The sequence below is a fragment of the Klebsiella spallanzanii genome (genome assembly GCF_902158555.1).
GTDB classification, from domain to species: domain Bacteria; phylum Pseudomonadota; class Gammaproteobacteria; order Enterobacterales; family Enterobacteriaceae; genus Klebsiella; species Klebsiella spallanzanii.
Map to the genome: position 1 here is coordinate 110880 of NZ_CABGGS010000012.1, position 57671 is coordinate 168550.

Annotated in this window: 50 protein-coding genes, 1 rRNA gene and 1 pseudogene (1 of these 52 only partly in view); 30 read left to right on the forward strand and 22 right to left on the reverse strand. The window is 51.8% G+C overall.

All coding sequences use genetic code 11. The features are described from left to right. Positions 1-44 precede the first annotated feature (44 nt). A 16S ribosomal RNA gene (locus FN082_RS11710) occupies positions 45-1584 on the reverse strand. A gap of 481 nt (positions 1585-2065) precedes the next feature. Between FN082_RS11710 and FN082_RS11715 the strand changes: the two genes are divergently transcribed. Further along, on the forward strand, positions 2066-2782 hold the full coding sequence (locus tag FN082_RS11715; RefSeq protein ID WP_139538513.1) for a FadR/GntR family transcriptional regulator: 717 nt from the start codon (positions 2066-2068) through the stop codon (positions 2780-2782). Beyond that, the gene (mdtD, locus tag FN082_RS11720) at positions 2779-4176 is read left to right on the forward strand and encodes a multidrug transporter subunit MdtD (protein WP_139538512.1); all 1398 of its coding nucleotides are present in this window, start codon (positions 2779-2781) and stop codon (positions 4174-4176) included. The genes FN082_RS11715 and mdtD overlap by 4 nt, the downstream gene beginning before the upstream one ends. On the opposite strand, the gene rbsR is transcribed toward mdtD, so the two are convergent. The 7 genes from rbsR to kup form a co-directional block, all read right to left on the reverse strand. Continuing rightward, positions 4173-5165: a ribose operon transcriptional repressor RbsR gene (rbsR, locus tag FN082_RS11725; RefSeq protein WP_139538511.1), complete on the reverse strand. Its 993-nt coding sequence runs from the start codon at positions 5163-5165 to the stop codon at positions 4173-4175. The genes mdtD and rbsR overlap by 4 nt on opposite strands. A 3-nt stretch (positions 5166-5168) precedes the next feature. Then, positions 5169-6101: a ribokinase gene (rbsK, locus tag FN082_RS11730; RefSeq protein ID WP_185932119.1), complete on the reverse strand. Its 933-nt coding sequence runs from the start codon at positions 6099-6101 to the stop codon at positions 5169-5171. Positions 6102-6199: 98 nt separating this feature from the next. Continuing rightward, positions 6200-7090 carry a ribose ABC transporter substrate-binding protein RbsB gene (rbsB, locus tag FN082_RS11735; protein ID WP_139538510.1) on the reverse strand — a complete coding sequence of 297 codons (891 nt, stop codon included), beginning with the start codon at positions 7088-7090 and terminating at the stop codon, positions 6200-6202. 27 nt (positions 7091-7117) lie between these two features. Beyond that, complete coding sequence (gene rbsC / locus FN082_RS11740) at positions 7118-8083, reverse strand: ribose ABC transporter permease (protein ID WP_004855792.1); 966 nt, start codon at positions 8081-8083, stop codon at positions 7118-7120. A gap of 5 nt (positions 8084-8088) precedes the next feature. After that, complete coding sequence (gene rbsA / locus FN082_RS11745) at positions 8089-9594, reverse strand: ribose ABC transporter ATP-binding protein RbsA (protein WP_139538509.1); 1506 nt, start codon at positions 9592-9594, stop codon at positions 8089-8091. Between the two features lie 10 nt (positions 9595-9604). Next, positions 9605-10024: a D-ribose pyranase gene (gene rbsD / locus FN082_RS11750; protein ID WP_139538508.1), complete on the reverse strand. Its 420-nt coding sequence runs from the start codon at positions 10022-10024 to the stop codon at positions 9605-9607. Positions 10025-10206: 182 nt separating this feature from the next. Further along, positions 10207-12075 carry a low affinity potassium transporter Kup gene (gene kup, locus FN082_RS11760; protein WP_139538507.1) on the reverse strand — a complete coding sequence of 623 codons (1869 nt, stop codon included), beginning with the start codon at positions 12073-12075 and terminating at the stop codon, positions 10207-10209. A 342-nt stretch (positions 12076-12417) separates the two neighbouring features. On the opposite strand from kup, the gene ravA reads away from it, so the two are divergent. After that, positions 12418-13917, forward strand: a complete 1500-nt coding sequence (gene ravA, locus FN082_RS11765; RefSeq protein WP_142465761.1) for an ATPase RavA — start codon at positions 12418-12420, stop codon at positions 13915-13917. Beyond that, positions 13914-15362: an ATPase RavA stimulator ViaA gene (gene viaA, locus FN082_RS11770; protein ID WP_139538505.1), complete on the forward strand. Its 1449-nt coding sequence runs from the start codon at positions 13914-13916 to the stop codon at positions 15360-15362. The genes ravA and viaA overlap by 4 nt, the downstream gene beginning before the upstream one ends. Before the next feature lie 6 nt (positions 15363-15368). Here viaA and asnA read toward each other — a convergent pair whose 3' ends face one another. Continuing rightward, on the reverse strand, positions 15369-16361 hold the full coding sequence (gene asnA / locus FN082_RS11775; protein ID WP_139538504.1) for an aspartate--ammonia ligase: 993 nt from the start codon (positions 16359-16361) through the stop codon (positions 15369-15371). Between the two features lie 152 nt (positions 16362-16513). Here asnA and asnC point away from each other — a divergent pair, with 152 nt between their 5' ends. The 13 genes from asnC (at position 16514) to FN082_RS11840 (ending at position 28013) form a co-directional block, all read left to right on the forward strand. Further along, on the forward strand, positions 16514-16972 hold the full coding sequence (asnC, locus tag FN082_RS11780) for a transcriptional regulator AsnC (RefSeq protein WP_004107306.1): 459 nt from the start codon (positions 16514-16516) through the stop codon (positions 16970-16972). A gap of 91 nt (positions 16973-17063) precedes the next feature. Beyond that, positions 17064-17504 (forward strand): FMN-binding protein MioC, encoded by a 441-nt coding sequence (gene mioC / locus FN082_RS11785; RefSeq protein ID WP_139538503.1) that lies wholly within the window; start codon positions 17064-17066, stop codon positions 17502-17504. A 382-nt stretch (positions 17505-17886) separates the two neighbouring features. Further along, entirely contained in the window at positions 17887-19776 is a 1890-nt protein-coding gene (mnmG, locus tag FN082_RS11790) for a tRNA uridine-5-carboxymethylaminomethyl(34) synthesis enzyme MnmG (RefSeq protein ID WP_142981610.1), read from the forward strand. Between the two features lie 113 nt (positions 19777-19889). Beyond that, positions 19890-20513: a 16S rRNA (guanine(527)-N(7))-methyltransferase RsmG gene (gene rsmG / locus FN082_RS11795; protein WP_139538501.1), complete on the forward strand. Its 624-nt coding sequence runs from the start codon at positions 19890-19892 to the stop codon at positions 20511-20513. 616 nt (positions 20514-21129) lie between these two features. Next, the gene (atpI, locus tag FN082_RS11800) at positions 21130-21510 is read left to right on the forward strand and encodes a F0F1 ATP synthase subunit I (protein ID WP_112215593.1); all 381 of its coding nucleotides are present in this window, start codon (positions 21130-21132) and stop codon (positions 21508-21510) included. A gap of 8 nt (positions 21511-21518) precedes the next feature. Further along, positions 21519-22334: a F0F1 ATP synthase subunit A gene (gene atpB, locus FN082_RS11805; RefSeq protein ID WP_112215594.1), complete on the forward strand. Its 816-nt coding sequence runs from the start codon at positions 21519-21521 to the stop codon at positions 22332-22334. Positions 22335-22381: 47 nt separating this feature from the next. Continuing rightward, complete coding sequence (gene atpE / locus FN082_RS11810) at positions 22382-22621, forward strand: F0F1 ATP synthase subunit C (protein ID WP_000429386.1); 240 nt, start codon at positions 22382-22384, stop codon at positions 22619-22621. 56 nt (positions 22622-22677) lie between these two features. Continuing rightward, on the forward strand, positions 22678-23148 hold the full coding sequence (gene atpF, locus FN082_RS11815) for a F0F1 ATP synthase subunit B (protein WP_004107293.1): 471 nt from the start codon (positions 22678-22680) through the stop codon (positions 23146-23148). Positions 23149-23162: 14 nt separating this feature from the next. After that, positions 23163-23696 (forward strand): F0F1 ATP synthase subunit delta, encoded by a 534-nt coding sequence (gene atpH, locus FN082_RS11820; RefSeq protein ID WP_112215595.1) that lies wholly within the window; start codon positions 23163-23165, stop codon positions 23694-23696. 12 nt (positions 23697-23708) lie between these two features. Continuing rightward, positions 23709-25250 carry a F0F1 ATP synthase subunit alpha gene (gene atpA, locus FN082_RS11825; protein WP_139538500.1) on the forward strand — a complete coding sequence of 514 codons (1542 nt, stop codon included), beginning with the start codon at positions 23709-23711 and terminating at the stop codon, positions 25248-25250. A 50-nt stretch (positions 25251-25300) separates the two neighbouring features. Further along, on the forward strand, positions 25301-26164 hold the full coding sequence (gene atpG, locus FN082_RS11830) for a F0F1 ATP synthase subunit gamma (protein WP_139538499.1): 864 nt from the start codon (positions 25301-25303) through the stop codon (positions 26162-26164). Between the two features lie 26 nt (positions 26165-26190). Then, positions 26191-27573 (forward strand): F0F1 ATP synthase subunit beta, encoded by a 1383-nt coding sequence (gene atpD, locus FN082_RS11835; RefSeq protein WP_004107276.1) that lies wholly within the window; start codon positions 26191-26193, stop codon positions 27571-27573. Between the two features lie 20 nt (positions 27574-27593). Beyond that, positions 27594-28013 (forward strand): F0F1 ATP synthase subunit epsilon, encoded by a 420-nt coding sequence (locus tag FN082_RS11840; RefSeq protein ID WP_142981611.1) that lies wholly within the window; start codon positions 27594-27596, stop codon positions 28011-28013. 401 nt (positions 28014-28414) lie between these two features. Here the strand turns inward: FN082_RS11840 and FN082_RS11845 are convergent, their stop codons facing one another. Then, the gene (locus tag FN082_RS11845) at positions 28415-30586 is read right to left on the reverse strand and encodes a right-handed parallel beta-helix repeat-containing protein (protein WP_142981612.1); all 2172 of its coding nucleotides are present in this window, start codon (positions 30584-30586) and stop codon (positions 28415-28417) included. Between the two features lie 345 nt (positions 30587-30931). Between FN082_RS11845 and glmU the strand changes: the two genes are divergently transcribed. The 11 genes from glmU (at position 30932) to FN082_RS11905 (ending at position 45449) form a co-directional block, all read left to right on the forward strand. Further along, on the forward strand, positions 30932-32302 hold the full coding sequence (gene glmU / locus FN082_RS11850; RefSeq protein WP_142981613.1) for a bifunctional UDP-N-acetylglucosamine diphosphorylase/glucosamine-1-phosphate N-acetyltransferase GlmU: 1371 nt from the start codon (positions 30932-30934) through the stop codon (positions 32300-32302). Between the two features lie 304 nt (positions 32303-32606). Continuing rightward, the gene (gene glmS, locus FN082_RS11855) at positions 32607-34436 is read left to right on the forward strand and encodes a glutamine--fructose-6-phosphate transaminase (isomerizing) (RefSeq protein ID WP_142464237.1); all 1830 of its coding nucleotides are present in this window, start codon (positions 32607-32609) and stop codon (positions 34434-34436) included. 341 nt (positions 34437-34777) lie between these two features. Further along, positions 34778-35818, forward strand: a complete 1041-nt coding sequence (gene pstS / locus FN082_RS11865; RefSeq protein ID WP_142464235.1) for a phosphate ABC transporter substrate-binding protein PstS — start codon at positions 34778-34780, stop codon at positions 35816-35818. A gap of 127 nt (positions 35819-35945) precedes the next feature. Next, positions 35946-36905, forward strand: a complete 960-nt coding sequence (gene pstC / locus FN082_RS11870) for a phosphate ABC transporter permease PstC (protein WP_112215603.1) — start codon at positions 35946-35948, stop codon at positions 36903-36905. Then, entirely contained in the window at positions 36905-37795 is an 891-nt protein-coding gene (gene pstA / locus FN082_RS11875; RefSeq protein WP_139538493.1) for a phosphate ABC transporter permease PstA, read from the forward strand. Before pstC ends, pstA begins: the two co-directional genes overlap by 1 nt. A 47-nt stretch (positions 37796-37842) precedes the next feature. Further along, entirely contained in the window at positions 37843-38616 is a 774-nt protein-coding gene (pstB, locus tag FN082_RS11880) for a phosphate ABC transporter ATP-binding protein PstB (RefSeq protein WP_110276026.1), read from the forward strand. Positions 38617-38665: 49 nt separating this feature from the next. Then, positions 38666-39391, forward strand: coding sequence for a phosphate signaling complex protein PhoU (gene phoU, locus FN082_RS11885; protein WP_004107251.1), 726 nt, complete (start codon positions 38666-38668; stop codon positions 39389-39391). Positions 39392-39801: 410 nt separating this feature from the next. Then, complete coding sequence (gene bglF / locus FN082_RS11890; RefSeq protein WP_142981615.1) at positions 39802-41679, forward strand: PTS beta-glucoside transporter subunit IIABC; 1878 nt, start codon at positions 39802-39804, stop codon at positions 41677-41679. 140 nt (positions 41680-41819) lie between these two features. Next, a complete protein-coding gene (locus FN082_RS11895; protein ID WP_142981616.1) occupies positions 41820-43466 on the forward strand; it encodes a carbohydrate porin in 1647 nt (548 codons plus the stop codon). A gap of 42 nt (positions 43467-43508) precedes the next feature. After that, the gene (locus FN082_RS11900) at positions 43509-44675 is read left to right on the forward strand and encodes an esterase (RefSeq protein WP_142981617.1); all 1167 of its coding nucleotides are present in this window, start codon (positions 43509-43511) and stop codon (positions 44673-44675) included. 54 nt (positions 44676-44729) lie between these two features. Continuing rightward, positions 44730-45449 (forward strand): glucosamine-6-phosphate deaminase, encoded by a 720-nt coding sequence (locus FN082_RS11905; RefSeq protein WP_139538489.1) that lies wholly within the window; start codon positions 44730-44732, stop codon positions 45447-45449. Positions 45450-45809: 360 nt separating this feature from the next. On the opposite strand, the pseudogene FN082_RS30185 reads toward FN082_RS11905, so the two are convergent. Both FN082_RS30185 and yieH read right to left on the reverse strand, forming a co-directional pair. Then, positions 45810-45953: pseudogene (locus tag FN082_RS30185) on the reverse strand (CbrC family protein); the annotation flags it as partial. 11 nt (positions 45954-45964) lie between these two features. Then, positions 45965-46630 (reverse strand): 6-phosphogluconate phosphatase, encoded by a 666-nt coding sequence (yieH, locus tag FN082_RS11915; RefSeq protein ID WP_142981618.1) that lies wholly within the window; start codon positions 46628-46630, stop codon positions 45965-45967. Positions 46631-46797: 167 nt separating this feature from the next. Here yieH and adeP point away from each other — a divergent pair, with 167 nt between their 5' ends. Then, on the forward strand, positions 46798-48135 hold the full coding sequence (gene adeP / locus FN082_RS11925) for an adenine permease AdeP (RefSeq protein WP_139538486.1): 1338 nt from the start codon (positions 46798-46800) through the stop codon (positions 48133-48135). A 48-nt stretch (positions 48136-48183) separates the two neighbouring features. On the opposite strand, the gene FN082_RS11930 is transcribed toward adeP, so the two are convergent. The 10 genes from FN082_RS11930 to FN082_RS30560 form a co-directional block, all read right to left on the reverse strand. Beyond that, a complete protein-coding gene (locus FN082_RS11930) occupies positions 48184-48750 on the reverse strand; it encodes an NADPH-dependent FMN reductase (protein ID WP_139538485.1) in 567 nt (188 codons plus the stop codon). 37 nt (positions 48751-48787) lie between these two features. Beyond that, on the reverse strand, positions 48788-49372 hold the full coding sequence (locus tag FN082_RS11935) for a 4'-phosphopantetheinyl transferase family protein (protein WP_180349553.1): 585 nt from the start codon (positions 49370-49372) through the stop codon (positions 48788-48790). 299 nt (positions 49373-49671) lie between these two features. Continuing rightward, complete coding sequence (gene yidZ / locus FN082_RS11940; protein WP_142981619.1) at positions 49672-50631, reverse strand: HTH-type transcriptional regulator YidZ; 960 nt, start codon at positions 50629-50631, stop codon at positions 49672-49674. Continuing rightward, positions 50600-51784: an MFS transporter gene (locus FN082_RS11945; RefSeq protein ID WP_142981620.1), complete on the reverse strand. Its 1185-nt coding sequence runs from the start codon at positions 51782-51784 to the stop codon at positions 50600-50602. The genes yidZ and FN082_RS11945 overlap by 32 nt, the downstream gene beginning before the upstream one ends. Positions 51785-51979: 195 nt before the next feature. Beyond that, a complete protein-coding gene (mnmE, locus tag FN082_RS11950) occupies positions 51980-53344 on the reverse strand; it encodes a tRNA uridine-5-carboxymethylaminomethyl(34) synthesis GTPase MnmE (RefSeq protein WP_142981621.1) in 1365 nt (454 codons plus the stop codon). Between the two features lie 194 nt (positions 53345-53538). Then, on the reverse strand, positions 53539-55185 hold the full coding sequence (gene yidC / locus FN082_RS11955) for a membrane protein insertase YidC (protein WP_142464227.1): 1647 nt from the start codon (positions 55183-55185) through the stop codon (positions 53539-53541). 2 nt (positions 55186-55187) lie between these two features. After that, the gene (gene yidD, locus FN082_RS11960) at positions 55188-55445 is read right to left on the reverse strand and encodes a membrane protein insertion efficiency factor YidD (protein ID WP_004871831.1); all 258 of its coding nucleotides are present in this window, start codon (positions 55443-55445) and stop codon (positions 55188-55190) included. Further along, positions 55409-55768: a ribonuclease P protein component gene (gene rnpA, locus FN082_RS11965; RefSeq protein WP_004871829.1), complete on the reverse strand. Its 360-nt coding sequence runs from the start codon at positions 55766-55768 to the stop codon at positions 55409-55411. The genes yidD and rnpA overlap by 37 nt, the downstream gene beginning before the upstream one ends. Positions 55769-55783: 15 nt before the next feature. Beyond that, entirely contained in the window at positions 55784-55924 is a 141-nt protein-coding gene (gene rpmH / locus FN082_RS11970; RefSeq protein WP_004871828.1) for a 50S ribosomal protein L34, read from the reverse strand. A 217-nt stretch (positions 55925-56141) separates the two neighbouring features. Next, positions 56142-56222 carry a hypothetical protein gene (locus FN082_RS30560; protein WP_456237442.1) on the reverse strand — a complete coding sequence of 27 codons (81 nt, stop codon included), beginning with the start codon at positions 56220-56222 and terminating at the stop codon, positions 56142-56144. Between the two features lie 323 nt (positions 56223-56545). On the opposite strand from FN082_RS30560, the gene dnaA reads away from it, so the two are divergent. Continuing rightward, a protein-coding gene (gene dnaA / locus FN082_RS11975; protein WP_139538479.1) for a chromosomal replication initiator protein DnaA crosses the window boundary here: on the forward strand, positions 56546-57671 show its 5' portion. 275 nt of this gene lie beyond the right edge of the window; 1126 of the gene's 1401 nt are visible here — the first part of the coding sequence; it begins with the start codon at positions 56546-56548; its stop codon lies beyond the right edge, outside the window.

Genomic DNA, 57671 nt, shown 5'->3' on the forward strand with positions numbered 1-57671 from the left:
ATCAGACAATCTGTGTGAGCACTACAAAGGCAGGTTCTTTAAGGTAAGGAGGTGATCCAACCGCAGGTTCCCCTACGGTTACCTTGTTACGACTTCACCCCAGTCATGAATCACAAAGTGGTAAGCGCCCTCCCGAAGGTTAAGCTACCTACTTCTTTTGCAACCCACTCCCATGGTGTGACGGGCGGTGTGTACAAGGCCCGGGAACGTATTCACCGTGGCATTCTGATCCACGATTACTAGCGATTCCGACTTCATGGAGTCGAGTTGCAGACTCCAATCCGGACTACGACATACTTTATGAGGTCCGCTTGCTCTCGCGAGGTCGCTTCTCTTTGTATATGCCATTGTAGCACGTGTGTAGCCCTACTCGTAAGGGCCATGATGACTTGACGTCATCCCCACCTTCCTCCAGTTTATCACTGGCAGTCTCCTTTGAGTTCCCGGCCGGACCGCTGGCAACAAAGGATAAGGGTTGCGCTCGTTGCGGGACTTAACCCAACATTTCACAACACGAGCTGACGACAGCCATGCAGCACCTGTCTCAGAGTTCCCGAAGGCACCAAAGCATCTCTGCTAAGTTCTCTGGATGTCAAGAGTAGGTAAGGTTCTTCGCGTTGCATCGAATTAAACCACATGCTCCACCGCTTGTGCGGGCCCCCGTCAATTCATTTGAGTTTTAACCTTGCGGCCGTACTCCCCAGGCGGTCGACTTAACGCGTTAGCTCCGGAAGCCACTCCTCAAGGGAACAACCTCCAAGTCGACATCGTTTACAGCGTGGACTACCAGGGTATCTAATCCTGTTTGCTCCCCACGCTTTCGCACCTGAGCGTCAGTCTTTGTCCAGGGGGCCGCCTTCGCCACCGGTATTCCTCCAGATCTCTACGCATTTCACCGCTACACCTGGAATTCTACCCCCCTCTACAAGACTCCAGCCTGCCAGTTTCGAATGCAGTTCCCAGGTTGAGCCCGGGGATTTCACATCCGACTTGACAGACCGCCTGCGTGCGCTTTACGCCCAGTAATTCCGATTAACGCTTGCACCCTCCGTATTACCGCGGCTGCTGGCACGGAGTTAGCCGGTGCTTCTTCTGCGGGTAACGTCAATCACTAAGGTTATTAACCTTAATGCCTTCCTCCCCGCTGAAAGTACTTTACAACCCGAAGGCCTTCTTCATACACGCGGCATGGCTGCATCAGGCTTGCGCCCATTGTGCAATATTCCCCACTGCTGCCTCCCGTAGGAGTCTGGACCGTGTCTCAGTTCCAGTGTGGCTGGTCATCCTCTCAGACCAGCTAGGGATCGTCGCCTAGGTGAGCCGTTACCCCACCTACTAGCTAATCCCATCTGGGCACATCTGATGGCAAGAGGCCCGAAGGTCCCCCTCTTTGGTCTTGCGACGTTATGCGGTATTAGCTACCGTTTCCAGTAGTTATCCCCCTCCATCAGGCAGTTTCCCAGACATTACTCACCCGTCCGCCACTCGTCACCCGAGAGCAAGCTCTCTGTGCTACCGTTCGACTTGCATGTGTTAGGCCTGCCGCCAGCGTTCAATCTGAGCCATGATCAAACTCTTCAATTTAAGTTTGATGCTCGTAGAATTAAACTTCGTAATGAATTACGTGTTCACTCTTTGAGACTTGGTATTCATTTTTCGTCCGAGGACGTTAAGAATCCATGTCACTTTGAGTGCCCACACAGATTGTCTGATAAATTGTTAAAGAGCAGTGCAACGCGGCTTTCGCTCACCGTTGCGAGGTCCCGTATAATACGTTTTCCTCATTCAGAGTCAAGCGTTTATTTTCGCTTTTCTCTGCCGGCGTTCATCGCTGAACCCCGCTAACCCGGCGGCCTGTAAGCCGTTGTTCCGTGTCAGTGGAGGCGCATTATAGGGAGTAATTCTGAAGTGACAAGAGGTAATTGCAAAAAACTTTTTAACCGTCTCTTTTTTCACCACAACGGCGTGTAATGTAGCAAAAAACCGGCGTTTTGCCGTTTTAACCAACGAAGTAAGCTGCCAGATGGCATACTGGTAAGGTAAAAAAGAGAAAGGAACGGCATTTATGTCTTTAAGCGCACAGCAGCTGGCGGCACAAAAGAATATCTCCTGGTTATTAGCGGAGAAACTGGCTCAAAAAATCCTGACCGGTGAATATCAGCCAGAAAGTATCCTTCCTGGAGAGATGGAGCTGGGTGAACAATTCGGCGTAAGCCGCACGGCCGTACGTGAAGCGGTTAAGACGCTGACGGCAAAAGGTATGCTTTTACCACGCCCACGCATCGGCACCCGAGTCATGCCGCGCAGTAGTTGGAACTTTCTCGACAAAGAGCTGCTGGCCTGGTGGCTCACGGAGGATAATTTCCCTGATGTTGTCAGTCATTTCCTCGTTATGCGCGGAAGCCTGGAGCCTCAAGCCTGTTTCCTGGCAGCAACCTCAGGCACCCCAGAACAAAAAGCGCAGCTTAATACCTTGATGGAGGAGATGGTTGAGCTGAAGAGGAACTTTCAGCGTGAACGCTGGATTGAAGTCGATATGGCCTGGCATGAACATATATATGAAATGAGCGGAAATCCTTTTCTGACCTCTTTCGCTTCTTTATTCCATTCCGTTTATCACACCTACTTCACCTCTATTACGCAAAATGAAGTGGTGAAGCTGGATCTCCATCAGGCAATTGTTGATGCTATTCTGGATAGCGACGGCTTACGAGCGCTTAGCGCCTGCCAGGCCTTGTTGAATGCGCCAAACCATTCAGGTAATAACAAGGGTATCGAATGACCGAGAAGAAAGGGCGTAGTATGGCCGGGCTGCCGTGGATTGCAGCGATGGCCTTTTTTATGCAGGCGCTTGACGCCACCATTCTGAACACCGCCCTTCCAGCTATCGCCCATAGCCTCAACCGTTCACCACTGGCAATGCAATCGGCCATCATCAGCTATACGCTTACGGTAGCCATGCTTATTCCGGTTAGCGGCTGGCTGGCCGACCGCTTCGGCACACGAAAAGTGTTTATCATTGCCGTCAGCTTGTTCACCCTCGGTTCTCTTGCCTGCGCCCTTTCTAACTCCCTTACAGAGTTGGTTATCTTTCGCGTCATTCAGGGTATTGGCGGGGCGATGATGATGCCGGTGGCAAGGCTGGCATTACTGCGCGCCTATCCGCGCAGTGAATTACTGCCAGTGCTAAACTTCGTCACGATGCCAGGATTGGTGGGCCCTATTCTCGGACCGGTACTTGGTGGCGTATTGGTCACCTGGGCTAGCTGGCACTGGATTTTCCTGATTAATATTCCCATCGGCATTATCGGCATCGTGTACGCCCGCAGGTATATGCCGGATTTCACCACGCCCCGACGCCGCTTTGATACTCTCGGTTTTCTACTGTTTGGTTTGAGCCTGGTGCTATTTTCCAGCGGAATCGAACTCTTTGGCGAGAAGATCGTTGCCACATGGATTGCCCTGGCCATTATCGCCCTGAGCGTTATTTTACTGTGGGCCTATATTCGCCATGCACGCCATCACCCCGCACCGCTCATTTCACTTTCTTTATTTAAAACGCACACCTTTTCCGTCGGGATTGCAGGAAATCTGGCCACACGGCTGGGCACCGGCTGTGTTCCGTTCCTGATGCCTCTGATGCTACAGGTCGGTTTTGGTTATCCGGCGATTATCGCAGGCTGCATGATCGCGCCTACGGCTATCGGTTCGATTATCGCGAAATCAACCGTTACTCAGATTCTTCGCTGGTTTGGCTACCGAAAAACGCTCGTTGGGGTAACGGTATTTATTGGCCTGATGATCGCTCAGTTTTCACTACAATCACCGGATATGTCGATCTGGATGTTGTTACTACCGCTATTCGTTCTGGGGATGGCGATGTCCACCCAGTTCACATCAATGAACACTATCACGCTCGCCGATTTAACCGATGAAAATGCCAGCAGCGGCAACAGTATGCTGGCGGTTACTCAGCAGCTATCCATCAGTCTTGGGGTCGCCATTAGCGCGGCTGTTCTGAGGTTTTATGAAGGATTCGATAGCGCAAATACCATCGAGCAGTTCCACTACACTTTTATTACCATGGGAGCCATCACTGTGGTATCGGCGCTGGTATTTGCCTTATTAAGAGCAAAAGATGGCCGCAACCTGATTAAGGAGCGGCACAAGCGTTAGGCTGAGCCGCGAACCACCAGCTCAGGTGTTAATTGAACGCGCTGCTGTTTTTGTCCCGGCTCGGCCATTCGGTGAATCAACACGTCAATGGCCAGCTCGCCCAGCTCATCTTTAGGCTGATGAATAGTGGTCAGCGGTGGCGTCATGTAGCGTGCCAGTTCAATGTCGTCATACCCCACCAGCGCCATATCCTGTGGGATACGTAACCCGCTCTGATAAAGAGCCTGATAAGCGCCAACCGCCATCGCATCATTACCAACAAATACCGCCTGCGGCAGCTCTCGCAGAGTCAGCAGTTTCTGCATCGCGCTAAATCCGCCGCCAAACTCAAAATCACTGCTAATCACATATCCTTCAGGCACCACGAGTCCGGCACGGCTCATCGCAGCCTGATAGCCTTCGAGGCGCAGCCGAGCTGGCGTTTTATCCAGTGGCCCTGCAATGCAGGCAATCCGCGTATGGCCTTGATCAATTAGATACTGCGTCGCTATATCGCCGCCGAGCAAAGAGTTGTCCTGAATCAGATCGCTATCGCCGTCAAACGGTGCCCAGTCCATCATCACCGTCGGGACAGAAGGGTAGCGTTGCATAATTTCCGGCGAGGGTTGATGGGTTTCAGTACATAACAGCAGTAAACCGTCGACGCGCTTTTGCATCAGCGTCTCAAGATTACGGTTCATCCGCTGCTCATCGCCTTCGGTGTTACACAGCACCAGGCTGTAGCCCCGCTCAAAACAGCTGCGCTCCACACCACGTACCAGCTCCGAGTAAAACGGGTTGGTACTGGCGGTGATGAGCATACCAATAGTGCGGGTTTGGTTTAATTTCAGACTGCGCGCCAGCGCGGAGGGAGCGTAGTTGAGGCTCTTGATCGCGGCGTCGACTTTAGCGGTAATCGCTTCGCTAACGAAGCGATCTTTGTTGATGACATGAGAAACCGTCGAAGTGGAAACGCCCGCAATACGGGCTACATCCTTCATGGTGGCCAAACATTACCCCTGTTGACGTAAAAATTCGTCTATCTCTTTTCGCCATGGCACGGAGGGCTGAGCCCCTTTACGGGTGACAGCGATGGCCGCAGCAGCATGGGCAAAACGAATGGCCTCCGCCAGTTTGCTACCTTCAAGTAGCGCAGTGACCAGCGCACCATTGAAGGTATCGCCAGCAGCAATAGTGTCCACTGCCTGCACTTTAAAACCGGGAACCCGGCGACCTTCACCTTCGCAGCTGGCCCATACGCCACGGCTGCCAAGGGTAATGATCACCGTACCAATACCTTTATCATGGAGCACTTTAGCGGCTTTTGCCGCATCATCGTCGTTTTCCACACGAATGCCGGTCAGCTTTTCCGCTTCTGTTTCGTTAGGGGTAATGATATCCACCAGCGCTAACAGTTCATCCGGCAGTTCACGAGCCGGTGCGGGATTGAGGATCACTGAAGTTTGATTTTGGTGAGCAATTTTTGCCGCCGCCAGTACGCTTTCCAGCGGCGATTCCAGCTGCATCAACAGAGCCTGAGCGCTGGCAATACGCTCTTTTTCAGCATCAACCTGCGCAACAGAGAGTGCGGCATTAGCACCGGCATGAATACCGATGGTATTTTCACCTTCCGCGTTAACAAAAATCAGCGCCACGCCGGTTGATTCATCGGCAACCGCTCTTACTGGCGCAACGTCAATGTTATCGCTTTCCAACTGACGACGGACGCGTTCGCCGATGTCGTCATCGCCGGTACAGGCGATAAAAGCGATATTTGCCCCACTGCGCCCGGCAGCAACGGCCTGGTTTGCGCCCTTACCGCCAAAAGCGACCTGATAATGATGACCGGTGACGGTTTCACCAGGCGTAGGGAAGGCCTCGAGGTTAAGAATGTGATCGGCGTTGATACTACCAAGGACGACAAGTTTACCTGCGGTTTTCATAATCAATATTCCCGGAAAGCGCGCCACCGGAATCCGGTGGCGCATGCCCTGCTTTTCTTTATTATGTTGTCCCTCGGACCGTCACCGGCCCGAATCGCACATTATTGCTTAATGACCAGTTTCAACTCAACCGGATAGCTGGCATCCACTTTTTCGCCCTTCAGCACTTTATCGGCTGTCTCAACGCCTTTCACGCCGATCTGCTCCGGTAACTGGGCGATGGTCGCTGCCAGTTTGCCACTGTTTACCGCTTTCTCGCCATCCGGAGTGCCATCAAATCCAACGACCATCACATCAGATTTACCCGCTGTTTGCAGAGCACGCAATGCCCCCAGCGCCATTTCATCGTTCTGGGCAAATACTGCCTGCACGTCAGGGTGCGCCGTCAGCAGGTTCTGCATGACGTTCAGGCCTTTAGTGCGGTCAAAATCGGCTGGCTGACTGGCCAGTACGTTAAACTTATGTGCCGCAACGGCCTGCTGGAAACCTTCGCCGCGTTCACGTGCCGCAGATGTCCCCGCAATTCCTTGTAGTTCAATGATCTTCGCGCTCTCGCCCACTTTCTTCGCGATATAGTCACCCGCCATCTTGCCGCCCAGCACGTTATCAGAAGCGATATGGCTAACCACTTCACCCTTTGATGCCTGACGGTCAAGAGTAATGACCGGAATTTTAGCCTGGTTTGCCAGCTTCACTGCGTTGCCAACCGCATCAGAATCCGTTGGGTTAATCAGCAGCAGCTTAGCGCCACGAACGGTTAAATCCTGAACGTTAGCCAGCTCTTTCGCCGGGTTGTTCTGAGAATCCAGAACCACCAGGTTATAGCCGAGTTTGTCCGCTTCTTTTTGCGCGCCATCCTTCAACGAGACAAAAAATGGGTTGTTAAGCGTAGAGATAACCAGAGCGATAGTGTCTTTTGCCATCGCGTTTGCGCTTACGGTCGCACTTAAAGCTACAGCAGAGACCAGGGTCGCCAGTTTTTTCATATTCATAGTTAAGATGTCCTGTAGAGTTCTCAGTTACTGCTTCTTGTTATCTACCAGTACCGCCAGCAGAATGACCACCGCTTTTACGATCATCTGGTAATAGGATGAAACGCCTAATAAATTCAAACCGTTGTTCAGGAAGCCGAGGATCAGCGCACCGATCAACGTACCGACAATACGCCCTTTACCGCCCGCAAGGCTGGTACCACCGAGCACTACCGCAGCAATCGCATCCAGTTCATAACCTGTACCCGCCGTTGGCTGCGCGGAAGAGAGACGCGCAACTTCAATAATCCCGGCCAGCGAAGCCAGCATGCCGCACAAAGAATAGACGATGATTTTAACTTTATTGACGCTGATGCCTGAAAGACGGGTTGCCGCCTCATTACCACCGAGCGCGTAGATATAACGACCCAGGCGAGTATGGTGCAGCATGTACCAGGCGGCCAGGAAGACAATCGCCATAATCCACACCGGGGTTGGGATCCCCAGCGGGCGGCCAATCCCGAACCAGCCAAACAGATCGGCATTGTCGGTAAAGCCGGTATTTACCGGACTACCGTTGGTATAAACCATGGTTACACCACGCAGCAGAAGCATCATCACCAGCGTGGCGATAAATGCCTGTACGCGCCCTTTCGCCACAATAACGCCGGTGACAGCGCCAATTGCCGCACCTAATGCCAGTGCAGCGGCAACCGCCACCAGCGCATTAACCTCAATCCCGACAATCGAAGCGGCAACCGCACCGGTCAGCGCCAGCAGGGAACCGACGGACAGGTCGATACCCGACGTCAAAATAACCAGCGTCATCCCTACCGCCATAATGGCGTTAACGGAAGTCTGCTGCAGAATATTGAACAGGTTGTTCACGGTAAAAAAGTTGGGGCTCATGGTCGAAACAATTGCAATCAGCACCAGTAGTGCAATCAGCGATTTTTGCTCCATTAGCCACGCTTTTGTGAAGTAGCGACGACCAGAAACAGCCGGGTTATTCATCTTTTTTACTCCTGATTCACACGATTAAGCTTGCCCACAGCGGCAGCCATCAATACTTCCTGGGTGGCCTGCTCGCGTGTGAATTCACCGCCGAGATGCCCTTCATGCATCACCATAATGCGATCGCTCATACCCAATACTTCCGGCATCTCCGAAGAGACCAGAATGATGCTCAGGCCTTCGGCTTTAAACTGGTTAATCAGTTGGTAGATCTCTTTCTTCGCCCCAACGTCCACGCCGCGGGTCGGTTCATCAAGGATCAGCACCTTCGGGCGGGTCATCAGTCCACGAGCTATCGCGACTTTCTGCTGGTTGCCGCCGGAAAGCAGGCCAATGGCTTGTTCCATCGAAGGCGTTTTCACATTAAACAGGCGGATAAAATCACTCACCGCCTGCTGTTCATCTTTATGCTTGAGGCTACCGCCGCCGCGGCTGAAGTAGCGCAGCGCGGTCAGCGACATGTTCTCTTTAACCGACATGCCAAGCACTAAGCCGTCGCGCTTACGGTCTTCAGAGATATAAACGATGCCGTTTGCCAGGCCATCCTGCGGAGAACGAGTCACCACTTCCCGGCCATCCAGCGTGACCGAACCGCTGCTGCGCGGCAGCGCGCCGTACAGCACCTTCATCAGCTCGGTGCGCCCGGCGCCCATCAGCCCGGCAACGCCAAGAATCTCGCCCTGATGCAGCGTAAAGGAGATGTTCTCCACGCCAGAGCCGCACAGGTTGTCGACCTTAAGGCGAACCGCGCCTGGGGTTTTATCCAGATGCGGATACTGGTCTTCCAGTTTGCGGCCTACCATCATCTCAATCAGCAGATCTTCATCCAGACTGGTCACTTCACGCTCGGCGATAAACTGCCCATCGCGAAATACCGTGACGTCATCGCAAATCTCGAAGATCTCTTTCATACGGTGGGAGATATAGACAATACCGCGCCCCTGCGATTTTAGTTCGCGGATCACGCGGAACAGGGATTCGGTCTCGGTGTCAGTCAGCGCATCGGTCGGTTCATCCATAATGATGACCTTCGACTCAAAGCTGAGCACTTTGGCTATCTCGACCATCTGCTGATCGCCAATCGACAGATCGCCCACCAATTTCTGACTGTTAAAGCGTAAATTCAGCTTTGCCAGCAGTTTATCGGCTTCGGCGTACATCGTTTTCCAGTCAATTTTGCCAAAGCGATTCACAAACTCACGACCGAGGAAGATATTCTCGGCAATCGTCAGTTGCGGGATCAGGTTTAGCTCCTGGTGAATGATGCCGATTCCGGCTTCCTGAGAAGATTTGGGTCCATTGAAGGTGGTTTCTTTTCCCAACCACAGTAAAGAGCCAGCATCGCGGGAGTAGATACCGGTCAGCACCTTCATCATGGTGGATTTACCAGCACCGTTTTCCCCGACCAGCGCCATGACGCGGCCAGGATAAACGTTTAGCGAGGCGCCGGAGAGCGCTTTAACGCCAGGGAACGCTTTATCGATCCCTTTTAATTGCAATAAGGCTTCCATATCGGCGACCTCAGAACGTCACGCCGGCACAGAGAATAACGTTCGCATACGGGGAACACTCCCCGCTGCGAATCACCGCCTGACTATCTGCGGTTTCTTTTTTGAACTGCTCATGACTGGTGTAACGAATTTCAATAGTGTTTCCCTGGTGTTGCTGCAGCTGCTCAAGATGATTGAGCAACATCGTGTGGAGCTGCGGATTAAGGGTTTTAATCTCTTCCGCGAGGATAGCCGCTTCAACCTGCATTTCGCTCGTCACTACCTCCAGAACCTGCATAAAGGAGGGCACCCCTTGGGTTAACGCCATATCGATACGTGCGCTACTGCGGGGAACAGGTAACCCGGCATCGCAAACCACCAGCGTATCGGTATGACCCAAGCGGGAGATAACCGACGAAATATCAGCATTGAGTACGGTACCTTTTTTCATTTCTCTTTACTCCACTAGCGAAACGTTTCGCTCATATAAGTATTAGCAATAGGAGAGCAGAAAACCATCATCAGATGTGAGAATTGTGATCGCCATCGAAACGTTTCGCAAACTGAGGCAAAGGAAGGATGTCGGAATAACAAACAACAAAAAGCCCTTCACAAAGGAAGGGCTTTAGAGAATCAAATCTCGACCTGGGTGCCGAGTTCAATTACTCGGTTAGGTGGGATTTCGAACTGGTCCGGGGCGCGCAAGGCGTTGCGCTGCAACAGGAGATACAGCTTACCGCGTAAACGCAAATACCACGGCCGTTTGCCGATGATCAGCGACTCATGCGACATAAAGAAAGAGGTCTCCATCATCCGGCAGCTCAGTCCCTCCAGCCCGCAGCGGTGGAAAACTTCTTCAACATTCGGCGTTTCGCGCCAGCCATAGCTGGCGACTACCCGCCAGAACGATGGTGAAATCTGCTCGATCTGTACGCGGCGGACGTTATGCACATACGGCGCATCTTCAGTACGCAGCGTCAGCAGAATCACCCGCTCATGCAGCACCTTGTTATGCTTCAGGTTATGCAACAGGGCAAAAGGTATTACGTTTAGCGCTCGGGACATATAGACGGCGGTCCCCGGTACGCGAACCGGCGGCGATTTTTCAAGGGATGAGATCATCGCTTCCAGTGAATTGCCATGTTCATGCATCCGGCGGAGCAGGCGGAAACGCTCGCTCTTCCAGGTTGTCATGATGATAAACATCACTAAACCAAGCGTTAGCGGTAGCCAGCCGCCGGAGACGATTTTATCTAGGTTCGCCGAAAACAGCGGGATGTCGATGCACATGAATGCCACCAGCAGGAGCGCGACAACAAACTTATTCCAGTGCCAGTTTTGACGCGCCACCGTGGTGAACAGAATCGTCGTCAGAACCATCGTCCCCGTCACCGCAATACCATATGCCGCAGCCAGATTCGACGAATGTTCAAAGTTAACAATCACGATGACCACCGAGATATAGAGCAGCCAGTTGATAAACGGGATATAAATCTGGCCGGACTCCATCTCCGAGGTATGAATAATACGCATCGGCGACAGGTACCCCAGACGCACCGCCTGACGAGTTAGCGAGAAGACGCCGGAGATAACCGCCTGGGAAGCGATAACCGTCGCCAGGGCGGCGATAATCAGCATCGGAATCAACGCCCACTCGGGCGCCAGCAGGAAGAATGGGTTCTTAATCGCTTCCGGATGTTTTAACAACAGCGCGCCCTGACCAAAATAGTTCAGCACCAGCGAAGGCAACACCACTGAAAACCAGGCCAGGCGAATTGGCAATTTACCGAAGTGCCCCATATCGGCATAGAGCGCTTCCACGCCGGTAATAGACAGGACAACCGCCCCTAACGCCACAAAGGAGACGGTTTTATATTCGAGGAAAAAGTGAACCGCCCAGTATGGGTTCAACGCCTGCAGCACTTCCGGGTTAGCAAAGATGCTGCGCGCGCCAAGTACCGCCAACAGCAGGAACCAGATAAGCATAATCGGCGCGAATAGCTTACCTACCATGCTGGTACCGTGCTTCTGGATAGCAAACAGCAGCGTCAGGACAATAATAGATATAGGGACGACCCAGGTATCCAGATCGGGTGCAATAATTTCCAGCCCCTCTATCGCCGACATCACCGAGATTGCAGGGGTAATCACCACTTCGCCATAGAAGAAACTACCGCCGATAAGCCCAAGTATCACCAAAACCGACGTCGCTCGCGCAGACGTATTTCGCCCCGCCAGCGACATTAACGTCAGGATCCCACCTTCACCGGCGTTATCTGCTCGCATAACGAAAGTAATGTATTTGAGTGATACGGTAAGAATTAATAGCCAAAAAATGAGCGACAGGAAGCCAAAAACAGCATCACGCTCAACGCCAAAGCCAAACTGACCCGACAGACATTCACGAAGTGTATAAAGTGGGCTGGTACCGATATCGCCGTATACCACGCCGATTGCCGCCAGCGTTATTGCCGGCAACGATTGCTTATTATCAGAGCTCATAGACTAGTCTTTTCGTTTATACACATCACTCTTCAAGCTGCTTCTGCGTTGGCTGCGCTCAGAAACCCCAGTCACATAGCTATCTATGCTCCAGGGGATTTCATCCCTTGCCGCCTTGACGCATCCTGAACATTTTTGTGTATATAAAACAAATGTGTTCCTGGTCCCTTGGCCCACAAAAAGCGCACAGTATGCACGATTATTTGCTGAATCGTACCCCTAACTGACATCATCTTAACCTGACTCAAAGAAAATAAATCGATTCTTCAGGCTATTACCACCCCTAATCAAACATCTATACTCGACTTAACAACGACATTCTAAAAAGCACGCAACTCTATTATGGCTCAATCACATTTACTGGCAGAAAGAATTTCCCGGCTCAGCGCCGCCCTGGAAAAAGGACTCTTTGAACGCAGCCACGCAATACGCCTTTGTCTACTTGCGGCACTCAGCGGCGAGAGCGTTTTTCTGCTCGGCCCGCCGGGCATCGCCAAAAGCCTGATTGCCCGTCGCCTCAAGTTCGCCTTCAAGCAGGCTCGCGCGTTTGAATACCTGATGACCCGCTTTTCCACGCCGGAAGAAGTATTTGGCCCGCTCTCCATTCAGGCGCTGAAAGATGAAGGACGTTACGAGCGTTTGACCGCCGGTTATCTTCCGGAGGCCGAAATTGTTTTTCTCGATGAGATCTGGAAAGCTGGCCCGGCAATCCTCAACACGCTACTGACGGCAATAAACGAGCGCCATTTCCGCAATGGGGCGACCGAAGAGAAAATCCCCATGCGCCTGCTGGTGGCAGCATCGAACGAGCTTCCAGAGGCGGACAACAGCCTGGAAGCCTTATACGATCGTATGCTTATTCGTTTGTGGCTGGATAAGGTACAGGATAAAACCAACTTCCGCTCAATGCTGATAAGCCAACAGGACGAGAACAGTAACCCTGTCCCGGAGAATTTGCAGGTCAGCGACGAAGAATTCCTGCAATGGCAGCAGGATATCGGCAGCGTGAAGCTACCGGACAGCGTTTTTGAACTGATTTTTCAGCTGCGCCAGCAGCTTGATACGTTACCAAACGCGCCCTATGTCTCCGATCGCCGCTGGAAAAAAGCCATCCGTCTGTTACAAGCCAGCGCCTTCTTCAGCGGCCGCGATACCATTGCCCCAATTGACCTGATCCTGCTGAAGGATTGCCTGTGGCACAATATCGAGACGATGAATCTGATGTCAGCACAGCTGGAGACCTTAATGACCAGCCACGCCTGGCAGCAGCAGACGATGCTCACGCGTCTGGGGGCGATAATTCAAAGGCGAATTCAGCTTCAACAGCAGCAAAGCGATAAAACTGCGCTAAAAGTTACCCGTCTCGGCGGCATGTTTAGCCGTAAACCTCATTATGAACTACCTGCGGAAGTGCAGGATACCACGCTAACTCTGCTCCTTCAGCAGCCGCTAAAACTGCACGATTTGGAAGTAATTCATATTACGTTTATCCGTGAAGAGTTGGCTCATTGGCTGGAAAAAGGCGGTGAGATCCGCGGCAAGCTCAATGGGATTGGTTTTGCCCAGCAGTTGAATATGGATGTTGATACCAGCCAGCATCTGGTTGTGCGCGATGTCAGCTTGCAGGGTTCTCGTCTCTCCCTACCCGGTAGTGAATCACGGGAACATATGCCCACCGAAATCAGGCAACAGTTGGAGGCGCTGGACGAAGAGTGGCACCAGCAACATAACCGCTTCAGCGAACAGCAAAAATGTCTGTTTATCCCCAGCGAATGGCTGGGGCGTATTGAAGCCAGCCTACAGGACGTTGGGGCGCAGATTAAACAGGCGCGCCAGTCATGACCCTGGATATGCTGAATGTCATGCTGGCAGTCGGCGAAGAGGGAATGATCGATGAGATGCTGCTGGCACTGCTGGCGGCGCCTCAGCTAGCCATTTTCTTTGAAAAATTTCCGCGGCTCAAAAACATTATCGCCGCCGACATTCCACGTTGGCGTGAGGCGGTGAGATCGCGGCTAAAAGAGACTCATATCCCTCCCGAACTGGATGCGGAAGTTCAGTGCTATCAGCAGTCTCAGCGTCTTTCCACCTCGCAGTTTATCGTTCAGCTTCCACAAATACTGAACCAGCTACACAGACTCCATTCCCCTTTTGCCAGCCAGGCGCAGCAACTGGTGGATAACAACCACTCCTTTACGCCAGCGCTGCACACGTTATTCCTACAGCGCTGGCGTCTGAGTCTGGTCGTGCAGGCGACCTCTCTCAATCAGCAACTGCTGGATGAAGAGCGCGAGCAGCTGCTGAGCGAAGTCCAGGAACGTATGACCCTCAGCGGTCAGCTGGAGCCGGTGCTGGTGGAAAATGACAATGCGGCGGGACACCTGTGGGATATGAGCGCCGGCGAACTAAAACGCGGCGATTATCAGCTGATCGTTCGCTACGGGGATTTTTTGACTCAACAGCCAGAGTTAATGCAGCTGGCCGAACAGCTTGGACGGTCGCGTGAAGCGAAAGCGGTGCCGAAGAAAGATGCGCCAATGGAGACCTTCCGCAGCCTGGTAAGAGAACCAGCCACCGTACCGGAACAGGTCGACGGACTCCAGCAGAGCGACGATATTTTGCGTCTGCTGCCGCCGGAGCTTGCCACCCTGGGCATTACCGAGCTGGAGTTTGAATTCTATCGCAAGCTGGTGGAAAAACAGCTACTGACCTATCGACTACACGGCGATGCGTGGAAGGAAAAGATAACAGAACGCCCAGTCACTCGTCAGGATTTTGATGAACAGCCGCGAGGGCCGTTTATCGTCTGCGTCGATACTTCCGGCTCAATGGGCGGATTTAATGAACAGTGCGCTAAGGCCTTTTGCCTGGCGCTAATGCGGGTAGCGCTGGCGGATAACCGCCGCTGCTTCATTATGCTGTTTTCCAGCGAAGTGGTGCATTACGAACTCACTGGCCCCCAAGGTCTGGAACAGGCGATCCGTTTCTTAAGCCAGCGTTTTCGCGGCGGTACCGATCTGGCCAGCTGCTTCCGGGCCGTCATTGAGCGCATGCAGAACCCGCAGTGGGTAGATGCTGATGCAGTGGTGATTTCTGATTTTATTGCCCAGCGATTGCCGGATGAGGTGATCAATAAGGTGGGAGAGCTACAGCATAAACATCAGCACCGTTTTCATGCGGTGGCGATGTCGGTACACGGCAAGCCCGGTATCATGCGCATTTTCGATCATATCTGGCGCTTTGATACCGGGTTACGTAGCCGCCTGCTGCGACGCTGGCGGCGTTAACAGCAACTAAAGAAGAGCAGCAACGCTTTGACGAATCTGCGTTGGCCATACGCCGCACTGTACCTGGCCGATATGGTCAAGCTGCAGGAGCAGCATCGTCAAACGAGATTGACCAATACCGCCGCCAATAGTCTGCGGCATTTCTCCGCGCAACAGCGCCTGGTGCCATTCCAGCTTCAGACGATCTTCATCACCGGTGATGGCAAGCTGGCGTTTCAGCGCTTCAGCATCAACACGGATGCCCATTGAAGAGAGCTCGAACGCATCTTCCAGAACCGGGTTCCATACCAGAATATCGCCGTTCAGACCCGCAAAGCCTTCTGCAGCAGGCGTGCTCCAGTCATCATAATCTGGCGCACGCACATCGTGACGCTGACCATCAGACAGTTTGCCGCCAATGCCGATCAGGAATACCGCACCCAGCTCTTTAGCGATCGCCCGCTCGCGGCCTTTGGCATCAAGATCAGGATAGCGACTGAGCAGCTCCTCGCTATGGACAAACTGGATCGTCTCCGGCAGGAACGGCGTCAAGCCGAACTCTTTACTGACGGCAGCTTCAGTCGCCTTGATCCCTGCATAGATCGCTTCAACGGTTGATTTCAGCGTTCCGCCGTGGCGTTCTTCGTCACCCATTACACGCTCCCAGTCCCACTGGTCAACGTAAACGGAATGGATGGCGGTTAACCGGTCTTCATCGGGGCGAAGGGCCTTCATGTGCGTGTACAGCCCTTCACCCGCGCTGAAGTCGTGTTGTCCCAGGGTTTGACGCTTCCACTTCGCCAGTGAATGAACCACTTCGAACTGGGCGTCTGGCAGTGTTTTCACTTTAACCTGAACCGCTTTTTCGCAACCAGAAAGGTTATCCTGAGTCCCATCCCCCACGCGGCTTAAGATCGGCGCCTGAACTTCGATCAGGCCGAGCTTCTCTTCAAGCTGACGGGAAAAGTGAGACTTAACGAAACTAATCTGGCGTTGTTTTGCGATGTATGCGGTTTTCATTTTTTATTACTCCTGCGTCCTGTTGCCATTGATTAAGCAACAAAACAGGGCTGCAATTCAATAATCAAACAACAAAAAGCCTCCATCGATTTTAATACGTTAATATAAGGCGCTAAAATAGAGTGATTCATCAAACTTCATAAGAAAAACCTATGGAAAATTATCAAATCGACAATCTGGACCGCGGCATCCTCGAAGCTTTAATGGCCAATGCGCGTACCGCCTATGCCGAACTGGCGAAACAGTTTGGCGTCAGTCCCGGGACAATCCACGTTCGCGTAGAGAAAATGAAGCAGGCTGGAATTATTACCGGCGCGCGTATCGACGTCAGTCCAAAACAGCTGGGTTACGATGTGGGCTGTTTTATCGGCATTATTCTGAAGAGCGCGAAAGACTATCCGTCCGCGCTGGCCAGACTGAACAGCCTGGATGAGGTTACTGAAGCGTATTACACCACCGGCCACTACAGTATCTTTATAAAAGTGATGTGCCGATCGATTGATGCCCTTCAGCATGTACTTATCAACAAGATCCAAACAATTGATGAAATTCAGTCCACTGAGACATTGATCGTCCTGCAGAACCCGATTATGCGTACTATCCGCCCATAATCGGGCTTTTTAATCCCACATTTTTCCACAGGTAGATCCCAGCTCGCTCACAGCGTACAATACGCCACTCTGAATAGTTGGGCGGGCGATCATGGCAGACATAACTCTTATCAGCGGCAGCACTCTGGGCAGCGCGGAATATGTATCAGAACATCTGGCGGAAAAGCTGGAAGAGGCTGGTCACAGCGCCACTATCCAGCACGGTCCGCTGATTGAAGATCTGCAAGCGCAAGGGATCTGGTTGGTTATCTCCTCTACTCATGGTGCAGGCGATATTCCCGACAATCTGCTGCCCTTCTATGAAGCGCTTCAGGAGAAGCAGGTCGATCTTTCTGCGGTCCATTTTGGCGCAGTCGGCATAGGCAGCCGTGAATACGATACCTTCTGCGGCGCGATTGATAAGCTCGAGACGGCACTTAAAGCCTGCGGAGCAAAACAGATTGGCGAAACGCTAAAAATTAACGTCCTCGAGCATGAAATTCCTGAAGATCCGGCCGAGATTTGGCTGGGATCCTGGAAAAATCTGCTCTGAGAATTGTAAAGATCATACTTTCTTCTGTGGATAACTATGCTTAAAAGCTTGGATCAACCGGTAGTTATCCAAAGAATAACCGTTGACTGATTTTTGTGCTGTGCATAACCCTTCATTTTGATCCCAGCTTATACGGACCAGGATCACCGATCATTCACAGTTAGTGATCCTTATTAAGCACTTGATCTTAAATTGCGGATCTGACTTATCCACAAGGCAAGCCGATCCTAATAAGAGATCACAATAAAACAGATCTCTAAATAAAAGATCTTCTTTTTAATACTCAGGATCCCGGACGCTTTCTCGGAAGGCGAAAGTTGAGTAGAATCCACGGCCCGGGCTTCAATCCATTTTCAAACCGCTTTACGCGAGGCATACCACCATGTTTTATCAGGATCCTTTTGACGTCATCATCATTGGCGGGGGTCATGCAGGCACTGAGGCCGCGATGGCCGCAGCGCGAATGGGTCAACAGACTCTGCTTTTGACACACAATATCGACACCCTGGGGCAGATGAGCTGCAACCCGGCGATTGGCGGCATTGGGAAAGGACACCTGGTAAAAGAAGTGGATGCGCTTGGCGGCCTGATGGCGAAGGCAATTGACCATGCCGGTATCCAGTTTAGGATACTAAACGCGAGCAAAGGCCCGGCAGTTCGGGCTACCCGCGCTCAGGCAGACCGTGTGCTCTATCGCCAGGCTGTACGCACCGCGCTGGAAAACCAGCCGAACCTGATGATCTTCCAACAGGCTGTTGAGGATCTGATTGTTGAAAACGATCGCGTTGTCGGCGCAGTTACCCAAATGGGGCTGAAATTCCGTGCCAAAGCGGTTGTGCTGACTGTCGGGACGTTCCTCGACGGCAAGATCCATATCGGTCTGGATAACTACAGCGGCGGCCGTGCTGGCGATCCTCCATCGATCCCCTTGTCCCGGCGTTTGCGTGAACTGCCGCTACGCGTCAGCCGCCTGAAAACCGGTACTCCGCCACGCATTGATGCGAGAACTATCGACTTCGGCGTTCTGGCTCAGCAGCACGGCGATAATCCGATGCCGGTCTTCTCGTTTATGGGCGATGCTTCCCAGCATCCGCGCCAGGTACCGTGCTATGTCACGCATACCAACGAGAAAACCCATGACGTGATCCGCAATAACCTCGATCGCAGCCCGATGTACGCCGGTGTGATTGAAGGTATCGGCCCGCGTTATTGCCCGTCGATCGAAGACAAGGTGATGCGCTTTGCCGATCGTAACCAGCACCAGATTTTTCTGGAGCCGGAAGGTCTGACATCCAATGAAATTTACCCAAACGGCATTTCTACCAGCCTGCCGTTTGATGTCCAGATGCAAATCGTCCGCTCAATGCAGGGGATGGAAAATGCAAAAATCGTTCGCCCTGGCTACGCTATTGAGTACGATTTCTTTGACCCGCGTGACCTGAAACCGACGCTGGAAAGCAAATTTATTCATGGTTTATTCTTCGCAGGCCAGATTAACGGCACTACCGGTTACGAAGAAGCTGCCGCACAGGGCCTGCTTGCAGGGCTGAATGCGGCGCGTTTCTCTGCCGAGAAAGAGGGGTGGGCGCCGGGTCGCTCTCAAGCGTATCTTGGCGTTCTGGTGGACGATCTGTGCACACTCGGTACCAAAGAGCCGTATCGCATGTTTACCTCACGTGCGGAATATCGCCTGATGCTGCGTGAAGATAACGCCGATCTGCGGCTGACTGAACAAGGCCGTGAACTGGGTCTGGTGGATGACGAACGCTGGACGCGTTTCAACGAGAAGCTGGAAAGCATTGAACGTGAACGTCAGCGCCTCAAATCCAGCTGGGTTAATCCGCTGGCGGAAAGCGCTGCGGAAGTTAACGCTCAGCTGACTGCACCTTTGTCGCGTGAAGCCAACGGTGAAGATTTGCTCCGTCGTCCGGAAATGACCTATGAACAGCTGGTGCAGCTGTCGCCTTTCTCGCCAGGTCTTGAGGACAAACAAGCGGCTGAACAAGTGGAAATTCAGGTAAAATACGAAGGTTACATCGCACGCCAGCAGGATGAGATCGAAAAACAGCAGCGCAATGAGAACACTTTACTGCCTGCCACTCTTGATTACCGCCAGGTAAACGGATTGTCGAATGAGGTGATTGCCAAGTTAAACGACCATAAGCCGTCTTCGATAGGGCAGGCATCGCGTATTTCTGGTATTACGCCTGCGGCAATCTCAATTTTGCTGGTGTGGTTGAAAAAACAGGGAATGCTGCGCCGTAGCGCCTGAATTTCCCTGAACGATACATTTGGCGGATAGCGCATCAGATATCCGCCTGGTTAATATCTCAGCCCGGTAAGCGCATCGCCTCCGGGCTCATTGTTTTTAAACAGGTACCAAACGTGCTCAACAAACTTTCTCGTCTGCTTGATGAAGCGGGTATTTCACTTACCGATCACCAGAAAAACCAGCTGGTTGCCTATGTGGGCATGCTGGATAAGTGGAATAAGGCCTATAACCTGACCTCGGTTCGCGATCCAGGCGAGATGCTGGTACGCCACGTTCTCGATAGTATTATTGTTGCGCCATATCTTGAAGGAACACGTTTTATCGACGTGGGTACTGGACCAGGGCTGCCGGGGATCCCGCTGGCTATCGTACGTCCTGAATCCCATTTCACCTTACTGGACAGCCTTGGCAAACGTGTGCGCTTCCTCCGACAGGTCCAGCATGAGCTAAAACTGGAGAACATCACCCCGGTACAAAGTCGTGTGGAGGAGTTTCCGGCAGAGCCGCCGTTTGATGGCGTGATTAGCCGCGCATTTGCGTCTCTGAATGACATGGTGAGCTGGTGCCATCATTTACCCGCAGAAAACGGACACTTCTATGCGCTCAAAGGTTTAGCGCAGGAAGAGGAAATGGCAAATCTACCGGAAGGGTACGTCATTAATGACGTTTTTGAACTGCATGTTCCTCAGTTGGAAGGGGAGCGTCACCTGGTGGTGATTCAGCCAAAAATGATTTAATTTTTATCAAAAAATGTGAAAAAAAGATGGGCCGTGCATGTTACAAAAATAAAAGTCACGGCAGGTTATTACTGGACTATCTTTAACCATGATTTCACTATGGTTTTTCTTTCTGTTAACTTTGCCTTGTTACTTTACCGGCAGAATAGTCAACATTGAAAATATCAGGACGCTAAAAATCGTGCTGCTTACGCTTCATACTGATGTTAAATATTTATTATGAATGTCAATAAAAGGTTTTTATTGTATGTGGGATTGTTTTAGAAAGAATGCCCACTTTTTATGTTGAATATCAAACGGATAAATTTTTAAGTTTTATGTACAGAATTAATTCGATTTCACTAAAAATGTCTATTATGTGATCTGATGCACGCTTTAATTGCCGTGTTTTCGCGTTATTTGCAGTTTTGCATGACTGCTCACAGATCGGTGAAATGCATGAAAAGTTGTCTGTCGGAAAATAATTAAACATTTATTCACTATTTTGCTACTTATTGTTTGAAATCACGGGGCGTCACCGTATAATTTGTCCGCTTTTTGATGCTTGACTCTTCGTCTTAAAGGACGTTTTATACGACACGCGACATACCTCGAAGGGAGCAGGAGTAAAAACGTGATGTCAGTGTCGCTCTTGAGTCGAAACGTTGCTCGTAAGCTTCTGTTTATTCAGTTACTGGCAGTAATAGCAAGTGGACTGCTGTTCAGCCTCAAAGACCCTTTCTGGGGCATCTCCGCCGTTAGCGGAGGTTTGGCGGTTATTTTGCCAAACATGATATTTATGATTTTTGCCTGGCGTCATCAGGCGCATACACCAGCTAAAGGCCGAGTGGCCTGGACCTTCGCCTTCGGTGAAGCTTTTAAGGTGTTGCTGACCTTCGCCCTTCTGGCGGTGGCGCTGGCGGTTTTCAAAGTGGTGTTTTTGCCGCTGATAGTGACGTGGGTTTTGGTGCTGGTGGTACAAATTCTGGCGCCAGCTGTAATTAACAACAAAGGGTAAAAGGCATCATGGCTTCAGAAAATATGACGCCGCAGGAATACATAGGACACCATCTGAACAACCTTCAGCTGGACCTGCGTACTTTCTCGCTGGTGGATCCGCATAACCCCCCGGCCACCTTCTGGACGCTCAACATTGACTCCATGTTCTTCTCGGTGGTGCTCGGTCTGTTGTTCCTGCTGATGTTCCGCAGCGTAGCCAAAAAGGCAACCAGCGGCGTACCAGGGAAATTCCAGACCTTTATCGAGATGATCATCGGCTTCGTCCATGGCAGCGTTAAAGATATGTATCATGGCAAGAGCAAGGTTATTGCTCCGCTGGCCCTCACCGTGTTCGTTTGGGTATTCCTGATGAACCTGATGGACCTGCTGCCAATCGACCTGTTGCCATACATCGGTGAACACATTTTCGGCCTGCCTGCACTGCGTGTGGTTCCGTCTGCTGACGTAAACATCACCCTGTCGATGGCGCTTGGCGTGTTTATCCTGATTCTTTTCTACAGCATCAAAATGAAAGGCGTAGGCGGGTTCGTTAAAGAGCTGACCCTGCAGCCGTTCAATCACTGGGCGTTCATTCCTGTCAACTTAATCCTTGAAGGGGTAAGCCTGCTGTCTAAACCAGTATCTCTGGGTCTGCGACTGTTCGGCAACATGTATGCCGGTGAGCTGATTTTCATTCTGATTGCTGGTCTGTTGCCGTGGTGGTCACAGTGGATTCTGAATGTGCCGTGGGCCATTTTCCACATCCTGATTATTACGCTGCAAGCCTTCATCTTCATGGTTCTGACGATCGTCTATCTATCGATGGCATCTGAAGAGCATTGATTTTTACCAACATACTACGTTTTAACTGAAACAAACTGGAGACTGTCATGGAAAACCTGAATATGGATCTGCTGTACATGGCTGCCGCTGTGATGATGGGTCTGGCGGCAATCGGTGCTGCGATCGGTATCGGCATCCTCGGGGGTAAATTCCTGGAAGGCGCAGCGCGTCAACCGGATCTGATTCCTCTGCTGCGTACTCAGTTCTTTATCGTTATGGGTCTGGTGGATGCTATCCCGATGATCGCTGTAGGTCTGGGTCTGTACGTGATGTTCGCCGTCGCGTAGTAAGTTGTTCGAAAGAAACCTAAGCCACAGAGTAATTTTTTAAGAGGTATTGTGCTGTGAACATGAACGCAACAATCCTCGGCCAGGCCATCGCGTTTGTTATCTTCGTATGGTTCTGCATGAAGTATGTATGGCCGCCGTTAATGGCTGCCATCGAAAAGCGCCAGAAAGAAATTTCTGACGGTTTAGCTTCTGCAGAACGCGCTAAGAAAGATTTGGACCTTGCACAGGCCAACGCGACCGACCAGCTGAAAAAAGCGAAAGCGGAAGCCCAGGTAATCATTGAGCAAGCGAACAAGCGTCGCTCTCAGATCCTGGACGAAGCAAAAGCTGAAGCAGAACAGGAACGCACCAAAATCGTCGCACAGGCGCAGGCTGAAATCGATGCCGAACGTAAACGTGCTCGTGAGGAGCTGCGTAAGCAGGTCGCTATCCTGGCTGTTGCTGGCGCCGAGAAGATCATCGAACGTTCCGTGGATGAAGCTGCTAACAGCGACATCGTGGATAAACTTGTCGCTGAACTGTAAGGAGGGAGGGGCTGATGTCTGAATTTGTAACGGTAGCTCGCCCCTACGCCAAAGCAGCTTTTGACTTTGCCGTCGAACACAACAGTGTTGAACGCTGGCAGGATATGCTGGCGTTTGTCGCTGAAGTGACTAAAAACGAACAAATGGCAGAGCTACTCTCTGGTGCACTTGCACCGGAAACGCTCTCTGATGCGTTTATCGCGGTTTGTGGTGAGCAACTGGACGAAAATGGTCAAAACCTGATTCGGGTAATGGCTGAAAATGGTCGTCTGAAAGCGCTCCCTGATGTTCTTGAGCAGTTCATTCACCTGCGCGCTGCCAGTGAGGCAACCGCAGAGGTAGAAGTTATTTCTGCCAATAAAATGAGTGAAGAACAGCTTGCGAAAATCGCCAGCGCGATGGAAAAACGTCTGTCACGCAAAGTTAAGCTGAATTGCAAAATCGATAAGTCTGTAATGGCAGGCGTAATCATCCGTTCGGGTGATATGGTCATTGATGGCAGCGTACGCGGCCGTCTTGAGCGCCTTGCAGACGTCTTGCAGTCTTAAGGGGACTGGAGCATGCAACTGAATTCCACCGAAATCAGCGAACTGATCAAGCAGCGCATTGCTCAGTTCAATGTTGTGAGCGAGGCTCATAACGAAGGTACTATCGTTTCTGTTAGTGACGGTGTTATCCGTATTCACGGTCTTGCCGACTGTATGCAGGGTGAGATGATCGCTCTGCCGGGTAACCGTTACGCAATCGCACTGAACCTGGAGCGCGACTCCGTAGGTGCAGTTGTGATGGGTCCGTACGCTGACCTCGCCGAAGGCATGAAGGTCAAATGTACTGGCCGTATCCTTGAAGTACCGGTTGGCCGTGGCCTGCTGGGCCGTGTGGTTAACACCCTGGGTGCACCGATTGATGGTAAAGGTCCGCTGGAGCACGACGGCTTCTCCGCCGTTGAAGCTATCGCTCCGGGCGTAATCGAACGTCAGTCCGTCGATCAGCCTGTACAGACCGGTTATAAATCCGTTGATGCCATGATCCCAATCGGTCGTGGCCAGCGTGAACTGATCATCGGCGACCGTCAGACCGGTAAAACCGCTCTGGCCATCGACGCCATCATCAACCAGCGTGATTCCGGCATCAAGTGCGTCTATGTGGCCATCGGCCAGAAAGCGTCCACTATTTCTAACGTGGTACGCAAACTGGAAGAACACGGCGCGCTCGCGAACACCATTGTTGTGGTTGCAACCGCATCTGAATCTGCTGCGCTGCAATATCTGGCACCGTATGCCGGTTGCGCAATGGGTGAATACTTCCGCGACCGCGGCGAAGATGCGCTGATCATTTATGATGACCTGTCTAAACAGGCCGTTGCTTACCGTCAGATCTCCCTGCTGCTCCGCCGTCCGCCTGGACGTGAAGCATTCCCGGGCGACGTATTCTACCTCCACTCTCGTCTGCTGGAGCGTGCTGCACGTGTTAACGTCGAATACGTTGAAGCTTTCACCAAAGGTGAAGTGAAAGGTAAAACCGGTTCTCTGACTGCGCTGCCGATTATCGAAACCCAGGCGGGTGACGTTTCTGCGTTCGTTCCGACCAACGTAATTTCCATTACCGATGGTCAGATCTTCCTGGAAACCAACCTGTTCAACTCCGGTATTCGTCCTGCGGTTAACCCAGGTATCTCCGTATCCCGTGTTGGTGGTGCAGCCCAGACCAAGATCATGAAGAAACTGTCCGGTGGTATTCGTACCGCGCTGGCGCAGTATCGCGAACTGGCGGCGTTCTCCCAGTTTGCCTCTGACCTTGACGATGCAACCCGTAAGCAGCTGGACCATGGTCAGAAAGTGACTGAACTGCTGAAACAGAAACAGTATGCGCCGATGTCCGTTGCGCAGCAGTCTCTGGTTCTGTTCGCCGCAGAACGTGGTTATCTGGCGGATGTAGAGCTGGCGAAAATCGGTAGCTTCGAAGCTGCTCTGCTGGCTTATGTCGACCGTGATCACGCTCCGTTGATGCAAGAGATCAACCAGTCCGGTGGCTATAACGACGAAATCGAAGGCAAGCTGAAAGGCATCCTCGATTCCTTCAAAGCAACCCAATCCTGGTAAAGTCTGGCGGCTTGCTTTAGGGCAGGCCGCAAGGCATTGAGGAGAAGCTCATGGCCGGCGCAAAAGAGATACGTAGTAAGATCGCAAGCGTCCAGAACACGCAAAAGATCACTAAAGCGATGGAAATGGTCGCCGCTTCCAAAATGCGTAAATCGCAGGAGCGCATGGCGGCCAGCCGTCCTTATGCAGATACCATGCGCAAAGTGATTGGTCACCTTGCGAACGGTAATCTGGAATATAAGCACCCTTACCTGGAAGAACGCGACGTTAAACGCGTGGGCTACCTGGTGGTGTCTACCGACCGTGGTCTGTGTGGTGGCTTGAACATTAACCTGTTCAAAAAGCTGCTGGCGGAAATGAAAGCATGGTCCGATAAAGGCGTTCAGTGCGAACTCGCAATGATCGGCTCTAAGGGCGTGTCGTTCTTTAATTCCGTTAGCGGCAATGTTGTCGCCCAGGTGACCGGTATGGGTGATAACCCATCCCTGTCCGAACTGATCGGTCCGGTAAAAGTGATGTTGCAGGCCTACGATGAAGGCCGTCTGGACAAGCTGTATATTGTCAGCAACAAATTTATTAACACCATGTCTCAGGTTCCAACCATCACTCAGCTGCTGCCGCTACCGGCGTCAGAAGATGATGACTTGAAGCGTAAATCCTGGGATTACCTGTATGAACCCGATCCGAAAGCGCTGCTGGATACCCTGCTGCGTCGTTATGTGGAATCTCAGGTTTATCAGGGCGTGGTAGAAAACCTGGCCAGCGAGCAGGCCGCACGTATGGTGGCGATGAAAGCCGCGACCGACAATGGCGGCAGCCTGATTAAAGAGCTGCAGTTGGTATACAACAAAGCTCGTCAGGCCAGCATTACTCAGGAACTCACCGAGATCGTCGGTGGAGCATCCGCGGTATAACCAGGTTAATTCGTAGAGGATTCAAGATGGCTACTGGAAAAATTGTCCAGGTAATCGGCGCCGTGGTCGACGTCGAATTCCCTCAGGATGCCGTACCGCGCGTGTACGAGGCTCTTGAGGTACAAAATGGTAGTGAGAATCTGGTGCTGGAAGTTCAGCAGCAGCTCGGTGGCGGTATTGTTCGTACCATCGCCATGGGTTCTTCCGACGGTCTGCGTCGTGGTCTGGAAGTCAAAGACCTTGAGCACCCGATCGAAGTCCCGGTAGGTAAAGCAACGCTGGGTCGTATCATGAACGTACTGGGCCAACCGGTAGACATGAAAGGCGACATCGGCGAAGAAGAGCGTTGGGCTATCCACCGCGCAGCACCTTCCTACGAAGAGTTATCAAACTCTCAGGAACTGCTGGAAACCGGCATCAAAGTTATCGACCTGATGTGTCCGTTTGCTAAGGGCGGTAAAGTGGGTCTGTTCGGTGGTGCGGGTGTAGGTAAAACCGTAAACATGATGGAGCTGATCCGTAACATCGCGATCGAGCACTCCGGTTACTCCGTGTTTGCGGGCGTAGGTGAACGTACTCGTGAGGGTAACGACTTCTACCACGAAATGACCGACTCCAACGTTATCGACAAAGTATCCCTGGTGTATGGCCAGATGAACGAGCCGCCGGGAAACCGTCTGCGCGTTGCGCTGACCGGTCTGACCATGGCTGAGAAGTTCCGTGACGAAGGTCGTGACGTACTGCTGTTCGTTGACAACATCTATCGTTACACCCTGGCCGGTACTGAAGTATCCGCACTGCTGGGCCGTATGCCTTCAGCGGTAGGTTACCAGCCGACTCTGGCGGAAGAGATGGGCGTTCTGCAGGAACGTATCACTTCCACCAAAACCGGTTCTATCACTTCCGTACAGGCAGTATACGTACCTGCGGATGACTTGACTGACCCGTCTCCAGCAACCACCTTTGCTCACTTAGATGCAACCGTGGTACTGAGCCGTCAGATCGCATCTCTGGGTATCTACCCGGCAGTTGACCCGCTGGACTCTACCAGCCGTCAGCTGGATCCGCTGGTTGTTGGTCAGGAGCACTACGACACCGCGCGTGGCGTTCAGTCCATCCTGCAGCGTTATCAGGAACTGAAAGACATCATCGCCATCCTGGGTATGGATGAACTGTCTGAAGAAGATAAACTGGTGGTAGCTCGCGCGCGTAAGATTCAGCGCTTCCTGTCCCAGCCGTTCTTCGTGGCGGAAGTATTTACCGGTTCTCCGGGTAAATACGTCTCCCTGAAAGACACCATCCGTGGCTTTAAAGGCATCATGGAAGGCGAATACGATCACCTGCCGGAGCAGGCGTTCTACATGGTCGGTTCTATCGACGAAGCCGTGGAAAAAGCCAAAAAACTTTAACGCCTTAATCGGAGGGTGATATGGCAATGACTTACCACCTGGACGTCGTCAGCGCAGAGAAACAAATGTTCTCTGGTCTGGTCGAGAAAATCCAGGTAACGGGTAGTGAAGGTGAACTGGGTATTTACCCGGGGCACGCGCCGCTGCTCACCGCCATTAAGCCTGGTATGATTCGCATCGTTAAGCAGCACGGTCACGAAGATTTTATCTACCTGTCAGGCGGCATTCTCGAAGTGCAGCCGGGCAGTACGACCGTTCTGGCTGATACGGCAATTCGTGGCCAGGATCTCGACGAAGCGCGAGCTCTGGAAGCGAAACGTAAGGCTGAAGAGCACATTAAGAGCTCTCATGGTGACGTGGATTACGCTCAGGCGTCTGCGGAACTGGCCAAAGCGATCGCTAAACTGCGCGTTATCGAGTTGACCAAAAAAGCGATGTAACACCGGCTTGAAAGTTAAAAAGCCAGTCTGGTTTCCAGGCTGGCTTTTTTTATGGCTTCGTTTCAGAAATATCAAAACTAAAAAGGTAGTTTAAAAATTTTGTGATGAATATCTCATTTTTGTTGATCGATTAAAAAATGAAGCGTAGACTTGTTTTTGTGATGTGAGTCACAAAAATAATTCATCAAAAACGTAATCGCTATCCAGGAAATCATCATGAAACTGCTTAATAAAATCGTCGCTTTCTTCAGTGCTATGAACGTTACCTTCGGTACTTTCAACAACTAAGAATCAAACTCTCCAGACTGCTTTTGCGCTGTACCGCTAACTAAAACGACAACACATGCGGTGTGAAGCAGACAGAAAGTGAAAAGGTCGCCCTGTGGCGACCTTTGTGTTTTCTAGTTGCGGCTGAGGAAATTACCGGTCTCAAAGCTCCCATCGGCATTACGCATCAGAGGGTCCGGTAGGGCAAGACTCTGGTAGTCGGCGCTGTTAATGTTTTTCCCCTGAGCGTTGATGCTTCTGCCGCCGTGGATAAAGTAGTTGCTATCATCAATATTCCCGACAACGGCATCGTCATATTTCCCCGGCTGGCTGCGTAGCGAAAGGTTATCGCTGAAAGAACCCTGCGTTTCCGGCGCACCGTACGGGCTTGGACGGAAGATATAGTTAAAGCGCTGGTTATCTACCGCTACGTTGTTTACCACCAGCAGCTTACCGGGATTGAAGTTATCGGTGAAACCGTCCAGGTGGTTACCGATGGCGATACTGTTACGCACCTCATGGGCTACCGGCTGCCCTTCTCCACCAAGCTTGAAACCGTTGCTGGTATTATTGCGGGCAATTGAATTCTCGATCACCACAACGCCGTTAGCGCCATCTTCAATCTTATTGAACAGGTCGAATCCGTCATCGATATTATCGTGCGAATAGCAGCCTTCCAGACGGTTACCCTCCCCTACGCGCATTTTCACCGCGAAACCATCGGCGTTAATTTTGCCCGGATCTTCATTACTATAGGATTCTGAATTCACGACCCGGTTATAGCTGGCCCACAGCGAGCGCCCAACATCCGCCGGGGAGGAAATTTGAATGCCGGTATCATCGTTATGATAAGCGGTAACGTTCTCAATCAGATTATGGCTACCCTGTATGCGCAGGCTCTTATCCGTAATCTCTACTCCATCGATATGCCAGTAGCTGGCATCCAGCAGTAGCCCGTGTATTACCGCTTTACCGGCGGCTTTCAGGGTCTTGGTTTTGTCTTTCAGACCGCTGGCGCTCAGAGGGATGACGATTTGCGGGTAGTCTCCGGCGGCTAATATAATTTCCCCGCCAGCAGGTACGAGCTCGACGGCGGAGGCTAAATCCAACGGCGACTCTGCCGTGCCTTTGGTCTGCGTTTGCCCCTCAGGTGCAGCATAGAGCGTATTGCCTGTGATATTGGCACTCTGTTCCACTGTCAGCATCTGGGTCAGCGTTTTTGCGCTGGTGGTCGGCGTAAAGGTAACTTCGAACGTGCTTTTATCTTTCAGAACGGCAGGCTGGGTAAACATCTCACCGGCTTTCACGGTTTTATCCTGCCCGATCACCTCTTCATTCTGGCGAATGGTGATGCGCCCGTCACTATTGGTACGCGCCTGTAGGATGTACGTTTCGTCCTGGCTTTTTGTTCCCGAGGCAATTTGCATGACCGGCGGCCAGCTTTTAGCGATGTACGGCGCAGAAGGGACAGTATTTGCCGCTGACGTGGTGAGCGAGGCGTTGCTGACGGTGATTTTAGCGTTACGAGAAGCAAAAAAACCAACGTAGTAATGTTCCTTATCCTGCTGAGCGATCAGGTCAGCGTGAGGAACCTGCTGACTAACCCAATCATTGCTGCCTGTTGCTGCCCATGAGGTAATAAATCCGTCATTGGTGCGCTCCAGCTTGAGCTGAAAAGTTGGGGTTTGCTGTAAATCGATTTTCTCTTTGTAGCTCTGGCGCTGTATCGATGCGCCCGCGTTACCCCATGGCTGGGTAATCCCTTCCCGGCTGATAGCCTGCAGCTTGATATGCGAGTGATCTTTTTTATCCTGCGTCATAATGGCGTTCATCAGCATATTGGATGCCGCAGGAAACTCTTCGTAGCCGACCTTGAGCGGCTGTTGACGCGCATTGCCTATTACATCGCGGACCAGCAGCCCTGCGCCTTCCTGCGCTGCCGGACGAGCACCATTTTCCGGGCCAAACTGATTGACGGTCACCGTTGCCTGCAGGATAAAATTCTGGTTAGTCGGTAGTTCGGTATAAAAGAAGGTCAACCCGTCATGGGAGTTGGCAATTTTACCGCCGCGGCTTTCGATAGTAATGGGCTGACTAAGATCGGCGGCGTCTTGCGGCGTCAGCTTTTTGCCCGCGATGGTGACATCATTGACGCCAATCTTTTCCGGCAGAACGTTAGAGGAAAAGTTGCTGTCTGTGGATTGCCCAAAGGAGATTGCCCGCCACTGATGGCCTTCGTTGGCCTGTAGCGGTAGCGCGATCATCGAACTGCAAAGGGTTAATGTCAAAGGTATTTTGTTATTCATTCTTTTCTCCTGGGTAATTATTAAGCGGCATTATCAGGAAAATGAAATGATGTTTCTATTTATTGCGTCACAATTAATGAATATTAAAACCGCGTTTTATTTTGTTGTTTTTCTTTATTCAGGTGTCAAAAAAACAGTAAAAGCAGAGAGATAGCCGGTATAACTGCTAGCTAAAATGATTTTTTTGCACTAAACGGGTTTGCGCTGGCTAAAAATAGCGCCCTAAAATGGTGTATAGCGTAAAGCCTGTGCGTTTTATCTTCGTCTCGTTTCATGATGAAAAATATGTAGATATTTCAACGTGAAAGGATTTTACTTTTCGTTCCAACAGCAGTCAGGATGCGTATGTCAAACAGTCCGATGAGCGTGGTTATTCTTGCCGCAGGCAAAGGTACCCGCATGTATTCCGATCTTCCCAAAGTGCTGCATTCGCTGGCTGGAAAGCCAATGGTGCAGCATGTCATTGATGTAGCTAAAGATTTAGGTGCATCTGCCGTGCATCTGGTTTACGGGCACGGCGGCGATCTGCTCCGCCAGACGCTGCATGAAGATAATCTTAACTGGGTCTTACAGGCCGAACAGCTTGGTACCGGTCATGCCATGCAGCAGGCGGCGCCGTTCTTCAGCGACGATGAAGATATCCTGATGCTGTACGGCGACGTACCGTTGATTTCCGTTGAAACATTAAAACGGCTGCGAGAAGCGAAACCGCAGGGCGGTATCGGTCTGTTGACGGTTAAGCTCGACGATCCGACCGGCTATGGTCGCATTACGCGTGATAACGGCGCGGTGACGGGGATTGTTGAGCACAAAGATGCCAGCGAAGAGCAGCGCCAGATTAAGGAAATTAATACCGGGATCCTGGTCGCTAACGGTGCGGATCTGAAACGCTGGCTGGCTAAGCTGACCAATAACAACGTCCAGGGTGAATACTACATCACCGATATTATCGCCATGGCCTACGAAGAAGGTCGTGAAATTGCGGCTGTTCATCCTCAGCGGTTAAGTGAAGTGGAAGGCGTGAATAACCGCCTGCAGTTATCTCGTCTCGAGCGCGTCTGGCAGGCCGAACAGGCAGAAAAGCTGCTGCTGGCGGGCGTCATGCTGCGCGATCCGGCGCGTTTTGACTTACGCGGTGTGCTGAAACACGGGCGCGATGTCGAAATTGATACTAACGTTATCCTCGAGGGTAACGTGGTGCTGGGCAATCGGGTGACGATTGGTACCGGCTGCGTTATCAAGAACAGCGTCATTGGTGATGACTGCGAGATCAGTCCCTATACGGTGGTGGAGGATGCTCATCTGGAAGCCGCTTGCACCATCGGGCCGTTCGCGCGTTTACGTCCGGGCGCTGAGCTTCTGGAAGGTGCGCATGTCGGCAACTTTGTCGAAATTAAAAAGGCGCGTCTGGGTAAAGGCTCTAAGGCCGGCCATTTGTCCTACCTTGGCGATGCTGAGATTGGCGACAACGTTAATATCGGTGCGGGCACCATCACCTGTAACTATGATGGCGCAAATAAGCACAAAACGGTGATTGGCGATGACGTGTTCGTTGGCTCTGATAGCCAACTGGTCGCTCCGGTAACCGTAGGCAAAGGCGTGACCATTGCCGCAGGAACAACGGTAACGCGTAATGTTGCCGATAACGAACTCGTTTTAAGCCGCGTGCCGCAGGTCCATAAACAGGGCTGGCAGCGTCCGGTGAAGAAAAAGTAACGCTATTTCTCTTTCGCCCTTATTGGGGAGAAGGAGCGGGGTGAGGGGATAATATAATCCTCCCCCCACGGCAGTAACCATAAAAATAACCCCACTCTCTACAAGGCTCGGGGCGCCCGACCAGGGCATTAGCCAAAAGATTTCACACTGTAGCAAGGCGGCAAACTTGAGAGTCTACGGGAGCTTACTGAAGTAAGTGACCGTAGTGAGCAAGTGCAGCCAACGCAGAAACAGTGTGAAAGACGAAGGCTAAACAGGTTGACCGACAACGACAGGCTTAATGCCAAAATCGGAATTAAAAACTATGTGTGGAATTGTTGGCGCAGTCGCGCAGCGTGATATTGCTGAAATCCTTCTTGAAGGTTTACGTCGTCTGGAATACCGCGGTTATGACTCCGCTGGTCTGGCGGTCGTTGACAACGAAGGTCATATGAACCGCGTTCGTCGCCTCGGGAAAGTACAGATACTGGCTCAGGCGGTAGAAGAACATCCTTTACACGGCGGTACCGGCATTGCCCATACCCGCTGGGCGACGCACGGTGAGCCATCTGAAGGTAACGCGCATCCGCATGTTTCTGACCATATTGTGGTGGTGCATAACGGGATCATCGAAAACCATGAGCCGCTGCGCGAGCTGTTGCAGTCCCGGGGCTACGTTTTTGTCTCCGAGACGGACACCGAAGTTATTGCTCACCTGGTGCACTGGGAACTGGAACAGGGCGGCACCCTACGTGATGCCGTTCTGCGTACCATCCCGCAACTGCGAGGCGCTTACGGTACCGTGATCATGGATACCCGCGATCCGGGTACGCTGCTGGCCGCTCGTTCAGGAAGCCCGTTGGTGATTGGCCTGGGTATGGGTGAAAACTTCATTGCCTCCGATCAGCTGGCGCTACTGCCGGTTACCCGCCGTTTTATCTTCCTTGAAGAGGGTGATATCGCGGAAGTGACCCGCCGCTCGGTTTCTATTTTTGATAAATCGGGTGCAGAAGTGCAGCGTCCGGATATTGAATCCAATCTGCAATACGATGCTGGCGATAAGGGTATCTATCGTCACTATATGCAGAAAGAGATTTACGAGCAGCCGAATGCTATCAAAAACACCCTTTCCGGGCGTATTAGCCATGGTGAGGTTGATCTGAGTGAGCTGGGCCCGAATGCCAACGAGCTGCTGTCTCAGGTTGAGCATATTCAAATTATCGCCTGCGGAACCTCCTATAACTCAGGTATGGTTTCCCGCTACTGGTTTGAGTCACTGGCCGGCGTGCCGTGCGATGTTGAAATTGCCTCAGAGTTCCGCTATCGCAAATCGGCCGTGCGTCGCAACAGTCTGATGATCACCCTCTCTCAGTCTGGTGAGACGGCGGATACGCTGGCTGGTCTGCGCCTGTCGAAAGCGCTGGGTTATCTGGGTTCGCTGGCGATTTGTAACGTGCCTGGTTCATCTCTGGTGCGTGAGTCCGATCTGGCGATGATGACCAATGCTGGAACGGAAATCGGCGTCGCCTCGACCAAAGCGTTCACTACGCAGCTGACAGTTCTGCTGATGCTGGTGGCGAAACTGGCTCGTCTGAAAGGTCAGGATGCCGCTATCGAACATGATATCGTGCATGGTCTGCAGGCGTTGCCGAGCCGCATTGAACAGGTTCTCTCCCAGGATAAACGCATTGAAGCGCTGGCTGAGAATTTCTCGGACAAACACCACGCGCTGTTCCTGGGCCGTGGCGATCAGTATCCCATCGCTCTGGAAGGGGCGCTGAAGCTAAAAGAGATCTCCTACATTCATGCTGAAGCCTATGCTGCTGGTGAGCTGAAGCATGGCCCGCTGGCGCTGATTGATGCGGATATGCCGGTTATCGTGGTTGCGCCGAACAACGAGCTGCTGGAAAAACTGAAATCCAACATTGAAGAGGTTCGCGCCCGCGGTGGCCAGCTATACGTCTTCGCCGATGGTGATGCTGGTTTTAACAGCAGCGACAATATGCACATCATTGAGATGCCGCATGTTGAAGAGGTTATTGCGCCTATCTTCTACACCGTACCGCTGCAGCTGCTGGCGTATCACGTCGCACTGATTAAAGGGACTGACGTCGACCAGCCGCGTAACCTGGCGAAATCGGTTACCGTGGAATAACGATTTCTACATCATCAACAGGGCTGCCGTCTGGCGGCCCTTTTTCTTTTCTGATGGAACGTTTTTTAAACTGTTGGCTAATGAATGCATTCCACCAGTTTTATGACAGACTGTCATCTTTAACTCCGATTTTTACTGTCATAAAAATAAAATTTTCCGGCAAGCTTTTCATCATTATCTTAAATAACATAATGATTTATATCGTATTTATTTATCTGGAATTCACATCTTTTTGTGTGTCATAAAACTGTAATAATTCGTACATTTTACTGTCACCTGTTTGTCCTATTTTGCTCACCATAGCTTCGAAACAATGGTTTACGAATCCAGCAGGAGACATTATGAACGTTATGCGTACCACCGTCGCAACAGTTGTCGCCGCGACCTTATCGATGAGCGCTTTCTCTGCTTTTGCAGCAGCAAGCCTGACTGGCGCAGGTGCAACTTTTCCTGCGCCGGTGTATGCCAAATGGGCTGATACCTATCAGAAAGAGACTGGTAACAAAGTAAACTACCAGGGTATCGGCTCCTCTGGTGGCGTAAAACAAATTACCGCTAACACCGTAGACTTCGGTGCTTCTGATGCTCCTCTGGCTGATGACAAACTGGCTCAGGAAGGCCTGTTCCAGTTCCCGACCGTTATCGGCGGCGTGGTGCTGGCGATTAACCTGCCGGGCGTGAAATCCGGTGAGCTGGTGCTCGACGGTAAAACGCTGGGTGATATCTACCTGGGTAAAATCAAAAAATGGGATGACGCCGCGATTGCTAAGCTCAACCCTGGTATGAAGCTGCCTTCTCAGAATATCGCGGTGGTTCGTCGCGCTGATGGTTCCGGTACTTCCTTCGTTTTCACCAGCTACCTGGCGAAAGTGAACGAAGAGTGGAAATCTAAAATTGGCGCAGGTTCTACCGTAAACTGGCCGACCGGTCTGGGCGGCAAGGGCAACGACGGCATCGCCGCTTTCGTTCAGCGTCTGCCTGGCTCTATCGGCTACGTTGAGTATGCCTACGCTAAACAGAATAACCTGGCTTACACCAAGCTGCTGTCCGCTGACGGCAAGCCGGTTAGCCCGACTGAAGATAACTTTGCTAACGCCGCGAAAGAAATCGACTGGAGCAAATCCTTCGCACAGGATCTGACTAACCAGAAAGGCGACAACGCATGGCCAATCACCTCAACCACCTTCATCCTGGTTCACAAGGCTTCTAGCAAGCCAGAGCAGACCGCTGAAGTGCTGAAGTTCTTCGACTGGGCGTATAAAAACGGCGGTAAAGAAGCTAATGCACTGGACTACGCGACTCTGCCGGAAAGCGTTGTTGAGCAGATTCGCGCAGCATGGAAGACCAACGTGAAAGACAGCAGCGGTAAAGCGCTGTACTAACACGATATTTTTGACGAAGATGGCGGGTGCGTTCACGTTACCCGCCCTACGGTTGAAACTGTAGGCCCGGGAGCGATTCGCCACCGGGCATTTATTCGAATAAGCATTAATACGTAAAGAGTAACCTATGGCTGCAACCAAGCCGGCATTCAACCCTCCGGGGAAAAAGGGTGACATAATTTTCAGCGTGCTGGTAAAACTGGCGGCGCTGATTGTGCTATTGATGCTTGGCGGCATCATCGTCTCCCTTATCATCTCTTCCTGGCCAAGCATTGAGAAATTTGGCTTTGCCTTCCTGTGGACCAAAGAGTGGGATGCGCCGAACCAGATTTTCGGTGCCCTCGTACCTATTTACGGGACGCTGGTAACTTCATTTATCGCGCTGCTGATCGCCGTACCGGTGAGTTTCGGTATCGCACTGTTTCTGACGGAACTGTCGCCAGCCTGGCTGAAGCGCCCGCTGGGTATTGCCATTGAACTTCTGGCGGCGATCCCCAGTATCGTTTACGGCATGTGGGGCCTGTTTATTTTCGCCCCGCTATTTGCGACTTACTTCCAGGAGCCGGTTGGCAACGTCCTGTCGACCATTCCGTTCGTTGGCGCGCTCTTTGCGGGCCCGGCGTTTGGTATCGGCATTCTGGCGGCTGGCGTCATTCTGGCTATCATGATCATTCCTTATATCGCTGCCGTTATGCGTGACGTTTTTGAACAGACGCCGGTGATGATGAAAGAGTCCGCTTACGGTATCGGCTGTACGACGTGGGAAGTTATCTGGCGTATCGTTCTGCCCTTTACCAAAAACGGCGTTATCGGCGGGGTGATGCTCGGTCTGGGACGTGCGCTGGGGGAAACCATGGCGGTGACCTTTATTATCGGCAACACCTACCAGCTCGATAGCGCCTCGCTGTTTATGCCGGGCAACAGTATCACCTCCGCGCTGGCGAATGAATTTGCCGAAGCGGAAACCGGTCTGCACGTTGCCGCATTAATGGAGCTGGGCCTGATTCTGTTTGTGATCACCTTTATTGTTCTGGCTGCCTCGAAGTTCATGATTATGCGCCTGGCTAAGAATGAGGGGGCTCGCTAATGGCGACGATTGAATTGCAAACTACTGCTGAACTGGCGGAATCTCGCCGTAAAATGCAAGCAAAACGCCGCATGAAAAACCGTCTCGCCCTGACGTTATCGATGGCGACGATGGCATTTGGTCTGTTCTGGCTTATCTGGATCCTGATGTCCACCGTTACTCGCGGTATCGACGGCATGAGCCTGGCGCTGTTTACTGAAATGACGCCGCCGCCGAATACGGCGGGTGGCGGTCTGGCGAATGCCCTGGCGGGCAGCGGCCTGTTAATCCTGTGGTCGACGGTTATCGGTACGCCGCTGGGCATTATGGCGGGGATTTATCTGGCGGAATATGGCCGTAAATCCTGGCTGGCTGAAATTATTCGCTTTATTAACGATATCCTGCTTTCTGCACCTTCGATTGTTGTCGGTCTGTTTGTCTACACCATCGTGGTGGCACAGATGCAGCACTTCTCCGGCTGGGCAGGCGTGATTGCGCTGGCGCTGCTGCAGGTGCCTATCGTTATTCGTACCACGGAAAACATGCTGAAGCTGGTGCCTGACAGTCTGCGTGAAGCGGCTTATGCGCTGGGGACGCCGAAGTGGCGCATGATTTCCGCTATCACCCTGAAAGCATCGGTATCCGGCATTATGACCGGTATCCTGCTGGCCATCGCCCGTATCGCCGGGGAAACGGCACCGCTGCTGTTTACTGCGCTCTCCAACCAGTTCTGGAGCACCGATATGATGCAGCCGATCGCTAACCTGCCGGTGACCATTTTCAAATTTGCCATGAGTCCGTTTGCGGAGTGGCAGCAACTGGCATGGGCCGGGGTATTGATTATCACCCTGTGCGTATTGCTGCTGAACATTCTGGCGCGCGTTATTTTCGCGAAGAATAAACACGGTTAATTTTTGCGGCGCGGCGAAATGCGGCGCTGAATGAGGAAGAGAACGAGATGAGTATGGTGAATGCAACCCCGGGTAAGCTTTCAGTTCGTAACCTGAACTTCTACTACGGAAAATTCCATGCCCTGAAAAACATCAACCTGGATATCACTAAAAACCAGGTCACGGCGTTTATCGGTCCGTCAGGCTGCGGTAAATCCACGCTGCTGCGTACGTTCAACAAGATGTTTGAGCTGTACCCGGAGCAGCGCGCGGAAGGCGAAATTCTGCTGGATGGCGATAATATTCTGACCAACACCCAGGATATCGCCCTGCTGCGTGCGAAAGTCGGCATGGTATTCCAGAAACCGACGCCATTCCCGATGTCTATCTATGACAACATTGCTTTTGGCGTACGTCTGTTTGAAAAACTGTCCCGCGCGGATATGGACGAGCGCGTTCAGTGGGCTTTGACCAAAGCCGCATTGTGGAATGAAACCAAAGATAAACTGCATCAGAGCGGATATTCTCTCTCCGGTGGTCAGCAGCAGCGCCTGTGCATTGCGCGCGGTATCGCGATTCGTCCGGAAGTTCTGCTGCTGGATGAGCCTTGCTCAGCGCTGGACCCGATTTCAACTGGGCGTATTGAAGAGCTGATCACCGAGTTGAAACAGGATTACACCGTCGTTATCGTGACCCACAACATGCAGCAGGCTGCGCGTTGTTCCGACCATACGGCGTTTATGTATCTTGGCGAGCTAATTGAATTCAGTAACACGGACGATCTGTTTACCAAACCCGCTAAGAAGCAGACTGAAGACTACATTACTGGCCGCTACGGTTGATTGCCCTTCTGCTTTCAGGCTCTAACCTATTGGGCAATCAGGAGACACCATGGACAACCTAAATCTTAACAAACATATTTCCGGCCAGTTCAACGCTGAACTGGAGTATATCCGCACTCAGGTCATGACCATGGGTGGGTTGGTGGAGCAGCAGCTTTCTGATGCAATCACCGCGATGCATAACCAGGACAGCGAGCTGGCGAAGCGCGTCATTGATGGCGACAAGCAGGTTAATATGATGGAAGTGGCGATCGATGAAGCTTGCGTGCGCATCATTGCCAAACGTCAGCCGACCGCCAGCGACCTGCGCCTGGTGATGGCAATTATCAAAACCATCGCCGAGCTGGAACGTATCGGCGATGTGGCGGATAAAATTTGCCGCACTGCGCTGGAAAAATTCTCCCAACAGCATCAGCCGCTGCTGGTAAGCCTGGAATCGTTGGGTCGTCATACCGTACAGATGCTGCATGATGTACTGGATGCCTTCGCGCGTATGGACCTTGATGAAGCAGTACGTATTTACCGCGAAGATAAGAAAGTCGACCAGGAATATGAAGGCATCGTGCGTCAGTTGATGACCTATATGATGGAAGACTCCCGTACAATTCCAAGCGTGCTGACTGCCCTGTTCTGCGCTCGTTCGATTGAGCGTATTGGCGACCGCTGTCAGAATATCTGCGAGTATATTTTCTACTTCGTTAAAGGTCAGGATTTCCGTCACGTTGGTGGCGACGAACTGGATAAACTACTGGCAGGTAAAGATCCTAAAGAGTGATAAATCACATAAACTAATTCTGATAGATGGATTTATCAGGATTGATTATGATTTGTGGCCCGCTTGTTTTCATTAAGTAAACCAGGTGAGATTTTCGTCACAAATAATAATTTCATTAATTGTGATTTCATTTTTGAAGCGTAACAATACGTTGCATTAGTCGAGTGACTTGTCGTTACAAGGCTCGAATTAAAAAACTCTGGATTGTTACTGCGAAAGCAGGCAAAACCTGATATCACCATTTACTCGGTGATATCAGGTTTTTTTTTGCAAAATAGTCCACATTCAGCTTGATATTGGGGTTGTTACCGCCGTGCGGGCAAAACCTGAAGCAAATGACTTCTGTTTTATACAGGTGATTTGCTTCAGGTTTTTTTTTGATTCAATGCAGGGATGTTTGAGGGGAAACCATGAAGGCATTAGCCGAAAAAATAATTGCCGGCGTCGGTGGGCGGGACAACATCATTAGCCTGATGCACTGTGCAACACGTTTACGTTTCAAGCTTCACGACCGTAGTAAAGCTCAGGCTGAGATGCTTAAGAATACTGCAGGCATTATTATGGTTGTTGAAAGCGGCGGCCAGTTTCAGGTTGTTATCGGTAATCACGTTGCTGATATGTTTAATGTTATTAATGGATTGATTGGGGTAATCAACAAAGACGAGAGTGTAAAAAAAGATGAGGATAAAGATAATATATTCAATAAACTCATCTATATTATCTCCGGGATATTTACGCCATTTATCGGGCTGATGGCTGCCACCGGTATTTTAAAGGGTATGCTGGCACTATCACTCGTTTGCGGATGGACAACCGAGCAGAGCGGTACTTATTTGCTGATGTTCAGCGTGAGTGACGCACTATTTTATTTCTTCCCTATTATTCTTGGTTATACGGCAGGGCAGCGGTTTGGCTGTAACCCATTTATCACCATGGTAATTGGCGGGGCGCTGACTCATCCTTTAATTTTGCAGGCTTTTGAAAAAGCGCAAAGTCCGGATAATCCCGTTCTGCACTTTCTTGGGATGCCGATAACATTTATTAATTACACGTCATCTGTTATTCCTATCATCTTCTCCGCCTGGCTATGTAGCCTGCTGGAGAAAAGATTGAATCGTTGGTTGCCTTCGGCTATCAAAAACTTTTTTTCTCCGCTTATTTGTCTGGTGGTCATTACGCCGCTGACCTTTTTGGTTATCGGTCCTGTTTCTACCTGGCTGAGTGAAATGCTGGCGCTGGCCTACCAGTTCCTCTATAACACGGCGCCCTGGTTAGCCGGTGCGGTGATGGGGGGATTATGGCAGGTATTCGTGATGTTTGGCTTACACTGGGGCCTGGTACCTTTATGTATCAATAACTTCACGGTACTGGGTTATGACACGATGCTGCCGCTAATGACGCCTGCGATTCTGGCGCAGGTAGGCGCCGCGCTGGCTATTTTTATCAGCGAACGCGATGCACAGAAAAAAGTGGTCGCAGGATTGGCTTCATTAACCGGACTTTTTGGGATTACTGAACCGGCCGTTTACGGCGTTAACTTACCACGTCGTTATCCGTTTATTGTCGCCTGCATAAGCGGCGGTATGGGTGCTGCAATAGTCGGTTTTGCACAGACGAAAGTTTACTCTTTTGGCGTTCCGAGTATTTTTACTTTTATGCAAACCATTCCGCCGACCGGTGTTGATTACACCGTCTGGGCCTGCATTATTGGTAGCTTTCTGGCGATGGGGTTGGCTTTTCTTGGTACGCTACTGTTTGGTCTTTTTGGCAAGAAAAATAGCCAACTACAGCCTGAAGCTCCGGTCGTTGAACAGAATCATCACCCCTTGCATAAGATAGAAACCATCGTTTCACCGATGACTGGAACGATTGTGGCTCTGGATCAAGTGCCCGATAACACTTTCGCCAGCGGTTTATTAGGTAAAGGTGTTGCAATTTTACCTGATGATGGTGTCGTATATTCCCCGGTATCAGGATGCGTGGTTTCGTTATTTGAGACGCTTCATGCCATTGGCATTAAATCTAATGATGGTGCGGAGATACTTATTCATATAGGTATTGATACCGTCAAACTTAACGGGCAATACTTTACTTCTCATATTAACGTGGGTGATAAAATATCCGTTGGCGACTTGCTTATCTCTTTTGATGTTGAAGCGATATCTTCTGCGGGTTTTAATCTGACCACACCAATATTGATAAATAATAGTGATGATTTTATTGATGTGTTTACTTTAGGTAAAGGGACGGTGCTTTACGGAAGCGATCTTCTGTCGGTTGTAAAATAAAACAGGAGCATGCCCTCTCTGTCGTTATAGGTTTAAGGGCGTTTATAGTGGGTTTTTATATTTAACCCAGACAGGATTGTCTGCGCTTATTATTTTCTCACAATATTCAAGTCACACTGATGTTTATATAAAGGGATATTATGTTTAAAAAAAATCTGATTACATCTGCAATAATTCTTATGGCGCCGCTCGCTTATACAGCCAATGTTATGGCAGAGTCGCTGACGGTTGAACAGCGTCTTGAGCTTTTGGAAAAAGCGCTTAGAGATACGCAGAAAGAACTAAAAAAATACAAAGATGAAGAGAAAACTCGAAGTCAAATATGGGTCGCTAATACGCAATCTGCTGGTAATAAAACTAATGCAACACAGCAGGCAGTGACCAATGCTGCACCTGCTAGTGCAGCTCAAAAACCGGCTGCCGTGCTGGTAAAAAATGAACAGCCAGCGGCCAATGGAGAGTCCATTTATAGCTCCATGACGATGAAAGACTTTAGTAAGTTTGTGAAGGATGAAATTGGCTTCAGCTATAACGGCTACTACCGTTCCGGCTGGGGCACCGCATCTCATGGATCACCAAAATCCTGGGCGATTGGTTCGCTTGGCCGTTTTGGTAATGAATACTCAGGCTGGTTTGATTTACAGCTTAAGCAGCGGGTATACCAGGAAGGTAATAAGCGCGTAGATGCGATAGTCATGTTTGATGGTAACGTCGGGCAGCAGTATTCCGCCGGTTGGTTTGGTGATAACGCGGGGGGTGAGAACTACATGCAGTTCTCTGATATGTACGTGAATACCAAAGGCTTCCTGCCGTTCGCACCGGAAGCGGACTTCTGGGTTGGTAAGCACGGCGCGCCGAAAATTGAAATCCAGATGCTCGACTGGAAAACGCAGAGAACGGATGCTGCGGCTGGCGTTGGCCTTGAAAACTGGAAAGTTGGGGCGGGTAAATTTGATATTGCGTTAGTGCGCGAAGATGTTGATGATTACGATCGTTCACTGAAAAATAAACAGCAGATCAACACTAATACCATCGATATTCGTTATAAAGAGATCCCTCTCTGGGATAAAGCTTCACTGATGGTTTCCGGGCGCTATGTGGCGGCGAACCAAAGTTCATCAGAGAAATATAATGAAGGAAATAACGGGTATTATGAATGGAAAGATACCTGGATGGCAGGGACGTCGTTAACGCAGAAATTTGATAACGGCGGATTTAACGAATTTTCATTCCTGCTGGCGAATAACTCTATTGCCAGCAGCTTCTCGCGTTACGCTGGGTCCAGTCCATATACCACGTTTAACGGTAAATATTATGGCGATCATACTAACGGTACCGCCGTTCGCCTGACCTCTCAGGGTGAAACCTATTTGCGTGATGACATCATTGTGGCTAATGCCATCGTTTACTCTTTTGGTAACGACATCTATAGCTACGAGACCGGGGCACACTCTAATTTCGAATCCATTCGCGCCGTCGTTCGCCCGGCCTGGATCTGGGATAAATATAATCAGACTGGCGTTGAACTGGGCTATTTCAAGCAGCAGAACAAAGATGTTGATGGCAAGAAATATAACGAATCTGGCTATAAAGCCACGCTGTTCCATACCTTTAAAGTGAATACCAGTATGCTGACTTCCCGCCCGGAAATCCGTTTCTATGGAACGTATATTAAAGCGAAGGATATCGACCTGGATAAGGCCGCTAACAGCAATACCAGCAGTATTTTTGAAGACGGAAAGAACGATCAGTTCGCCGTGGGGGCTCAGGCCGAAATCTGGTGGTAAGACTTGCCGTAGATAAGGGCAAAATTTAAAAGAGGAATAAAGATGAAACGACACGCTATTTACTTTGCTCTGGCGCTTGCAGGCGCGACCTTCACCGCTCAGGCTGCGCCATTGCCTGCCATGCCGAATGGGTCAATCCCTGTCAGCCAGTATATTTCGCAGGTTAATACAGATAAGAGCATTACCTTCCGTCTGTTTGCGCCTGATGCAAAACGCGTTTCCGTGGTGACGGGCGCGACGCCGGATACGTTTGTCTCCCATGATATGACCAAAGACGAGCAGGGGATCTGGACCTGGAAGAGTGAAGTACAGACTCCGAACCTCTACGAATACTATTTTGATGTTGACGGCTTCCGTTCGGTTGATACCGGTAGCCGCTATCAGAAGCCGCAGCGTCAGGTGAATACCAGCCTGATTTTGGTTCCAGGTAGCATTCTTGACGATCGCGCGGTCGCTCACGGCGAGCTACGAACGCTGACTTACCACTCAAAGGCGCTGAATTCTGAACGTCGCGCTTACGTATGGACGCCGCCGGGCTATACCGGTACCGGCGAACCGCTGCCGGTACTCTATTTCTATCATGGTTTTGGCGATAGCGGCCTGTCGGCTATCGATCAGGGGCGTATCCCGCAAATCATGGATAACCTGCTGGCGGAAGGCAAAATCAAGCCGATGCTGGTGGTGGTACCTGATACCGAAACCGATATACCAGAAGCTGTTGCAGAAAACTTCCCGCCGCAGGAACGGCGCAAAATCTTCTATCCGCTGAATGCGAAAGCGGCGGATAAAGAGCTGATGAACGACATTATTCCGCTTATCGGCGAACGATTTAACGTGCGTAAAGATGCGGATGGCAGAGCGCTTGCTGGATTATCGCAGGGGGGATATCAGGCGCTGGTTTCCGGGATGAATCATCTGGAAAGCTTTGGCTGGCTGGCGACGTTTAGCGGCGTAACAACAACGACGGTACCAGATGCCGGTGTAGACGCACAGCTGAACGACCCACAGGCTATCAATAAGCAGTTGCGTAACTTTACGGTGGTGGTTGGCGCGAAGGATGTTGTGACCGGGAAAGATATTGCCGGTCTGAAAACCGAGTTGGAAAAACAGAAAATCAAGTTTGATTACCATGAATATCCAGGCCTGAATCATGAGATGGACGTCTGGCGTCCGGCTTACGCCGAGTTCGTGCAGAAGTTATTCAAATAATATTAAGGAGCCAGAGTCCTGGCTCCTTATCTTCACTCTGTACAGGGAGATAAAATGAAATTAATCGTGACGGAAGATTATGAAGAGATGAGCCTGGTCGCCAGTCATCATGTTTTAGGCTATATCACCGCGCCGCGGAGGATGAACCTGGCGGTGACGGCGGGCAGTACGCCGAAGAAAATGTATGAGTATCTGACGGCTGCGATTAAAGGGAAATCGTTCTATTCTCAGATTCATTATTACAACTTTGACGAGATCCCTTTTCGCGGGCAGGATCGTGAAGGCGTGACTATTTCCAATCTGCGCAATCTGTTTTTCACTCCCGCTCAGATTCAGGAACAGAACATCCATAAGCTCAGCCATGAGAACTTTATGCAACACGACCGCCAGTTACAGGAAGATGGCGGCCTGGATCTGATCGTCATGGGGCTTGGCGCTGATGGCCATTTTTGCGGCAACTTGCCGAACACCACGCGTTTCCACGATGCGACGGTTGAAGTTCCGATTGCCGGTGACATGGTGGGTATTGTCGCTCACGGTGAGATGGGGGGCGATTTCTCCGTAGTACCGGATAGCTACGTCACGATGGGCCCGAAAAGCGTCATGGCGGCGAAAAACATGCTGCTTATCGTCAGCGGCGCGGCGAAAGCTCAGGCGCTGAAACAGGTGATTGAGGGCGAAGTGAGCGAGCAGGTTCCCGCTTCGGTGCTGAAACTGCATCCTTCATTAGTCATTATCGCTGACAAGGCTGCGGTTGCAGAGCTGAGTCGTTGATATCGTTCACCTGAAGCCATGTGTCCGGGTTGGTTGAGTAGACTCGGTGAGCGCCACTGGTGGCGCGATAAGACGTTGGCCACCATTGATAGGTTTTCCCGGTGGCGCTGCGCTGACCGGGCTACAGGTTCACCATCGTCTGCGGACCGGTAGCCCGGACAGATGCGCAGCATCGCCTCCGGGGATTTCCTGCAATTCTGGTCTCCGATCAGCATTAGCTTTCAGACTTTGCCAGCAGAATGGTCTGCGCGAAATCATCTCCATGGTAAAAGCACCATAATGCGGCTTCCAGACTCTGGCGGTATCCAGTTCCTGAAATTTCCGCTCGTGTTTTCTTCCGCCAGTCTCCGGTAGCGATGCAACGCAGTAGAACGGAGAAGTATAGTAAACCGATGTCTGCTGTTCACAGCATTGGCAGATAACGGTTTTATCCTCGGCAAATGCCCCTGTTGCCAGGGGATCGGGATGATATTTAAAGGCGGGTAACGGTTTGGCCTGGCGCATTAAAATCCCTCTTATGATGTTATATCCCAGCCGCGCGCTTTCCACAGTTGCGGTAGTTCGTCCAGGTGGGTAAACGTCGTCACTTTCGGATGCACGATCGGCTTGTTGTGCGGATCGGCGCAGAAGTAGAACACCTCCATTCCAGCAGCGATCCCTGACTGCGCGCCTGCGCTGGAATCATCGACCAGAATGCAGTTCTCGACGTTAACGTTCATCGCTTTTGCGGCATGTAGCATTAAGGCTGGATCGGGCTTCCAGCGCTGGATGTCGTAGCCGCTGTACAGACGCTCGGGGAAATGGTGCAGCATTCCGGTTTTGCCGAGAGAGTGCTGCATTTTGCTGACCGGGCCGTTCGAGACCACGCACATCGGTACCTTGACCGCATCCAGCAGCGCCTGAGCGCCAGAAATGACTTCCAGTTCAGTATCAAAAAGGCGCGCGACTTCATCGCGGTAAACCGGCTCAAGCGTCGCCTTTTGCAGATTAACACCGTACTCTGCGTTGATGGTGTCGATAATCTCGTACAGCTTTACGCCTTTGAAGCGTTTGAAAATCTCTTCTAAATCCAGCGTAATGCCGAATTCCCTGAACATGTGAACGTAGGCGCGGGAGCAGATCACCTCGCTGTCGACCAGCGTGCCGTCACAGTCGAAAAATACTGCTTCTGGTTGGGTCATGTCGTTTCCATTTTAATAAGTTAACGTTTTCGTCATGCTGATTTGTGAGACGCAATCGTTGCCGTATAAGCAAATTCGATGAAAAAAAGTATCTCACAACCGCCCTTATTGTCGCATTTTGGTATAGGATAGCGACGAATTTTCCCTCCTTTGTTCGGAAACCGATAATGAGTCAACAACAAACCAGCCAGTCTTCTGGCCAGGGTCTGCTGGAGCGCGTGTTCAAACTGCGCGAACACGGCACGACGGCACGTACCGAAGCGATTGCAGGTTTCACCACCTTTCTGACGATGGTGTACATCGTTTTCGTTAACCCACAGATTCTCGGCGTGGCGGGTATGGATACCAGCGCCGTTTTCGTCACCACCTGTCTGATCGCCGCATTCGGCAGCATCATGATGGGGCTGTTCGCTAACCTGCCGGTTGCGCTGGCTCCGGCGATGGGTCTGAATGCCTTCTTTGCGTTTGTCGTCGTACAGGCGATGGGCCTGCCGTGGCAGGTCGGGATGGGCGCGATTTTCTGGGGCGCTGTTGGCCTGCTGCTGTTGACGATTTTCCGCGTACGCTACTGGATGATTGCCAATATCCCGGTTAGCCTGCGCGTCGGGATCACCAGCGGTATCGGCCTGTTTATCGGCATGATGGGCCTGAAAAACGCGGGTGTGATCGTCGCAAACAAAGACACTCTGGTGAGTATCGGTAATCTGACGTCTCACAGCGTACTGCTGGGCATTCTTGGCTTCTTTATCATTGCGATTCTGGCTTCCCGCAACATTCACGCTGCCGTGCTGGTTTCTATCGTGGTCACCACGCTGCTGGGCTGGATGCTGGGCGATGTTCACTATACCGGTATTGTTTCCGCGCCGCCGAGCGTGACGACGGTAATTGGTCACGTTGACCTGGCCGGTTCGCTGAACCTTGGTCTGGCAGGCGTGATCTTTTCGTTCATGCTGGTTAACCTGTTCGACTCCTCCGGCACGCTGATCGGCGTGACCGATAAAGCTGGTCTGGCTGATGCGAAGGGCAAATTCCCGCGTATGAAGCAGGCGCTGTTTGTTGACAGCGTATCGTCCGTTGCAGGCTCCTTTATCGGGACGTCTTCGGTCACTGCCTATATTGAGTCTTCTTCCGGGGTTTCCGTTGGCGGTCGTACCGGCCTGACGGCGGTCGTGGTGGGGATTCTGTTCCTGCTGGTTATCTTCCTGTCGCCGCTGGCAGGCATGGTTCCTGGTTATGCCGCAGCCGGTGCGCTGATTTACGTTGGCGTCCTGATGACATCCAGCCTGGCGCGCGTGAAGTGGGATGACCTGACCGAATCCGTTCCGGCGTTTATTACCGCCGTTATGATGCCGTTTAGCTTCTCCATCACCGAAGGTATTGCCTTAGGGTTTATCTCTTACTGCGTGATGAAGATTGGTACCGGCCGTCTGCGCGACCTCAGCCCGTGCGTGATCGTAGTTTCGCTGCTGTTCGTGCTGAAGATTGTGTTTATCGACGCACATTAATACGTATTCCGTCACACTCACCTGCTCTGGCGAGTGTGACGGAGCTAATTACGCTTTAACTCGCTGAATATACTCGGCAAAAGCGCTCAATTGACCGGTCAGATGGTCGAGCGTCCCCTGATCGACGACTTTCCCTTCCTGCGGGTCCACCTTGTTCTGAATCACGCCGCCCATAAACTCAGGCTTATTCATCACCATTGCGTCAAGGAAGACCAGAATCTGGCGCAGATGGTACTGGCAGCGTGCGCCGCCAATAGCGCCCATTGAACTGGTTTGAATCAGTACCGGTTTACCAGATAACGGCTGTTCAGGCAGACGAGACAGCCAGTCAATCGCGTTCTTCAGACCACCTGGAACCGAGTAGTTATATTCCGGGGTGACGATAACTACGCCATCGGCTTCGCGAATTTGCTGCGCGATATCCTGTACGCTTTGCGGGAATCCCTCTTCCTGCTGGAAGTCGGCATCATAGAGAGGAATATCGCCAATAGACGGTAGCGCAGAAACGTCCATACCTGCAGGCGCAATGCCGGGAAGGGTACGTGCGACCATGGCATTAAAAGAGCCTTTGCGCAGACTTCCGAGTAACGTAACAACTTTCAACGTATCAGACATGATTGCTCCTTTGCATCATGATGGCCGGGAAAACCGGTCAGTTGAGGGAGAAGGCTTTTTCTATCGGTAAGCTGGTAAAGCGCATCAGTCGGACTGGCGGCTCTTTTGCGCGTGCTTGCGCGTCGGGCAGACTGCGCCACCCCTCTTTGCCGTTATATTCCCAGATTTTCAGCTTGCCGATATCCGGAGTTGCGGCGATGGACCATACCAGTACCGTTTCGGCATCGCAGACGGCTTCAATTGGCTGTATTCCGCTTGTCCGTAACCGTCCGGAACCAGGAAGAAGCTGTAGGTTAACGGCGGCTTCACCAGTTAGCTTCAGCACGCTTTTGCGTAGAGCGTCCAGTTGGGCGCGAGCTTCGTCAGGATCGTGCTGATTATTAATCCACAAACGCTCATTACTGTTAAAAACGTAGCGGTTCGCGTCGTGTAGTGAATGTAAACCTCGGGAAGCGTGCTGTAATTCCATATCCAGGCCGCAATCGCCTTCGGTCGTTAATGCTACGCCGACGATATTTCCGGCATAAGAGATGGAGAAGCGTGGGAGATGCTCGTCGCGAAACGTTGGTTTTCCATTCTCTTCGTCAATTATTTCGGGAAGTTCGCTGATGCCATACAACATAAAGAGGAGTTCTGCGAGTAGCGATCGTGATGCGCGATAGCGGCTTTGTCGATACTCAGGTAGACGCCTTGCGGATTGATGACAGGCCGCTGACAGGCGTGTTGATATTGGCTCTCGAGTGTTGAGGATCCCTCTTGCAAAATGCGTTGCCATTCGTCGCTCCGTGATTAATGGTCAATGATAAAAACTGCGAATAACATTATCGCTCAGAATGGTCAGGTTTTAATGCGGAAATCCCCCCTTGAAAAGGGAAATTGCGTGAATTTTACAATTTATTGCGCAAAGTGATGAAAACAGGGCTATAGCGGGTCAGCGTAGAGCTGTCTGAGCGTTTCTCGTAGCCATACGATCTTTGGGTTATAGCTGTTGCGTTTATGCCACAGAAGGGTGAAGGGTACGCGTATTTTCTCCAGCAGCGACGGCTCAAGCGGGATTGGAAGTGAAACCAACGGCAAGTGATGCTGCTGGTTATAACGCTGGCAATAGCGTGGGGCGGTGGCCAGCATCGTATGATGAGGCTGGGCAGCCATAAACAGCGACTGCTCAAAACCCGGTACGGTCAATGCGACGGTGCGTTTATGCCCCAGCTCGTGCAGCACATCATCCAGCGCCCAGGTGTCGCTTTGTTCCCAACAGATATTGATGTGCGGATAGCGTAAGAAGGTTTCCAGATTCCACTCATCGTTGAGTGCGGGGTGATCGGAGCGTAGCCATACCTGCGGCAGGTCGGTAAACAGGACTTCAAAGTCGATATACCAGGGCAGCAGGCTGAGCTGCTCCCGAGAGCGAGGATGCGTTTCACGGCCGCAAAAACCGATGTCGACTTCACCGCGAATAATCGCATCCAGCGAATCGTAATCCCAGTTGCGCAGGCGGATCAGCGCCTGAGGGTAGCGCTGATAGATCTGCTGTGAAAGCGTATTTAACAGGATCAGCAGCAGCGGCGACTCTGCCGCCAGTTCAAACTTCAGACCGCTTGGCATGGTGTGATGAGGTTTGTCGAGGATCTGATTACCCATCTGCATCCAGTCCGCCAGATCCTGCTCCATGCTGTTCATCAGTGGCGTGGGCGACAGTCCCAGGGGCGTTTTTACAAACAGCGGATCGTCAAACCAGGCGCGCAGTTTAGCCAGCGACTTACTCACTGCCGACGGCGAAACGTTCATCCGCTTCGCCGTGCGGGTCACGCTGAGCTCCTGCGTTAAGAGCTGTAGGCACAGGAGTAAATTAAGATCGAGACTCGACAGGGGTTTCTTCATAGCGTTGCGCGGCCCGCGCCGGGGAGGCGACCATAATCAGAACAATACTCACTATGCTACAGGCAATAAGTATCCCGATCAGCATATTCATCGCGCTGAGTCCGACGATAGCGGCCAGCCAAATCCACAGCGAAGAGCCGCAGACCTGGGCAATCCCTAAAACGGAACTCGCTACGCCAGCGCGCAGGGTAAACGGCCCCAGAGCCTGACTCATCGCTACGCCAAAGCCAACGGAGAACCCAGCGCAAATAAGCCCCAGTCCCAGCATTGTCATGGCCTGGCTGGTGGAGAGACTAAGCAGCGCCCCAGCGATAAAGAACAGCACCTGTGAGGTCAGCATCAGCGTGCGCGGCTTAAACAGCGTCAGGGCAAACGGCGTCGAAAATGAAACTACCATACTGACCAGCGCCATCATCGCCATTGCCATGGAATAGGTACCGCGATCGAAGCCCATCTCTTCCATCATCAGTACCGGGGAGACGTTAACGTAGGTCAGGATAGTCGTCACGCTTAGGGTGGTAATGACAATTCGGCTGAGGAAAAAGCGGTTAAGCAGCGACTCGGGGACGATATTTTGCTGCGTTTCCGTGTGCGGCACGGAGGTTGGTCGCGTTTCTCGCAACGCAAAAATCGAAAGCAGGCCCACCAGTACGCCCATGCCGGTCATAGTATAGAACAGGCTCTGCCAGGGATATTTCAGCATTATCAGATGGCCTAGTACCGGCGCCAGTACCGGAATAATGCAGGTGATACCGTTAAGCAGGGAGAGGACCTTCGCCCGACGGCGGTCGTCGAGGGTGTCGCGCAGAACCGCAAAGGCGACAACGTAGCAGCTTCCCGCCCCGATTCCCTGAATAAAACGCCCAATCAGGAAGTGGGTGCTGACCTGCGCCTGTGAGCAAAGAAGAGAGGCCAGAACAAATATGACGGCTCCAAATATGGCGACGGGTTTACGGCCTGATTTATCCGCTATCCGGCCCGCAAACAGCATTGCAGCGGCCATTCCCGCAAGATAAACCGAGAAGGCTATGTGCAGTTGCGCTTCGCTGGCTCCCAGATCCTGCGCGATGCGCGGTAGCCCGACCAGATACATATCGATGCCGGATGGATAAAGCAGAACCAGCGCAAAACTGCAGATAAGAAAGCGTGCCATAGGACCCCTCACATAAGATTGCCGTAAAGCATAGTGGGGTTCGTGCGGTAGTACGAGTTGCCATTTGGACAACAATGATTTCCTGAGAGGAAAAACCGGCATTTAACTTTGTCGTGCAGAATGGAATGGATAAAAGATAAAAAACCAGCTTTAACAGGATATTAAAGCTGGTTAGTCAATGCTCACAAACTGAGTTTATTTACCAATGCAGAAGCTGGAGAAGATCCTACCGAGCAGGTCGTCGGAGGTAAATTCGCCAGTAATTTCGCTCAGGTTCTGCTGCGCCAGGCGCAGCTCTTCTGCCAGCAGTTCTCCTGCCCACGCGCCCAGCAGCTGCGCTTTCCCCTGTTGCAGATGATCTGCGGCCTCGGACAGTGCCTGCAGATGGCGACGGCGTGCGAGGAAGCCGCCTTCCATATTGGTTTCAAAGCCCATGCTCTGTTTGAGATGGTTACGCAGCACGTCGACGCCTTCACCGGTGCGCGCCGAGAGGCGAACAAGTGAGTGGTCATTTACTTCGCTCAGCCCCAGCGTTTCGCCGGTAATATCCGCTTTGTTGCGCACCACGGTAATCGGCAGGTTTTTCGGCAGACGGGCGATAAAGTCCGGCCAGATATCCGCCGGATCGGTCGCATCAGTGGTGGTGCCATCGACCATAAACAGCACGCGGTCGGCTTGTTCAATTTCCTGCCAGGCACGCTCGATGCCGATGCGCTCGACCTCATCGTTCGCATCGCGCAGGCCTGCAGTATCGATGATGTGCAGCGGCATACCGTCGATATGGATATGTTCGCGTAGCACGTCGCGGGTAGTACCGGCAATATCGGTGACGATAGCCGCTTCACGACCCGCCAGCGCGTTCAGCAGGCTCGATTTCCCGGCGTTCGGACGTCCGGCAATCACCACTTTCATCCCTTCGCGCAGCAGGCTGCCCTGGCGCGCTTCGGCGCGTACGGCGTCGAGATCGGTAATCACCTCGTTAAGCTGGGCTTCGATTTTACCGTCGGAGAGGAAGTCGATCTCCTCATCCGGGAAATCAATCGCCGCTTCCACGTAGATACGCAGGTGAGTAAGTGCTTCTACAAGGTGATTAACGCGCGTGGAGAATGCGCCCTGTAAAGAGTTCAGCGCTGAGCGCGCGGCCTGCTCGGAGCTGGCGTCAATCAGGTCGGCGATTGCCTCGGCCTGGGCCAGATCGAGCTTATCATTGAGAAACGCGCGCTCGGAGAACTCACCGGGCCTGGCGATACGCAGGCCGGGTAGCGTCAGAATACGTTTGAGCAGCAGATCGAGGATAACCGGGCCGCCGTGGCCCTGAAGCTCCAGTACATCTTCACCAGTGAAGGAGTTCGGGCCAGGGAACCACAGCGCAATCCCCTGATCCAGCGCGCTGCCGTCGCTGTCTTTAAACGGCAGGTAGTCGGCATAGCGCGGCTTTGGCAGCTTGCCGAGCACCGCCTGTGCGACGTCGCGCGCCTTCAGGCCAGAGATACGCAGAATGCCCACACCACCGCGTCCCGGTGGGGTTGCCTGGGCGACGATAGTGTCGTTATGGCTCATGATTACTCTCTATGTAAATGTAAAAAAGGCGGTCTATTGACCGCCTTCTCTGGCATTAACTTTACCGTAGATTCTCGAAATAGTTCAAGTTGCAGGAAGGCGGCAAGTTAGAGAGGCCCCAGGAGCTTACTGAAGTAAGTGACTGAGGCGAACTAACGAAGCCAACGCATCTGCGGCTTGAAGAATGAAGAGAATCAGGATTTTTTCTTCTCGCGGCTATGCAGACCACGCTTCTCCAGACCACGGTAAATCAGCTGCTGCTGGATAATGGTGACCAGGTTGCTGACGATATAGTAAACCACCAGACCAGACGGGAACCACAGGAAGAACACCGTGAAGATGACCGGCATAAAGGTCATGATCTTCTGCTGCATCGGGTCGGTCACGGTCGTCGGAGACATCTTCTGAATGAAGAACATCGTCGCGCCCATGATGATCGGCAGGATGTAGTACGGGTCTTGTGCAGACAGGTCGTGGATCCACAGGATAAACGGCGCATGACGCAGTTCAACCGAGGCGCTCAGCATGTAGTACAGCGCAAGGAAGATAGGCATCTGAATAATCAGAGGGAAGCAGCCACCCAGCGGGTTTACCTTCTCTGCTTTGTACAGTGCCATCATTTCCTGGCTCTGACGCTGTTTGTCGTCACCAAGACGCTCGCGCATGGCCTGAATCTTCGGCTGCAGCATACGCATCTTCGCCATGGAGGTGTACTGCGCTTTGGTCAGCGGGTACATGATGCCACGAACGATAAAGGTGATAACGATGATGGAGAAGCCCCAGTTGCCCAGGAAGCTATGGATCCATTTCAGCAGTTTGAACAGCGGCTGAGAGATGAACCACAACCAACCATAGTCAACGGTCAGGTCAAGATGCGGCGCAACGGCGGCCATTTTGTCCTGAATCGCCGGACCAACCCACAGCACGCTTTCCAGCTTATCGGTTTGACCCGGCTGTACCAGAACCGGCTGAGATTTGTAGCCGATAGCCACAAGACCGTTGCCGAGGTTCGCAGTGTAGAAGTTGTTGGTGCCGTTGTTCTGTGGAACCCATGCGGTCGTGAAGTACTGCTGCAGCATGGCAACCCAACCGTTTTTGGTGCTGACGTTCAGGTTTTCGTTATCAACGATAGTATCGAATTTATATTTTTCGTACTTCGTTTCAGACGTGGAGTACGCTGCGCCACGGAAGGTGTGCATCGTTGTCAGGCCACCGGTCTGCGTATCGCGATGCGTCGGCAGATTAGCCGTTTGCTTCAACTGACCAAAGGTTGACACTTCCAGCGGTTTTTCGCTGGCGTTTTGTACGCTATAGGCGACGTTGACCGCATATTCACCGCGTTTCAGGGTGAAAGTTTTGGTGAAAACGTTGCCTGCTTTATCGGTGTACGCCAGTGGAATGACGATTTCGTTCTGGCCATCAGCCAGCACAAACGCATCTTTATCGACGTTATACAGCGGACGCGGTCCGTTAGCCGGGTTATCCGGGCCATCACGACCGGTTAAACCGCTCTGCGCCTGATAGGTAAACTGCGGCGTGGTTTCCAGTAACTGGAACGGTTCTGTCGATTTCAGCTCTTTTGGATAGTCCAGAAGCAGCGCTTGCTCAACATCACCACCGCTGGTGTTGATGGTCAGGTCAAGCACATCGGTTTTTACCGTAATCAGTTTCCCCTGGCCACTGGCCGGTACGCCCTGGTCGGCGGCGCTACCCGTTGCTGTGGTCGTTGTCTGCGTGGTCTGTTGCTGGGGCTGAGGATTGTTATCCTGCTCCCAGGCTTGCCAGATCATGAAAGACACGAACAACAAAGCGATGATAAGAAGATTGCGTTGCGAATCCATCGTTAGTGTTCTCTGGTATCAAATGGTCCAGGCGGGACGGGATCGTCACCACCAGGGTGTAAAGGGTGGCATTTTAATACGCGTTTCACCGTCAACCAACTGCCTTTTATCAATCCAAACCTGCGCAATGCCTCAATTCCGTATTGAGAACAGGTTGGGGTGAAACGACAGTGCGGCCCGAGTAGCGGACTAATCAGGCGCTGATAGACCCGAATCAGGCCTATCAGGACCCGCGAGCCAGGCGACAGTGGCGGCGCCATAATTTTTCCAACGCTTCCGAGAGAGCACGGTTATCGAGGTCGGCAACCCCCTTCTTCGCCACCACCACGAAATCCATAGGCGGGAGTTCATGTTGACGTAAACGGAAGCTTTCGCGCGTCAGACGTTTAATCCGATTGCGTTCATGCGCACGCTTAACGTTTTTCTTGGCGACAGTAAGACCGATGCGGGGATGCCCCAGCGAATTTTGGCGGCCGAGGATGGTGATTTGCGGCGTGCCAGCCCGTAATGGCTGCTGGAAGACGAAAGTGAAATGACTGGGAGTTAACAAGCGTAACTCCCTGGGAAATGCGAGCTTAACCACTCAGGGTTAGCTTTATTACTTGGAAACGGTCAGACGAGCGCGGCTTTTAGCACGACGACGTGCCAGAACCTGACGACCATTTTTAGTAGCCATACGAGCACGGAAGCCGTGAGAACGGTTGCGCTTCAGTACAGACGGTTGAAAAGTGCGTTTCATGGCGATTTCTACCTAAACTTGAATAATTTCACTGACTTTCGCGTAAATCCGAACGAATTCCGAACGGCCTACGCCTCAGCGTGGGTGATTAAAGAGGCCGGATTGTAATAATTGTACACTCCGGAGTCAATTCTCTTTCCTTATTTCTCGCACCTTGCCGCACAAAAAATAAGCGATGACGCGTTGCGAAAAGCGGCTTTGCGCGCCGGGTGGGGGATTATACGGCCTGGTGGATAAAGCGCAAGGATCGCAAAGGATCTTTGTTAGATCGATTAAGCCCAAAGCCCACGTCGTTCATTAATTTTTCCAATATGCGGCTGAAATCTTACTTCACTCCAGCCAGGATCGATTACACTTACCCGGCTTCGATCCTTCCTGTGGATAAATCGGGAAGAATCTGTTGAGAAACACAAGATCTCTTTCTCAGTTTAGGCTATGATCCCCGGTCCCGATCGGGATCCACGGATCCGCATCGGGTAATAACCGCAAATAGCGGTTCGCACGTCACCCCTTTTGTGCAGGGGCTTTTTCGGCTATGCAGGGTCTTGTCGACGTGTGCCAACAATCACGATTGTTTCAGTTTCTCTTTATATATCGATTTTTGTTCGAGTGGAGTCCGCCGTGTCACTTTCGCTTTGGCAGCAGTGTCTTGCCCGATTGCAGGATGAGTTACCAGCCACAGAATTCAGCATGTGGATACGCCCTTTGCAGGCGGAATTGAGCGATAACACGCTGGCACTGTATGCGCCAAACCGTTTTGTGCTCGATTGGGTAAGGGATAAATACCTCAATAATATCAATGGACTCCTCAATGATTTTTGCGGTGCGGATGCCCCACAGCTGCGATTTGAAGTGGGCGCTAAGCCTGCGGTTCAGATGCCGAGAGGTACGGTAAGCGTTGCGGCTGCGGCACCTGCTCAACAGGTTCAGACGGCGCGCGTTGCGCCGACCATCGTGCGCCCAGGCTGGGATAACGTCCCGGCGCCTGCAGAACCGACCTATCGCTCTAACGTCAATGTAAAACATACGTTTGATAACTTCGTTGAAGGTAAATCTAACCAGCTGGCTCGCGCGGCGGCGCGCCAGGTTGCGGATAACCCGGGTGGCGCGTACAACCCGTTGTTCCTTTATGGCGGCACTGGTCTGGGTAAAACCCACCTTTTACATGCGGTCGGTAACGGCATCGTGGCGCGTAAACCCAATGCAAAAGTGGTTTACATGCACTCCGAGCGTTTTGTGCAGGACATGGTAAAAGCTCTGCAAAACAACGCCATTGAAGAGTTTAAACGTTACTACCGTTCCGTTGATGCCCTGCTGATCGATGATATTCAGTTCTTTGCGAATAAAGAACGTTCGCAGGAAGAGTTTTTCCATACCTTTAATGCCCTGCTGGAAGGTAATCAGCAGATCATCCTGACGTCGGATCGCTATCCGAAGGAGATCAACGGGGTTGAAGATCGTCTGAAATCACGCTTTGGCTGGGGCCTGACGGTGGCGATCGAGCCGCCTGAACTGGAAACCCGCGTGGCGATCCTGATGAAAAAGGCCGATGAAAACGACATCCGCCTGCCGGGAGAAGTGGCGTTCTTTATTGCCAAACGGCTACGCTCTAACGTACGTGAGCTGGAAGGCGCACTGAACCGCGTTATCGCCAACGCCAACTTTACCGGCCGGGCGATCACGATTGATTTCGTGCGCGAAGCGCTGCGCGATCTGCTGGCCTTACAGGAAAAACTGGTCACCATCG

Excerpts from the sequence above, each read along its gene's own strand:
- rbsB (WP_139538510.1), bottom strand. The coding sequence starts at position 7,090 with ATGAATATGAAAAAACTGGCGACCCTGGTCTCTGCTGTAGCTTTAAGT.
- atpI (WP_112215593.1), top strand. The coding sequence starts at position 21,130 with ATGTCAGTGTCGCTCTTGAGTCGAAACGTTGCTCGTAAGCTTCTGTTT.
- viaA (WP_139538505.1), top strand. The coding sequence starts at position 13,914 with ATGACCCTGGATATGCTGAATGTCATGCTGGCAGTCGGCGAAGAGGGA.
- mioC (WP_139538503.1), top strand. The coding sequence starts at position 17,064 with ATGGCAGACATAACTCTTATCAGCGGCAGCACTCTGGGCAGCGCGGAA.
- pstB (WP_110276026.1), top strand. The coding sequence starts at position 37,843 with ATGAGTATGGTGAATGCAACCCCGGGTAAGCTTTCAGTTCGTAACCTG.
- FN082_RS11945 (WP_142981620.1), bottom strand. The coding sequence starts at position 51,784 with ATGGCACGCTTTCTTATCTGCAGTTTTGCGCTGGTTCTGCTTTATCCA.
- yidD (WP_004871831.1), bottom strand. The coding sequence starts at position 55,445 with ATGGCGCCGCCACTGTCGCCTGGCTCGCGGGTCCTGATAGGCCTGATT.
- FN082_RS11715 (WP_139538513.1), top strand. The coding sequence starts at position 2,066 with ATGTCTTTAAGCGCACAGCAGCTGGCGGCACAAAAGAATATCTCCTGG.
- pstA (WP_139538493.1), top strand. The coding sequence starts at position 36,905 with ATGGCGACGATTGAATTGCAAACTACTGCTGAACTGGCGGAATCTCGC.
- rpmH (WP_004871828.1), bottom strand. The coding sequence starts at position 55,924 with ATGAAACGCACTTTTCAACCGTCTGTACTGAAGCGCAACCGTTCTCAC.
- rbsC (WP_004855792.1), bottom strand. The coding sequence starts at position 8,083 with ATGAATAACCCGGCTGTTTCTGGTCGTCGCTACTTCACAAAAGCGTGG.
- FN082_RS11930 (WP_139538485.1), bottom strand. The coding sequence starts at position 48,750 with ATGTCTGATACGTTGAAAGTTGTTACGTTACTCGGAAGTCTGCGCAAA.
- bglF (WP_142981615.1), top strand. The coding sequence starts at position 39,802 with ATGAAGGCATTAGCCGAAAAAATAATTGCCGGCGTCGGTGGGCGGGAC.
- atpA (WP_139538500.1), top strand. The coding sequence starts at position 23,709 with ATGCAACTGAATTCCACCGAAATCAGCGAACTGATCAAGCAGCGCATT.
- yidZ (WP_142981619.1), bottom strand. The coding sequence starts at position 50,631 with ATGAAGAAACCCCTGTCGAGTCTCGATCTTAATTTACTCCTGTGCCTA.
- FN082_RS30560 (WP_456237442.1), bottom strand. The coding sequence starts at position 56,222 with ATGAACGACGTGGGCTTTGGGCTTAATCGATCTAACAAAGATCCTTTG.
- FN082_RS11900 (WP_142981617.1), top strand. The coding sequence starts at position 43,509 with ATGAAACGACACGCTATTTACTTTGCTCTGGCGCTTGCAGGCGCGACC.
- atpG (WP_139538499.1), top strand. The coding sequence starts at position 25,301 with ATGGCCGGCGCAAAAGAGATACGTAGTAAGATCGCAAGCGTCCAGAAC.
- glmU (WP_142981613.1), top strand. The coding sequence starts at position 30,932 with ATGTCAAACAGTCCGATGAGCGTGGTTATTCTTGCCGCAGGCAAAGGT.
- kup (WP_139538507.1), bottom strand. The coding sequence starts at position 12,075 with ATGAGCTCTGATAATAAGCAATCGTTGCCGGCAATAACGCTGGCGGCA.
- adeP (WP_139538486.1), top strand. The coding sequence starts at position 46,798 with ATGAGTCAACAACAAACCAGCCAGTCTTCTGGCCAGGGTCTGCTGGAG.
- mdtD (WP_139538512.1), top strand. The coding sequence starts at position 2,779 with ATGACCGAGAAGAAAGGGCGTAGTATGGCCGGGCTGCCGTGGATTGCA.
- atpE (WP_000429386.1), top strand. The coding sequence starts at position 22,382 with ATGGAAAACCTGAATATGGATCTGCTGTACATGGCTGCCGCTGTGATG.
- FN082_RS11905 (WP_139538489.1), top strand. The coding sequence starts at position 44,730 with ATGAAATTAATCGTGACGGAAGATTATGAAGAGATGAGCCTGGTCGCC.
- FN082_RS11895 (WP_142981616.1), top strand. The coding sequence starts at position 41,820 with ATGTTTAAAAAAAATCTGATTACATCTGCAATAATTCTTATGGCGCCG.
- phoU (WP_004107251.1), top strand. The coding sequence starts at position 38,666 with ATGGACAACCTAAATCTTAACAAACATATTTCCGGCCAGTTCAACGCT.
- FN082_RS11845 (WP_142981612.1), bottom strand. The coding sequence starts at position 30,586 with ATGAATAACAAAATACCTTTGACATTAACCCTTTGCAGTTCGATGATC.
- glmS (WP_142464237.1), top strand. The coding sequence starts at position 32,607 with ATGTGTGGAATTGTTGGCGCAGTCGCGCAGCGTGATATTGCTGAAATC.
- asnC (WP_004107306.1), top strand. The coding sequence starts at position 16,514 with ATGGAAAATTATCAAATCGACAATCTGGACCGCGGCATCCTCGAAGCT.
- atpH (WP_112215595.1), top strand. The coding sequence starts at position 23,163 with ATGTCTGAATTTGTAACGGTAGCTCGCCCCTACGCCAAAGCAGCTTTT.
- yieH (WP_142981618.1), bottom strand. The coding sequence starts at position 46,630 with ATGACCCAACCAGAAGCAGTATTTTTCGACTGTGACGGCACGCTGGTC.
- rbsA (WP_139538509.1), bottom strand. The coding sequence starts at position 9,594 with ATGGAAGCCTTATTGCAATTAAAAGGGATCGATAAAGCGTTCCCTGGC.
- FN082_RS11840 (WP_142981611.1), top strand. The coding sequence starts at position 27,594 with ATGGCAATGACTTACCACCTGGACGTCGTCAGCGCAGAGAAACAAATG.
- atpB (WP_112215594.1), top strand. The coding sequence starts at position 21,519 with ATGGCTTCAGAAAATATGACGCCGCAGGAATACATAGGACACCATCTG.
- mnmG (WP_142981610.1), top strand. The coding sequence starts at position 17,887 with ATGTTTTATCAGGATCCTTTTGACGTCATCATCATTGGCGGGGGTCAT.
- atpD (WP_004107276.1), top strand. The coding sequence starts at position 26,191 with ATGGCTACTGGAAAAATTGTCCAGGTAATCGGCGCCGTGGTCGACGTC.
- yidC (WP_142464227.1), bottom strand. The coding sequence starts at position 55,185 with ATGGATTCGCAACGCAATCTTCTTATCATCGCTTTGTTGTTCGTGTCT.
- pstS (WP_142464235.1), top strand. The coding sequence starts at position 34,778 with ATGAACGTTATGCGTACCACCGTCGCAACAGTTGTCGCCGCGACCTTA.
- rbsD (WP_139538508.1), bottom strand. The coding sequence starts at position 10,024 with ATGAAAAAAGGTACCGTACTCAATGCTGATATTTCGTCGGTTATCTCC.
- FN082_RS11935 (WP_180349553.1), bottom strand. The coding sequence starts at position 49,372 with ATGTTGTATGGCATCAGCGAACTTCCCGAAATAATTGACGAAGAGAAT.
- ravA (WP_142465761.1), top strand. The coding sequence starts at position 12,418 with ATGGCTCAATCACATTTACTGGCAGAAAGAATTTCCCGGCTCAGCGCC.
- pstC (WP_112215603.1), top strand. The coding sequence starts at position 35,946 with ATGGCTGCAACCAAGCCGGCATTCAACCCTCCGGGGAAAAAGGGTGAC.
- asnA (WP_139538504.1), bottom strand. The coding sequence starts at position 16,361 with ATGAAAACCGCATACATCGCAAAACAACGCCAGATTAGTTTCGTTAAG.
- mnmE (WP_142981621.1), bottom strand. The coding sequence starts at position 53,344 with ATGAGCCATAACGACACTATCGTCGCCCAGGCAACCCCACCGGGACGC.